At 59.1% G+C, this 55,833-nt stretch carries 58 protein-coding genes and 1 pseudogene (1 of these 59 only partly in view); 25 read left to right on the plus strand and 34 right to left on the minus strand.

Annotated elements, in window-relative coordinates; all coding sequences use genetic code 11:
* Positions 1-177 precede the first annotated feature (177 nt).
* The 5 genes from petA to AB9K37_RS15985 form a co-directional block, all read right to left on the minus strand.
* Positions 178-738, minus strand: a complete 561-nt coding sequence (gene petA / locus AB9K37_RS15965; protein ID WP_072629824.1) for a ubiquinol-cytochrome c reductase iron-sulfur subunit — start codon at positions 736-738, stop codon at positions 178-180.
* A gap of 84 nt (positions 739-822) precedes the next feature.
* Entirely contained in the window at positions 823-1,497 is a 675-nt protein-coding gene (locus AB9K37_RS15970; protein WP_072629823.1) for a TVP38/TMEM64 family protein, read from the minus strand.
* A gap of 138 nt (positions 1,498-1,635) precedes the next feature.
* Positions 1,636-3,198, minus strand: coding sequence for a multicopper oxidase family protein (locus AB9K37_RS15975; RefSeq protein WP_240310509.1), 1,563 nt, complete (start codon positions 3,196-3,198; stop codon positions 1,636-1,638).
* Complete coding sequence (locus AB9K37_RS15980; protein WP_058314112.1) at positions 3,086-3,553, minus strand: rhodanese-like domain-containing protein; 468 nt, start codon at positions 3,551-3,553, stop codon at positions 3,086-3,088. Before AB9K37_RS15980 ends, AB9K37_RS15975 begins: the two co-directional genes overlap by 113 nt.
* A 39-nt stretch (positions 3,554-3,592) precedes the next feature.
* On the minus strand, positions 3,593-4,144 hold the full coding sequence (locus AB9K37_RS15985; RefSeq protein ID WP_072629821.1) for a calcium-binding protein: 552 nt from the start codon (positions 4,142-4,144) through the stop codon (positions 3,593-3,595).
* 208 nt (positions 4,145-4,352) lie between these two features.
* On the opposite strand from AB9K37_RS15985, the gene AB9K37_RS15990 reads away from it, so the two are divergent.
* Genes AB9K37_RS15990 through ccmI form a run of 4 tightly spaced genes read left to right on the plus strand, consistent with a single transcriptional unit; the run spans position 4,353 to position 8,543 of the window.
* Positions 4,353-6,353: a heme lyase CcmF/NrfE family subunit gene (locus AB9K37_RS15990; RefSeq protein ID WP_058314156.1), complete on the plus strand. Its 2,001-nt coding sequence runs from the start codon at positions 4,353-4,355 to the stop codon at positions 6,351-6,353.
* 2 nt (positions 6,354-6,355) lie between these two features.
* Positions 6,356-6,922, plus strand: a complete 567-nt coding sequence (locus AB9K37_RS15995) for a DsbE family thiol:disulfide interchange protein (protein WP_058314110.1) — start codon at positions 6,356-6,358, stop codon at positions 6,920-6,922.
* Positions 6,919-7,386, plus strand: a complete 468-nt coding sequence (locus tag AB9K37_RS16000) for a cytochrome c-type biogenesis protein (protein ID WP_072629820.1) — start codon at positions 6,919-6,921, stop codon at positions 7,384-7,386. The genes AB9K37_RS15995 and AB9K37_RS16000 overlap by 4 nt, the downstream gene beginning before the upstream one ends.
* Positions 7,386-8,543: a c-type cytochrome biogenesis protein CcmI gene (ccmI, locus tag AB9K37_RS16005; RefSeq protein ID WP_369840685.1), complete on the plus strand. Its 1,158-nt coding sequence runs from the start codon at positions 7,386-7,388 to the stop codon at positions 8,541-8,543. The genes AB9K37_RS16000 and ccmI overlap by 1 nt, the downstream gene beginning before the upstream one ends.
* A 25-nt stretch (positions 8,544-8,568) precedes the next feature.
* Here the strand turns inward: ccmI and AB9K37_RS16010 are convergent, their stop codons facing one another.
* Complete coding sequence (locus AB9K37_RS16010; protein ID WP_058314107.1) at positions 8,569-8,982, minus strand: helix-turn-helix domain-containing protein; 414 nt, start codon at positions 8,980-8,982, stop codon at positions 8,569-8,571.
* 75 nt (positions 8,983-9,057) lie between these two features.
* Here AB9K37_RS16010 and AB9K37_RS16015 point away from each other — a divergent pair, with 75 nt between their 5' ends.
* The 6 genes from AB9K37_RS16015 to merA are packed head-to-tail and all read left to right on the plus strand — an operon-like array spanning position 9,058 to position 12,000.
* On the plus strand, positions 9,058-9,465 hold the full coding sequence (locus AB9K37_RS16015) for a mercuric transporter MerT family protein (RefSeq protein WP_235183693.1): 408 nt from the start codon (positions 9,058-9,060) through the stop codon (positions 9,463-9,465).
* Between the two features lie 15 nt (positions 9,466-9,480).
* Positions 9,481-9,789, plus strand: coding sequence for a hypothetical protein (locus AB9K37_RS16020; protein ID WP_007803569.1), 309 nt, complete (start codon positions 9,481-9,483; stop codon positions 9,787-9,789).
* Between the two features lie 10 nt (positions 9,790-9,799).
* On the plus strand, positions 9,800-10,051 hold the full coding sequence (locus AB9K37_RS16025) for a hypothetical protein (protein ID WP_072629817.1): 252 nt from the start codon (positions 9,800-9,802) through the stop codon (positions 10,049-10,051).
* Entirely contained in the window at positions 10,048-10,434 is a 387-nt protein-coding gene (merF, locus tag AB9K37_RS16030) for a mercury resistance system transport protein MerF (RefSeq protein WP_007803570.1), read from the plus strand. The genes AB9K37_RS16025 and merF overlap by 4 nt, the downstream gene beginning before the upstream one ends.
* Positions 10,431-10,568, plus strand: coding sequence for a hypothetical protein (locus AB9K37_RS16035; protein WP_007803572.1), 138 nt, complete (start codon positions 10,431-10,433; stop codon positions 10,566-10,568). Before merF ends, AB9K37_RS16035 begins: the two co-directional genes overlap by 4 nt.
* 1 nt (position 10,569) lies before the next feature.
* A complete protein-coding gene (merA, locus tag AB9K37_RS16040; RefSeq protein WP_369840690.1) occupies positions 10,570-12,000 on the plus strand; it encodes a mercury(II) reductase in 1,431 nt (476 codons plus the stop codon).
* Between the two features lie 274 nt (positions 12,001-12,274).
* Here merA and AB9K37_RS16045 read toward each other — a convergent pair whose 3' ends face one another.
* The 3 genes from AB9K37_RS16045 to AB9K37_RS16055 form a co-directional block, all read right to left on the minus strand.
* Positions 12,275-12,586 (minus strand): DUF2933 domain-containing protein, encoded by a 312-nt coding sequence (locus AB9K37_RS16045; RefSeq protein WP_058314104.1) that lies wholly within the window; start codon positions 12,584-12,586, stop codon positions 12,275-12,277.
* Positions 12,587-12,703: 117 nt separating this feature from the next.
* Positions 12,704-13,258: a hypothetical protein gene (locus AB9K37_RS16050; RefSeq protein WP_235872024.1), complete on the minus strand. Its 555-nt coding sequence runs from the start codon at positions 13,256-13,258 to the stop codon at positions 12,704-12,706.
* An 85-nt stretch (positions 13,259-13,343) separates the two neighbouring features.
* Complete coding sequence (locus AB9K37_RS16055) at positions 13,344-13,790, minus strand: DUF411 domain-containing protein (protein WP_058314103.1); 447 nt, start codon at positions 13,788-13,790, stop codon at positions 13,344-13,346.
* 126 nt (positions 13,791-13,916) lie between these two features.
* Between AB9K37_RS16055 and AB9K37_RS16060 the strand changes: the two genes are divergently transcribed.
* The 9 genes from AB9K37_RS16060 (at position 13,917) to AB9K37_RS16100 (ending at position 21,659) form a co-directional block, all read left to right on the plus strand.
* A complete protein-coding gene (locus AB9K37_RS16060) occupies positions 13,917-14,636 on the plus strand; it encodes a response regulator (RefSeq protein WP_369840693.1) in 720 nt (239 codons plus the stop codon).
* Positions 14,633-16,075: an ATP-binding protein gene (locus AB9K37_RS16065; protein ID WP_114293406.1), complete on the plus strand. Its 1,443-nt coding sequence runs from the start codon at positions 14,633-14,635 to the stop codon at positions 16,073-16,075. The genes AB9K37_RS16060 and AB9K37_RS16065 overlap by 4 nt, the downstream gene beginning before the upstream one ends.
* A gap of 17 nt (positions 16,076-16,092) precedes the next feature.
* Complete coding sequence (locus tag AB9K37_RS16070; RefSeq protein WP_114293400.1) at positions 16,093-16,686, plus strand: L,D-transpeptidase; 594 nt, start codon at positions 16,093-16,095, stop codon at positions 16,684-16,686.
* A 135-nt stretch (positions 16,687-16,821) separates the two neighbouring features.
* Positions 16,822-17,388, plus strand: coding sequence for a L,D-transpeptidase (locus AB9K37_RS16075; RefSeq protein WP_114293399.1), 567 nt, complete (start codon positions 16,822-16,824; stop codon positions 17,386-17,388).
* Positions 17,389-17,558: 170 nt separating this feature from the next.
* Positions 17,559-18,149 (plus strand): cytochrome c, encoded by a 591-nt coding sequence (locus AB9K37_RS16080; protein ID WP_072629811.1) that lies wholly within the window; start codon positions 17,559-17,561, stop codon positions 18,147-18,149.
* A gap of 4 nt (positions 18,150-18,153) precedes the next feature.
* Complete coding sequence (locus tag AB9K37_RS16085) at positions 18,154-19,044, plus strand: cytochrome c (protein WP_084649620.1); 891 nt, start codon at positions 18,154-18,156, stop codon at positions 19,042-19,044.
* Positions 19,045-19,060: 16 nt separating this feature from the next.
* Positions 19,061-20,449 carry a multicopper oxidase family protein gene (locus AB9K37_RS16090; RefSeq protein ID WP_072629810.1) on the plus strand — a complete coding sequence of 463 codons (1,389 nt, stop codon included), beginning with the start codon at positions 19,061-19,063 and terminating at the stop codon, positions 20,447-20,449.
* Positions 20,446-20,940 (plus strand): c-type cytochrome, encoded by a 495-nt coding sequence (locus AB9K37_RS16095; RefSeq protein WP_072629809.1) that lies wholly within the window; start codon positions 20,446-20,448, stop codon positions 20,938-20,940. The genes AB9K37_RS16090 and AB9K37_RS16095 overlap by 4 nt, the downstream gene beginning before the upstream one ends.
* Positions 20,940-21,659, plus strand: coding sequence for a DsbA family protein (locus tag AB9K37_RS16100; protein ID WP_072629808.1), 720 nt, complete (start codon positions 20,940-20,942; stop codon positions 21,657-21,659). Before AB9K37_RS16095 ends, AB9K37_RS16100 begins: the two co-directional genes overlap by 1 nt.
* Positions 21,660-21,667: 8 nt before the next feature.
* Here AB9K37_RS16100 and AB9K37_RS16105 read toward each other — a convergent pair whose 3' ends face one another.
* The gene (locus AB9K37_RS16105; RefSeq protein ID WP_072629807.1) at positions 21,668-21,862 is read right to left on the minus strand and encodes a heavy-metal-associated domain-containing protein; all 195 of its coding nucleotides are present in this window, start codon (positions 21,860-21,862) and stop codon (positions 21,668-21,670) included.
* Between the two features lie 152 nt (positions 21,863-22,014).
* Between AB9K37_RS16105 and AB9K37_RS16110 the strand changes: the two genes are divergently transcribed.
* Together AB9K37_RS16110 and cueR are read left to right on the plus strand one after the other, a co-directional pair.
* On the plus strand, positions 22,015-24,525 hold the full coding sequence (locus tag AB9K37_RS16110) for a heavy metal translocating P-type ATPase (protein WP_369840698.1): 2,511 nt from the start codon (positions 22,015-22,017) through the stop codon (positions 24,523-24,525).
* Between the two features lie 9 nt (positions 24,526-24,534).
* Positions 24,535-24,924 (plus strand): Cu(I)-responsive transcriptional regulator, encoded by a 390-nt coding sequence (gene cueR / locus AB9K37_RS16115; protein ID WP_072629805.1) that lies wholly within the window; start codon positions 24,535-24,537, stop codon positions 24,922-24,924.
* Positions 24,925-24,926: 2 nt separating this feature from the next.
* Here the strand turns inward: cueR and AB9K37_RS16120 are convergent, their stop codons facing one another.
* Both AB9K37_RS16120 and AB9K37_RS16125 read right to left on the minus strand, forming a co-directional pair.
* On the minus strand, positions 24,927-26,942 hold the full coding sequence (locus AB9K37_RS16120) for a protein-disulfide reductase DsbD (RefSeq protein WP_084649624.1): 2,016 nt from the start codon (positions 26,940-26,942) through the stop codon (positions 24,927-24,929).
* A 187-nt stretch (positions 26,943-27,129) separates the two neighbouring features.
* Positions 27,130-27,951 carry a DsbA family protein gene (locus AB9K37_RS16125; RefSeq protein ID WP_245812289.1) on the minus strand — a complete coding sequence of 274 codons (822 nt, stop codon included), beginning with the start codon at positions 27,949-27,951 and terminating at the stop codon, positions 27,130-27,132.
* A 150-nt stretch (positions 27,952-28,101) separates the two neighbouring features.
* On the opposite strand from AB9K37_RS16125, the gene AB9K37_RS16130 reads away from it, so the two are divergent.
* Positions 28,102-28,608 carry a disulfide bond formation protein B gene (locus AB9K37_RS16130; RefSeq protein ID WP_058314090.1) on the plus strand — a complete coding sequence of 169 codons (507 nt, stop codon included), beginning with the start codon at positions 28,102-28,104 and terminating at the stop codon, positions 28,606-28,608.
* A gap of 187 nt (positions 28,609-28,795) precedes the next feature.
* On the opposite strand, the gene AB9K37_RS16135 is transcribed toward AB9K37_RS16130, so the two are convergent.
* The 6 genes and pseudogenes from AB9K37_RS16135 to AB9K37_RS16160 all read right to left on the minus strand — a co-directional run bounded on the left by AB9K37_RS16135 (position 28,796) and on the right by AB9K37_RS16160 (position 35,340).
* Positions 28,796-29,506, minus strand: a complete 711-nt coding sequence (locus AB9K37_RS16135) for an IS6 family transposase (protein WP_369840702.1) — start codon at positions 29,504-29,506, stop codon at positions 28,796-28,798.
* Positions 29,507-29,554: 48 nt separating this feature from the next.
* Positions 29,555-30,229: pseudogene (locus AB9K37_RS16140) on the minus strand (type IV secretory system conjugative DNA transfer family protein); the annotation flags it as partial.
* Between the two features lie 8 nt (positions 30,230-30,237).
* Positions 30,238-32,571: a relaxase/mobilization nuclease domain-containing protein gene (locus AB9K37_RS16145; protein ID WP_369840704.1), complete on the minus strand. Its 2,334-nt coding sequence runs from the start codon at positions 32,569-32,571 to the stop codon at positions 30,238-30,240.
* Positions 32,558-33,151, minus strand: coding sequence for a helix-turn-helix domain-containing protein (locus AB9K37_RS16150; RefSeq protein WP_369840706.1), 594 nt, complete (start codon positions 33,149-33,151; stop codon positions 32,558-32,560). The genes AB9K37_RS16145 and AB9K37_RS16150 overlap by 14 nt, the downstream gene beginning before the upstream one ends.
* A 515-nt stretch (positions 33,152-33,666) precedes the next feature.
* Complete coding sequence (locus AB9K37_RS16155; protein WP_007120662.1) at positions 33,667-33,873, minus strand: hypothetical protein; 207 nt, start codon at positions 33,871-33,873, stop codon at positions 33,667-33,669.
* Positions 33,874-34,410: 537 nt separating this feature from the next.
* Positions 34,411-35,340, minus strand: a complete 930-nt coding sequence (locus tag AB9K37_RS16160; RefSeq protein WP_369840708.1) for a DUF2493 domain-containing protein — start codon at positions 35,338-35,340, stop codon at positions 34,411-34,413.
* 683 nt (positions 35,341-36,023) lie between these two features.
* On the opposite strand from AB9K37_RS16160, the gene AB9K37_RS16165 reads away from it, so the two are divergent.
* Together AB9K37_RS16165 and AB9K37_RS16170 are read left to right on the plus strand one after the other, a co-directional pair.
* Entirely contained in the window at positions 36,024-37,106 is a 1,083-nt protein-coding gene (locus AB9K37_RS16165; protein WP_081536350.1) for an ATP-binding protein, read from the plus strand.
* 31 nt (positions 37,107-37,137) lie between these two features.
* Positions 37,138-39,477, plus strand: coding sequence for a S8 family peptidase (locus AB9K37_RS16170; RefSeq protein WP_243614096.1), 2,340 nt, complete (start codon positions 37,138-37,140; stop codon positions 39,475-39,477).
* 166 nt (positions 39,478-39,643) lie between these two features.
* Here AB9K37_RS16170 and AB9K37_RS16175 read toward each other — a convergent pair whose 3' ends face one another.
* The 14 genes from AB9K37_RS16175 to AB9K37_RS16240 all read right to left on the minus strand — a co-directional run bounded on the left by AB9K37_RS16175 (position 39,644) and on the right by AB9K37_RS16240 (position 52,722).
* Positions 39,644-40,372 carry a DUF736 family protein gene (locus AB9K37_RS16175; protein ID WP_369840711.1) on the minus strand — a complete coding sequence of 243 codons (729 nt, stop codon included), beginning with the start codon at positions 40,370-40,372 and terminating at the stop codon, positions 39,644-39,646.
* A 107-nt stretch (positions 40,373-40,479) separates the two neighbouring features.
* Entirely contained in the window at positions 40,480-40,800 is a 321-nt protein-coding gene (locus AB9K37_RS16180; protein ID WP_369840713.1) for a hypothetical protein, read from the minus strand.
* Positions 40,801-40,900: 100 nt separating this feature from the next.
* Positions 40,901-41,362: a hypothetical protein gene (locus tag AB9K37_RS16185; protein ID WP_369840714.1), complete on the minus strand. Its 462-nt coding sequence runs from the start codon at positions 41,360-41,362 to the stop codon at positions 40,901-40,903.
* Between the two features lies 1 nt (position 41,363).
* Entirely contained in the window at positions 41,364-41,750 is a 387-nt protein-coding gene (locus tag AB9K37_RS16190) for a DUF6878 family protein (RefSeq protein ID WP_369840716.1), read from the minus strand.
* A gap of 122 nt (positions 41,751-41,872) precedes the next feature.
* Positions 41,873-46,135 (minus strand): strawberry notch-like NTP hydrolase domain-containing protein, encoded by a 4,263-nt coding sequence (locus tag AB9K37_RS16195; protein ID WP_369840718.1) that lies wholly within the window; start codon positions 46,133-46,135, stop codon positions 41,873-41,875.
* Positions 46,136-46,241: 106 nt separating this feature from the next.
* The gene (locus AB9K37_RS16200) at positions 46,242-46,532 is read right to left on the minus strand and encodes a type II toxin-antitoxin system RelE/ParE family toxin (protein ID WP_369840720.1); all 291 of its coding nucleotides are present in this window, start codon (positions 46,530-46,532) and stop codon (positions 46,242-46,244) included.
* Positions 46,519-46,818: a type II toxin-antitoxin system RelB/DinJ family antitoxin gene (locus tag AB9K37_RS16205; protein WP_369840722.1), complete on the minus strand. Its 300-nt coding sequence runs from the start codon at positions 46,816-46,818 to the stop codon at positions 46,519-46,521. The genes AB9K37_RS16200 and AB9K37_RS16205 overlap by 14 nt, the downstream gene beginning before the upstream one ends.
* A 104-nt stretch (positions 46,819-46,922) precedes the next feature.
* On the minus strand, positions 46,923-47,579 hold the full coding sequence (locus AB9K37_RS16210) for a hypothetical protein (RefSeq protein WP_369840724.1): 657 nt from the start codon (positions 47,577-47,579) through the stop codon (positions 46,923-46,925).
* A gap of 102 nt (positions 47,580-47,681) precedes the next feature.
* Positions 47,682-48,275 (minus strand): regulator, encoded by a 594-nt coding sequence (locus AB9K37_RS16215; RefSeq protein ID WP_369840726.1) that lies wholly within the window; start codon positions 48,273-48,275, stop codon positions 47,682-47,684.
* 76 nt (positions 48,276-48,351) lie between these two features.
* The gene (locus AB9K37_RS16220; protein WP_369840728.1) at positions 48,352-50,325 is read right to left on the minus strand and encodes a ParB/RepB/Spo0J family partition protein; all 1,974 of its coding nucleotides are present in this window, start codon (positions 50,323-50,325) and stop codon (positions 48,352-48,354) included.
* A 159-nt stretch (positions 50,326-50,484) separates the two neighbouring features.
* Complete coding sequence (locus tag AB9K37_RS16225) at positions 50,485-50,874, minus strand: DUF3768 domain-containing protein (protein ID WP_369840730.1); 390 nt, start codon at positions 50,872-50,874, stop codon at positions 50,485-50,487.
* Positions 50,875-50,961: 87 nt separating this feature from the next.
* The gene (locus AB9K37_RS16230) at positions 50,962-51,234 is read right to left on the minus strand and encodes a DUF6330 family protein (RefSeq protein WP_369840732.1); all 273 of its coding nucleotides are present in this window, start codon (positions 51,232-51,234) and stop codon (positions 50,962-50,964) included.
* Positions 51,235-51,257: 23 nt separating this feature from the next.
* On the minus strand, positions 51,258-52,196 hold the full coding sequence (locus tag AB9K37_RS16235; RefSeq protein WP_369840734.1) for an ArdC family protein: 939 nt from the start codon (positions 52,194-52,196) through the stop codon (positions 51,258-51,260).
* A 40-nt stretch (positions 52,197-52,236) separates the two neighbouring features.
* The gene (locus AB9K37_RS16240; RefSeq protein WP_369840736.1) at positions 52,237-52,722 is read right to left on the minus strand and encodes a hypothetical protein; all 486 of its coding nucleotides are present in this window, start codon (positions 52,720-52,722) and stop codon (positions 52,237-52,239) included.
* Positions 52,723-53,001: 279 nt separating this feature from the next.
* On the opposite strand from AB9K37_RS16240, the gene AB9K37_RS16245 reads away from it, so the two are divergent.
* Positions 53,002-54,204, plus strand: coding sequence for a Fic family protein (locus AB9K37_RS16245; protein WP_369840738.1), 1,203 nt, complete (start codon positions 53,002-53,004; stop codon positions 54,202-54,204).
* Positions 54,205-54,416: 212 nt separating this feature from the next.
* Here the strand turns inward: AB9K37_RS16245 and repC are convergent, their stop codons facing one another.
* On the minus strand, positions 54,417-55,472 hold the full coding sequence (gene repC, locus AB9K37_RS16250) for a plasmid replication protein RepC (protein ID WP_369840740.1): 1,056 nt from the start codon (positions 55,470-55,472) through the stop codon (positions 54,417-54,419).
* A gap of 238 nt (positions 55,473-55,710) precedes the next feature.
* Positions 55,711-55,833, minus strand: the 3' end of a protein-coding gene (gene repB, locus AB9K37_RS16255; RefSeq protein WP_369840742.1) for a plasmid partitioning protein RepB. Its footprint extends 846 nt past the window's final position; the window shows 123 of its 969 coding nt (coding positions 847-969); its start codon lies off the right edge, out of view; its stop codon occupies positions 55,711-55,713.

The raw sequence follows: 55,833 nt of genomic DNA on the forward strand, positions 1-55,833 counted from the left end.
GCACCTTCAAATACAAGTCCACGGTGTATATCCCCAAGCCCTCCCGAAATCCGAAAGGGCAAAAGTGGACGACTTTTACGCCGCCCGCGACAACACTATGCCGTCGCTACCGTGGCCGAGTATTGCTCCGCCGTTCACACGGGTTCGAGATTTTTAGGTCTCCGCCCGTGAAACCCGCTAGCCCAGTGTCAATATCATGCCTTCCGAAACCGATAATGTGGGAATGTGAAGGTTCTCTGGTGCGGGCCCTTTCCGGATACGTCCCGCAGTATCATAGTGGGATCCATGACATGGACAGAACCAGCCGCCAAAGTCGCCGGCACCATCACCGAGGGGCACACAACCGAGATGTGTGCAAACACCAATCATAACCAAGAAATTCTCATGTCCGGGCAGTGCTCTATTTTCGTCTGTGGCCGGATCTTCACCAGGAATATTTGGATTTCGAGCCACTGCATCGGGCAATGACGACACGTCCTCGGAGCGCGCCTGAGCGATCTCTTCTTCATTTCGGTGGCGGATAAAGACCGGTTTGCCCCGCCAACTTACTGTCAGTTGTGTTCCAGGCTCTACATCCGAAATGTCGACCCGGATGCTTGAGAGAGCCCGAACATCTGCAGATGGATTCATTTGATTGATCAAAGGCCAAACTGCCGAGCCAGTGGCAACTGCTCCCGCTCCGGCAGTCGCATAGTAGAGAAAATCCCGGCGATGCTGTTCGGTTTGCAACTCTGTCATGATTCGACTCTAGGGGCCTCCTGCGTGGGAAGGTCAATGTTGAGCAAGGCGGGTGAAGGAGTTGCTCTAGTCGGTAATCCAAACTCAGGAAGCTTTGTTTCGGCCGGAGGGGCGCAAAATCGCCACCAGAATCAACGGTGTTGCTGTCATCACTCCGAGACCAACGATGACCCACTCAGCAGCGTCGAAACTCCCTGACATCGCTTCTGCTCCAATATGCGCGAGCAGGAAGCTCGCGGGAAGAATTCCGGCGAGTGTTGCAATCAAAAAGCGCCAAAGGTGAAGGCGGCTAAGGCCCGCAGCATAGCTCATTGCATCAAACGAGATGAAGGGCAAAAGTCGGGAAGCAAACACCGTCAAAGTAAGCAAATTTTGAGACCCGAGCAAACCATAAGCGGCCTTGTTACCTAGCCATCGCTCGACGTAGACGCGCCCTAGGTAACGCGCGATGATGAACGCTGACAATGCACCCAGTTCCGACCCGATGGCTACATAGATGGCTCCTTCCATGTGGCCATAGGCAACTCCGCTTACAAGGGCGATCGGGGCACTGGGAATGGGGCTTGCAACGATTGATCCCATCATCAGCAAAACAATGAGAAGTGGCCCCCAAGGACCGGCACCATCAACCCAGCCCTCGATGGTTTCCCGGGTTATGTTCGGCCAATAATCCAAGGCCCACATGCCAGTGAGCAGCGCCGCAAGCACTGCGATCAGAACTAGTCCCAAGTGACGGGGATGCGTGTTACCCGATCGCATAGAGCGCCACGAAAACCGCTACAACGTCGACGTGAAAAGGACGCCCGATGTTCGATCCATTATCCATTTTGATCCCTCAATAAAGGCCAAGCACAACTGTCATGGTTCCAGCGAGTAGAGGGTCAAGCACATTCTTCATCATGAGACACTGAATTGTCCCATCATGCCGCCGTCTTCATGTTCAAGAATGTGACAATGATACATATACGGTGCCGACGATGGCGCCGGTTTTTCGAACGTTATCGCCAGTTCAACCTCGCCAGCCACGAGAACGGTGTCTTTCCAGCCCCTGTTCTCTGCCCGCGGCTGGCGTCCGTTGTCGGACAAGACTTGAAAGCGCACCCCATGAATATGGAACGGGTGCATCATCATGTCGCCGCGGACAATCCAGCGCTCGGTGCTGTTGAGCTTGGTAGAGAAATTGAGGGCGTTTTGATCATAGGGCGCGCCATTGATTGAAAACTGATTGCCGGAGCGGGACATCATCATGCCCATTCCCATCGACATTTCTAGAGTTAGACGCCGAACGGGGATATCGTTGGAAGAAAGGTCAGGCAACGGGCCATCCATGGCATCGGGCAGGGTGTCGATACGGACGGGGAGGGTTGTATCGACGGCGAAGTGCAGCACCGTAAAACGACCGCCAGAACCACTTCCCATCATTCCACCCATGGCGGAGTTTGCAATATCGTCGGACACCAGGACGCTGTCCCTGCCATCCGTGAAATCAATGAGAACTTCGACCCTTTCTCCTGGCGCAAGCACCATACGAGTGAGTGCAACCGGTCGATCCAGGAATCCACCATCCGTCGCCACGAGGTGAAGTGGCCGATCGTCGGCCAAGGACAGTCGGTAAATCCGCGCATTCGAACCGTTGACAAGACGGCACCGCACGACCCCCTTGGGAACTGCCGCTGAGGCTCCTGCCTGCCCGTTCACGAGCATTGTGTCACCTCGAAAACCATTCATCGATTGATGCATGCCGACATCGTATGTCATGCGACCGCGCCAATTAAATTGACGGTCCTGCAGCACGAGGGTCAAGTCATCAACCGCATAGGTGGACGGCAGACCACGTTCATCGTCTTCCCCATCGGTAACATGCAGAACACCTGCCAGTCCGAACATGACCTGTCGGGCTGTCGAACCGTGCACATGGCTATGATACCATGCTGTTGCTGGAGGCTGATCAAGGTTGAGTACCGGGTCCCATGATCGTCCGGGCGCGATGGCCTGATGCGGCCCACCATCGAAGGGGCCAGGAACAAGCAACCCATGCCAATGCGACGAGACGGGTTCGTCCAGAGTGTTTTGCACCTCGGCCAAAGTATCTGCATCGGTCAAAAGCCGGATCGTTGGTCCAAGATAGCCTTGGTTGTAACCGATGGTTTCGGTCGCGGAACTGCCGCGAAATCGGGTCGCGCCAGATTGAGCTTTCAGCTGAAATCGTCGCGATGTTGTTGCATCCAGAAGCTCTGGGTATTCAAGCTTCCGCCCTGTGCCGGATAGCGCAGCAGATGGCAGCACAGCGGCGGCTCCGAAACCTGCGGCATATCCAATAGCTTCACGGCGGTTCAAGAGGCGCACGTCAGGCCAAGCCTTCCGGAAGGGCCGCCAGGGCAGCTTCCATGCTGACAACCGGATGGCCGGCTGCAATCCAACCTTGCCCGGCGGCAGATCCGAGCATTCCTTCGGATACATCAACAAAGTCACTATACCCAGCTTGCTGGAGACTCCGCATGACACTTCCTGACCGACCACCAGTTGCACAAATGAGGGCGACAGGCCGGCCTTCAGCCATTGCACGGGCTGAAAAAAGCCGCTCGGGGAACCGATCTTCGTGCATGCTGATCGGCCAGGCTCCTTCAGCAATCCCGGTGTCGGCCCATTCCGGCCGCGAACGGACGTCGATCATCCGGACACGATCTTGCCGCAGCGCATTATACGCGGAGTCAGATGACCAAATCTTGGCTGTCTGTGCGACGGCTAAAGTTGGTGAGACGGCTGCAGCGATCAAGGCTAATCCGACCGTGCGACGTGTCAGATCGGATGGCATCGGAGGCCTCCTTTGGAATAGGCAGGCCTGAGGCTTTGTTTATTCATTGTCGCTACCATGGTGATCGGCAGATCCGGAAGCATCCGACGTTGTTTGCATGTCGCCCATCCGTGTACCGGCGGCGTCCATTTCTTGCTGAGTGATCTGACCATCGGCATCCGCGTCCAGATGCTGGAATCGGTCAACCATGCGGTCGCGAACGACACTCATGTGCAAGGTCTCGAATTCCTCGAGGGTCAGCGCACCGTTGGCGTCGGCATCAAATTCTCGCAACTTCACGCCCATGTGTGCGCGCATGTTCTGAGGATCACCGCTGGGCATCATCATGGCCATCATATCACGATCCATCATACCCATCATACCGCCGCGGCCACCCATCCTGGATGCGTGCATCTTCATTATGTTCTGCATCATGGACATCATGTCCCCACTCATCATACCAGTTTGCGCGGCACCATCGCCCATTGTCATGTTGGACATTGCGCCCGTATCAGGCTGAGTTTCGCCGCCGACATGCGACTCCGCAAACGCAGCTTGCGATATGCCAAAGGTAGTCAGCACGCAAAGTGCAAAAATGCTTCTATTTGCCATCGGTCTTTCCTTTCCAACTTACTCTCGAAACATCATTATTATGTCGGATCAGATAAAGACCGGGGGAGGGGGTGTTTTGTAATGATATGTCTCAGGGCTCTTTGTTACAAACGGTGACAAAGCAACCCCTGACAGCCTGCAGGCCGACTTGGTAGGAATGGTACGAACCGCACAAAGCGGTGAGTTCATCGAAGGAGTGGATGATCAGATGACACCTGAAGTTGGTCATTTCGCGCTGGCCTTGGCCTTGGCTCTGGCTCTTGTTCAAAGTGTATTGCCAATCCTCGGTGCCAAACGTGGAAATATTCTTTGGATGCAATCGGCCCGATGGTCCGCGTTTGGACAGGTGCTCTTCGTCACCGTTGCATTCCTTGCGCTCATGCAGGCATTCATCACCAGCGACTTTACGGTCAAGAATGTTGTTGAGAATTCGAATTCACTCAAACCGATGTTGTATAAGGTGGCGGGCACATGGGGCAGCCATGAAGGCTCGCTTTTGCTCTGGACACTCATTTTGACGGTTTTCGGGGCTGCTGTTGCTTTGTTTGGATCCAATATTCCGCAAGCACTGAAGGCGCGAACGCTGTCGGTACAGGCATGGATCAGTGTCGGCTTTCTGACCTTCATGCTGTTTACGTCCAACCCTTTTGATCGCGTCTTCCCGCCACCCAGCGACGGCCAGGACCTTAACCCGCTGCTGCAGGATGTTGGCCTCGCGATGCATCCACCGCTCCTTTATTTTGGATATGTCGGGTTTTCGATTGTTTTCTCTTTTGCCGTTGCAGCCCTTATCGAAGGACGGGTGGATGCCGCCTGGGCGCGGTGGGTGCGTCCGTGGACACTGGCCGCCTGGATGAGCCTGACCGCGGGCATCGCCTTGGGGTCTTGGTGGGCCTATTACGAGCTTGGCTGGGGCGGCTGGTGGTTCTGGGATCCTGTCGAAAACGTCAGTTTCATGCCCTGGCTGATGGGCACGGCACTGCTGCATTCCGCAATCGTGACGGAAAAAAGAGACGCCTTCAAAAGCTGGACAATTCTCCTCGCGATCCTGACCTTTTCCCTGTCCCTCTTGGGAACATTTGTCGTCAGGTCGGGGCTGCTGACCTCTGTGCATGCATTTGCGGTTGATCCCGAAAGAGGCCTCTACATTCTGGGACTGCTGGCGGTGTCAATCGGTGGCTCGCTCGCGCTATTTGCATGGCGCGCGCCGATGATGGAACCGGGTGGGCTGTTCAAACCGATCAGCCGTGAAGCGGGCCTGTTGGTAAACAATCTGATTCTGACAACGGCCACTGGCGTCGTCCTTTTTGGTACATTGTACCCTCTGTTCTACGAAGCAATGACAGGCGGCGAAAAACTGTCGGTAGGCCCGCCATTTTTCAATGCTGCGTTCATTCCGGTCATGTTGCCGCTTGTCTTTGCAATGGGGTGTGGACCCTTCTTGTCGTGGAAGCGCGCGGATTTGCCGGGCGTCCTGCAACGTCTGCGCTTTGTCGCCCTTCTTGCCGTTCTGGGGACGCTTGCGGTCTGGTATTTGGCGGAAGGTGGCCCGGTGTTGGGCTATCTGTCTCTGATGCTCGCCTTTTGGCTGTTCATGGCGACGGTGCGGGAATGGACGATGCGGATCAAGCTGTTTGAGGGCCCGGTTTCAACATCCTGGCGCCGGGCTTCAAATCTGCCCAGATCTGCGCATGGCATGACGTTGGCTCACGCAGGTCTTGCTGTTGCCATGTTCGGATTCATTGGCTCAACAGTTTGGAAATCCGAGGAAATTATGTTTGTCCAGCCCGGCGCTGACATCAGTATCGGCGGGTTTGATGTAAGGTTCAACGGAGTCGAACGGGTGCGTGGGCCCAATTACTTTGCGGATCGCGGTGAATTGACCGTTTCGAGGGATGGAAAATACTTGACCGATCTCTTCCCGGAGCGGCGGACTTACCCGGTTGCTCAAAGCACCACGACCGAGAGCGCGATACGCTCCACACTGGCAGGAGATCTCTATACGTCCATCGCGAACCCGGCCTCGGAGGACGCCAGTACACAAGGCGCATGGACTCTTCGAATTCTGTATGAACCGTTGGTCAATTTCATCTGGATCGGGTCTGCGATGCTTGTTCTAGGCGGCGGTCTTTCGCTGTCGGATCGTCGGCTGCGCGTTGGTGCACCTCGTCGCAAAGCAGCTGTGACCGCTCGGGTTCCGGCAGAGTAACGATGGGACGTATACTGGCATTCATCCCGCTCACGATCGCGGCGGTATTTGGCGGGTTCTTCCTATGGGGGCTGAACCCCGATCGGGATCCAAACAACATTCCATCTGTTTTGATCTCCCAGCCTGCGCCCCAGTTCGATCTGGCTGCCATTGAGGGGCTGGAGACGCCCGGCTTGTCCCGCGCCGATCTCGTGGATAACGCCGGACCGGTCATCGTGAATGTGTTTGCTTCGTGGTGCGTACCCTGCCGGGCGGAGCATGGCATACTGACCCAAATGGTCGAAAAAGATGGGCTGAGGCTGTTCGGTATCAACTACAAGGACAAGCCGGAAGATGCGACAAAATGGCTGGCGGAGCTTGGCAATCCCTATGAAAAGATTGGCTCAGACTTGAGTGGAAGGGCTGGCATTGAATGGGGCCTGTCGGGCGTACCCGAGACGTTCATTGTCGGACCCGATGGAACTGTGTTGTTCAGATACGTCGGGCCTGTTGTTGGTGATGAAGCCATTGCTAGGTTCAGAGAGGCGCTCGAACAGGCAGGCGCATTGCCGAGGGGGCAGAACGGATGAGGCATGTGATCATCGCGCTTTTTTTGCTTCTTCCGGTGATGGCCTTTGCGGTCGAGCCGGACGAGATGTTGCAGGATCTGGTGCTTGAAGAGCGCGCGCGGATGATTTCAAAGGAACTGCGCTGCGTCGTCTGTCAAAATCAGGATATCGACAGCTCCAATGCTGGCGTTGCGCGGGATTTGCGGATTTTGGTGCGTGAAAGGTTGGTCGCTGGCGACAGCGATGAAGAGGTCATCGCGTTTATTCATGCGCGCTATGGCGACTACGTTTTGATGCGCCCGCCTTTCAATGCCTCCACCCTGGCCCTTTGGTTGGCGCCCTTTGTTTTGGCTGTCGTTTCTCTCCTGGCGGGCTGGGCGATCATTTTGAAAAGCCGGCGCAAAGGCGTCGTTGCGGATTTTTCCGAGGTTGAGGAAGCCGAGATTGCGCGTTTCATCGACATTAACACGCCAAAGGACAATTGATGATCTGGTTGGTTTTTGCCGCACTGTCCACAATTGGACTGCTCTTTGTGGGACTACCGCTCCGACGCCGGTCAGAAATGACGTCGGTCATGGCGGATACAACCCCCGCCGTTTTCTTGGACCAATTGGATGAGGTCAAACGGGATCTTGAGCGCGGTGTCATTTCTGGCGCAGAGGCCACCGCGGCAGAACAGGAGATCAAGAGACGGATTCTCATGCAGTCGCGCAAGACTGCTCAGGCGACCAAGGAACTGACATCGGGTGGTCGCTTTGCCATTGTTCTGAGTGCTATGTTCGTTCCGGCCTTCGCATTCGGTTACTACGCGGTCATGGGATCACCGGAGATACCCGGCATTGCATTTTCCGAGCGGACAGCTGAACGTCAAGAGACGGCGAAAGTCGCAGATTTGACAAATCAGCTTTATGATCGGCTCACGACTGATCCCTCCGGAGGACCGTCAGAAGGCTGGATGCTTCTGGGACAAACCTATTCCAGAATGGGTCGGTTCGCAGATGCTGCCGAGGCCTTCGGGATTGTCGCCAAACGACCAGAAGCCACTTCGGCCGTTTTCTCCATGCTTGCAGAGGCCCTTATCTCGGCAGAGCAAGGTGTTGTGACACCGGCTGCGGTGACCGCAATCGAGCATGCGATGGAACTGGACCCGTCCAATCCCGCGGCGGTCTTCTACAAGGCAGTCGCATTGAGACAGAAGGGCGACATCGCGCAGGCACATGACTTGCTGATAAGACGACTGAACAACGCGGACAGTTTCTATCCCTGGATGGAAAGCTTTGTTGCTGAAGCAAACCGAATTGGCGCCGAGATCAGCAGAGCTCCGATCTCACTGGCTGATTTTGCACCGTTGGTCAGTGCACCCGGGCCTTCTCAGGAAGATATGGAAGACGCTCTAGACCTGACCGTGGAGGAGAGACAGGCGTTCATCATGTCGATGGTTGAACGGCTGGCTGCGCGTCTTGAAGATGAGCCGGATGACTTTGACGGGTGGATGCGGCTTGGCAACGCTTTCTCCGTCTTGGGTGATAGGGAACAGGCAATCGCCGCACTTGAACGTGCTGAAGTACTGTTATCAGTAGCTCCGCAAAACGATCCGCGGCGGCAAACTCTACAAGAGGCACTGGCCAGGATGCGCCAATAGCATCTTTCCAGACCTGTTTTCGTGCTCATGCATCGAAAAGCGCATCAATGATGGCACAGTCGGGTGCCGCATCGCCCGTGCAGCGCGCGACGGTTTCTGATAAGACGCGTTCTATCCGTGTCAGATCGGCTATTTTTGCGCGCACTTCTCCGAGATGTACTTCGGCCATGGCTTGGACTTCGGCGCAAGTCTGGATCCGATTATCAACCAAGCCCAGCAACCCGCGAACCTCTTCTAGCGAGAAACCGAGAGCTCGGGACCGCATGACGAACTTCAATCGTCGTACATGGGTATCATCGTAGCTTCGATAGCCCTTCGTACTGCGCGGCGGGTCCGGCATGATGCCGATTTTCTCATAATAGCGAATGGTTTCCGGGTTGCAGCCCGTCGCTCGTGCCAAATCACCCCGCCGAATTGAACTCACGCTTGTGTTACTCATTTCGCAAAAAACCCCTTGAGCCTGTATCAACTACAGACCCTAGAACGGTGGAAATATCTGTTCAAGGAAGATTCGATGGAACAAAATTTGGCGGAACTTCCGCAATCTCGGTCGCAGAAAATTGGCGACGAAACCACCAAGGGATGGGGCGTGACCGGCCTCGGCGTCCTCGGTGCGCTGGCGATGACCTCGTGCTGCATTCTGCCGCTTGTTCTGGTCAGCTTTGGCGTGACAGGCGTGTTCATCGCGCAGCTCGGGGCGCTCTATGCCTACAAATGGTACACCTTCGCGCTGAGCGCCGCGTTTTTGGGATACGGCTTCTACAAGGCTTACAAGCCTGTAGATGCCGAGGCCTGTGCCGATGGCACCTGCGCCCGCCCCATCGACCGCCGCATCATGCGCGCAACCCTCTGGGCCGCTTCCGCGATTGTCGCTGTCGCCATGATCTTTCCCTACATCACCCCCTTCATCCTGAAATTCTGAACGAGGACCATGACCATGACCATGAAGCATCTCCTGTTATCCGCCCTGGCCATCGTCGCACTCTCGACCCCGGCCCTCGCTGAAGAGCGCCAGGTCGAGATCGCCGTCAGCGAACTGACATGCCCGTCCTGTTCGTTCATTGTTGCCAGCTCGATGCGCGGTGTTCCGTCGGTCGAGATCGCCGCATTCGAGGACGGCCCCGAATACGGGCAGGGTGTTTACAGCGTGACCTACGATGACGCCGAAACTTCCATCGAAAGCATCATCGGCGCGGTGACGGCCAATGGCTATCCGGCGCAGGTGCTGCCCGACACAGCCTCCTGAGCCGCCTGCAATGCGTGACAATCTGATGGGTGGCCTGCTGGCCTTCGGAATAGCAGCTCCGGTCGTGGTCGTCTGCTGCGGCGGCGGAACTGCCGTGCTTGCAGCGTTGTTCGGCGGCGTTGGGGCTTGGCTCTCTGGAATGAGTGGCATTGCCGTGCTGGTTTTGGCGGGTCTGACCTACCTGATCGTCCGCGCACTGCGTCGTTCGCAAATGAAACGCGCCTCCGGCCCCGACCCATCACAAAGAAAGACGGCTCCTTGACTGACACACCTGAAAATTCCGACCGTCTGCTGAAATGGGGGCTTGGCGGTGCGCTCTTCGCCGCGCTCTGCTGCTTTACACCGCTTCTGGTCGTCATCGTCGCTGGCGTCGGATTGTCGGCCCTCACGGGCTGGCTCGATTACGCCCTGTTCCCGCTGCTGTTTTTCAGCCTCGCCGTGGTGGCACAGGCCCTTTGGCTGCGCGCTGGCAAACCGGGACCGGCCCCGAAACTTTGGGCCACCGGCCTCGCGGTGGCCCTGTCGATCCTGATCATTCTTCTCGAATTCAGGTTCGCAATACGGATCACAATCGGCGTTTTCGCCGCCACAGCACTCTACGCGGTTCTCCTGAACCGTGCGCAAAAGAAAGGATCGCTCTTATGATGATGGGATGTTGCACCGCCACCGGCATGGTCTTCGGCCTCCTCGGCATGTTGACACCGCTGATCGCCATCGGCGCGGTCATATATCTGCTCGCCGCCAGACCAAAAGACCCCGAACATGGCGAGGCGCGCTGAGATGAAAGACCTGAACAAAAACGACGATGAACAGGGCGGCTATGACCTGATCGTTCTTGGGGCCGGATCGGCGGGGTTCTCCGCCGCAATTACCGGCGCGGATGCCGGAAAGCGTGTCGCCCTCGTAGGACATGGCACCATCGGCGGAACTTGCGTCAACGTGGGATGCGTGCCCTCCAAGGCGATGATCCGTGCGGCAGAGGCCGTGCACTGTGCGGGGGCTGCCAAGCGGTTCCCCGGCCTGTCGGGACGGGCACAAGTGGATGATTGGCAGACGCTCGTTCAGTCCAAGGACGATCTGGTCACGACCCTGCGCCAGAAGAAATACGCGGACCTTCTGCCGGAATATGAGGATGTCGATTACATCGACGCCGGTCCCGCGCGGCTGATCGAAGGTGGCGTGACAGTCGGTGAGCGAACCCTGAAAGCACCGAGGACCATCATCGCCACGGGCGGGCGTCCCGTTCTGCCGACCATCGACGGCATCGAGGAAATCGGCGCGCTCAACAGCACCAGTCTTCTGGAACTCGAAGTACTGCCGAAAAGCCTGATCTTCATCGGCGCGGGCTACATCGGCGCGGAGCTGGCCCAGATGATGAGCCGCATGGGCGTGAAGGTCACGCTTGTCGCCCGTTCGCATCTGTTGCCCGGCGCGGAACCAGAGGTCTCGGAGGCATTGGCGGCGGCGTTCGAGGCTGAAGGCATCACCCTTCTGACCGGGTTAAGCTACGACACTGTGCGCCGCGACGACGCGGGCGTGACACTGCGCGTGATCCAGAACGGAAAGCCTGTCGAAGTGACGGCGGATCACCTCGTTTCGACCGCTGGCAGGCGGGCCAATACCAAAGATATGGGCCTGGACGCAATCGGCGTGGAAACCGACGCGCGTGGGTCCATCGTCGTCGGCGAGGACATGCAGACATCGGTGCCCGGCATCTATGCTGCGGGCGATGTGACCAACCGTGACCAGTTCGTCTATATGGCGGCCTATGGTGCAAAGCTCGCAGCCAAAAACGCAGTGCTTGGTGAGGACCATCGTTACGACAACGCCGCGATGCCCTGGGTTGTGTTTTCCGACCCGCAGGTCGCGGGCGTCGGTCCCAGTGAAACCCAGGCTCGGGACGCGGGCTTCGACGTCAAGACGTCCATCGTGCCGCTCGATCAAGTGCCGCGCGCGCTGGCCGCACGCGACACGCGCGGATTGATCAAGCTGGTGGCGGACAGAAAGACCGACCGGCTGCTTGGTGGCCAGATCATCGCGCCCGAGGGGTCCGATACGATCCAGACCCTCGTCATGGCGCTGAAGTTCGGCATGACAACAAAGGCGCTCGGCGAGACGATCTTCCCGTATCTGACGACCGTGGAAGGGCTGAAGTTGGCGGCGCAAACCTTCGACATGGACGTGGCGAAGCTGAGCTGCTGCGCGGGATGACAGATCGGCAAAAAAACTGGAGGCTCTGGCAACCACTACAGCGTGTTGCAAGATGCCTTAATTGAAAGCAAACCCGCTCCTTCCATCGTCGCAGGATACTTTTTGAACGCCCTTTCCAGACAGGCCCACCAGTCGGCAACCATCGGGTAGACGCACATTGTCGGCAGCGGCCCGTGTAACCGACGGAGGCTCTAACGGACAAATCCCGCCTGACGTCGAGCATCCGCCCAGGACAAGCAGACCGACGATGGTGGAACTGAGGGCCAGACGACGCTTAGCGCGAGCGTGCAATGTCCCGAGCAGGAACCTGTCCATCGCGGAATTCTGCATCCAATGTATCCTCTTGCGCCTGCTCATCTTTTGACCCGTGGCACGACTTTCCAATCAATTTGTGCATCACAACGTGTGCCCCGAGGCAGAGTGCGATCGGCGCAAAAAGCCCGACGTTGGTCCACAGACCGGCAATTGTACCCCCAGCGACAAAGAAGGCCGCGATCGGCAACAGCATGACGGCACAACAGACCACCATGCCATAGTGCATCAGTTTCGATGACCAGGTGGGTTTTTGGCTTTGAGTGTCAGACATGTAGCTCTCCAGACATTCTCGGACGTCTGTGCAACATTCCAGTGAGGTAAGGTCAAGGGTACATTTCGATACACTTGATCAGATGACGGTCTACGAATAGTTGTCCGGGTAAATCAGTCAGGTTGCCGAATTCAGCGCGTAAGACAAGACTGTCACACCGGGGATCGAGACCAGGCTGAAGAGCAGAGCTATATTCCTCGTTTTGGATTTGCTTGTATCAGACGTCTCGCCTGAACGTTTTGTCAGAACGGCCAGAAGCGCGATGAATGCGCCCGGCACAACGGCGTAGAGATACACGCCAGAGATGTTGTGAAAAATGAACGACCGCTCAAGCGTTGGTCCAACCACGCTTACTGCGGTTGCGCGATTGCCGCTGAAGGAGCCAAACAAGTCAGCCGACAGTACATAAACGAGAATGTGAATCGCGATGAAAGTGGCGCTTCGAAGGAGGCCATCCAGAACGATATACCCGATCTCCGAGCGGTCGGGATTATTCAACGTGTTATGTGCGAAGACAAACCCGATATAGTTGACAATAAATACAACCGGCAGCCCGTTTGTCATCACCTGACGCAGAAACCGCCCGAGCGCTGTGGAATTCGTCACGAGCATCGCCGCAAAATTGGGCGTGCTGACGACGTAGACAAACAGAAACGGCAGGATGCTTGCCATGCTCAGAAGGGATACGTTCCAACAAAACCTACCAAATGGCAGCGCGGGAGAATAGCTTTGTCGGAACGTATCGGGAGAAAGCACGTCAGCCGTGTGTCGCGAAAACCCGGGTCGATCCGTCCATAAGCACAAGCATCACATCATACGGATCGCCCCTGGTGCCCATACCGGGCGACCCCATAGGCATGCCCGGCGCTGTCACGCCGCGCGCCGCAGGCTTTTCCTGCAGCAACCGCGCGATGTCGGAGGCAGGCACGTGGCCCTCAACGAAGTAGCCACTCACAGAAGTCGTGTGACATCCGGCGAGCTCTGGCGCGATGCCGTATTTCTGCTTCAACACTTGAAGGGTGTCATAGTCGACGTCTTCAACTGATGCTTTGAACCCGGCAGAGATCATCTCATCAACCCACGCACCGCAGCAGCCGCAGGTCGGTGTTTTGGTTACCTGCAACATCGGGGTAGCAGTCTGTGACAATGCGGGACCTGCTGCAATCGCACTGGCGACCGTCAAGACAAATTGGCGTCTGTCCATTTCGAACTCCTTTTTCTCTTGGTTCTGATACTTGACATGCGTTCGGGAGTCGACCGGTAGACGTTGTTACATTTGGCTACAATCACGGGATGGGCGTTCCTGAGCCGGAATGTCTATAAAGACAATATGAAAGAGCAACCACGTATACTGGTCGTCGACGACCATTCAGAGATCAGAAAATCCGTAACAAGTTATCTGGAACGGAACGGACTACGTGCATCTGCGGCAGAGAATGCCGAACAGATGGACAGTAAGCTCGCAGAAGCCAATTTCGATCTCATCGTGTTGGATGTCATGATGCCGGGGGAAGACGGGTTGTCCGCGTGTCGGCGGATGCGCAGGGAAGGACATACACCGATCCTGATGCTGACCGCATTGGGAGACGATGACGACCGCATAGCTGGCCTGGACGGCGGGGCGGACGACTACCTTGCGAAGCCCTTCAACCCCAAAGAACTGTTGGCGCGGATTAATGCAATTCTGCGACGAACGCAGCAAATCCCGCAGATCGACGACTTTGCCGGGAAGACAGTCAAATTTGCACATCTTGAGCTAGATGTCGACGGTCGCACTCTGATTGACCAAACTGGGTCCCGCACGCAACTCACGTCCGGGGAACTGAAATTGCTAACGCTGTTCCTCAAAAGGCCGAGGGCCGTCCTCGACAGAGACCACCTTCTTGAACTCAGCACAGGACGCATAGCGGGGCCTCTGGATCGAACAATAGACAATCAGGTGAGCCGATTGCGCAGGAAAATCGAGCAGGATGTATTGCGGCCCAGGGTCATCGCGACTGTGCGTAATGGTGGATACAGCCTGTCTTGCGATGTCGAGATATGCGCATGAAGATGTTACCACGGACGTTGCGCGCGCAGATTGCGCTTCTGGTCCTCGGCGTACTGTCCCTCGCACAGGCCCTAAGCCTGTGGTTCTTTGTTGATGAAAGATCGCTTGCCGTACAGGCTGCGATCGGTGCCGAAGCAGCGGCGCGCGCGGCAAACGTCGCTCAGTTGATTGAAGGGGCTCCCCCGGAACTGCACGCGCAGATCATTCGCGCTGCGACCTCACCGCTTGTGCGTTTCGATCTGGCAAATGCTCCAACGGTCCCCCATGGAGATCATGATGAAGGCGGGGCGGTTGAGGCACGGATCCGGGCATTGCTGGGAGAGAGTTACAGCCGTGATATTCGGGTTGAGGTTCATGAAATTGAAGGAGGCCTGCTGCCACTTCCAAATCTGTCTCCTGAAATGGCGGAAATGCATGCTGAAATGATGCAAGGCAGCCTTGCTGCCATTGAAATGGAGCTTTCTATTGCATTGGCAGGTGGAAGTTGGCTCAACGTCGGTACGCGATTTGAAAGGCCGCCGCTGCAATGGTCCCTCGCCTCCAACATATCATTTGCTGTGACTGCGGGCCTTCTGTTGGTTGCCAGTTTCTGGTTTCTTCTCTCCAGATTGACCGGCCCGCTCAACAACCTGGCAAACGCATCCGAACGCTTGGGGCGTGGTGCCGGAGAGGGGGACTTGCCGGTTGTGGGACCGAAGGAAGTGCAAGACCTGACCCATGCGTTCAATACTATGCAGGATCGCTTGACACGTTTTGTCAGTGACCGAACCCAGATGCTTGCGGCGCTGGCGCACGATCTCCGTTCCCCTCTGACCGCCCTTCGCGTGCGGGCAGAGATGGTAGATGATGAGGATACACGCGCATCCTTAGTGACATCGAGCGAAGAGATGCAACAAATGGTCGATGCAACTCTGGATTTCGCGAAGGGTGTGGGCCAGCATGAAGACGTCCAATCCATTGATCTTCATGATCTGATTATCGGTTTGGGGTTGGACAAGGTTCAAATGAACAGCGAAGGGCCCCTGATCGCATCTGTGAAGCCAAGTGCGATGGGGCGCGCCATGAGAAACCTGATTGAGAACGCGATCCGCTATGGGAACGAGGCCAGAGTATCTTGGGAAAGGTCGGGCGATGAGGTAGTGATCGCCATTGACGACAATGGGCCCGGCATCCCCAAAAATCAACTAGAGGCAGTCTTCGGGCCTTATGTCCGACTTGAGACGTCGCGATCACAAGAAACGGGCGGTCATGGTTTGGGGCTGTCAATTGCGCGAAGTATCGTCCTTGAGCACGGCGGTTCCATTTTGTTGAAAAATCGCGTTGGCGCGGGGCTCCGCGCAGAAATCACGCTGCCAATCATGCCGGGTGCCGGAACCTCGCGACAAGAGTCACTTTCGCCACGTATAGCGCATGCTATTACTAGCCTCAAACCACAATAATTTCCAAAGGTACGTATATGAAACGAAGACATTTTCTGACGTCTGTTGTTGCTCTTTCGGTGTGCGTAAAAACAGCATTTGCACATAGTGACGCAGAGCATGATCGCCGCATCGGACCATCTGTCGTGCCTCCTGAGCATTTGCCGCGCGAAGTTGAGTATTCCGAGGCTGGGAAGCCGGGAGAAATACATGTCGATCCGAACCAGTTCGCGTTGTTTTGGACTTTACCGAACCATCGGGCGATCAGGTACACGGTCGGAATTGGCAGGGAAGGCCTCTATGAATCCGGCGAGTTCTATGTCGCGCGCAAGCAAAAGTGGCCGCGCTGGACGCCGACACCTGCAATGATAAGCAGAGAGCCCGGCCGATATCTTCGTTTTGCCGGCGGTGTTCCTGGGGGACTAAAAAATCCACTGGGTGCAAGAGCGTTGTACCTCTTTCAACCGGGTCGAGGAGACACATACCTAAGGCTTCACGGAACCACGGACCCGAAGACGATCGGTCGACGCGTCTCGAACGGTTGCGCGAGGCTCACGAACAACCAAATTGTCGAGCTTTACGAGCAAGTCCCGCTCCAGACGCGTGTTGTGCTCAAACCTATCGCCGCTTGAGAACAGCAAAAAACGCTCGCAGAGCCTTGGTAGCGATACATATAGTTACAAAAAACCAACCGCCCAGCTATTCAGGGAAACCATGCGATTGGGTAATCTAACGCGGAAGCAGGTACCCTAATCGAGGTTAGTTCCATGATCCAAAAACAAACAGTTTTGACACGTCGCTCATTCTCTACCGGGGTAGGGGCGGCAGCATTCGCAGCGCCTTCTATTCTGGGCGCTCAAGAACAAGCTCCGGTTCGGCGCAACATGTCTTCGTTCCGAACGCATGCTTGGCAGGATCACTTTGATCGGCTCGGAAATGGCATCATCATTTCGGATACGGTCTCACGTGTTCTGCAGCATTGGACGGCAGACGGCGAAATGCGTATATATCCAACGTCCGTGCCGATGACAGACGAGCTGACGCGGCGCGGATACACCGAAATCGTCTTCAAGGATCCAGAGCCGGACTGGGCGCCAACACCGTCCATGCTTGAAAGAGACCCCACTCTGCCATCCTATGTGCCCCCCGGACCGGAAAACCCTTTGGGCATCCGGGCCATGCATTTGACATGGCAGTATTACAGAATCCACGGGACAAACGATACACGCAAGATCGGGCGGCGCTCATCAAACGGCTGCATTGGTCTGTTTAACGAACAAATCATCGAAGTGTATGACCAGACGCCAGTTGGCACTCAAGTCAAGCTAATCTGATGGCGAGATCCGGCATTTTCATCGCGGCGGTCCTGGTTGTCGGGGGGCGCCTGTGATCTGGCAGCAGTTGCAGCCGGTCGAAAGCTTCATAAACAGCGGCGTGAAAATGGCTGTTGCATATGTGCGGGAACTGCAGCGTGCAAACGGGATCAACTAATGGAGTGCTGGAAATGCGAATAAAGGTTTGGATCACATCCACGGTCATTGCGACGATCGGCGTCGCGGCTTGGGCGCATACTGGGGCAACGGGTGTTGTCCTCGAGCGCATGCAAGGCATGTCTGCGATGGGAGAATCCATCAAGACACTCACCCCGATGATGCGGGGTCAAGTTCCATACGATGCCGATCTGGTACGTCGTGAGGCAGACGCAATGGTCGGGCATTCGGGTGAACAGATGGCACGGCTGTTTCCCGAGGGGTCGGGTGGGGGCGTGTCCAAAGCGTTGCCGTCAGTGTGGGAAGACAGCGAACAGTTCGCGGCCCTCGCGGAAGACCTGAAAACAGCCGCAGAAGGATTGAAGTTGAGCGCAGGCAATGGGCTGGCCACAGCACAAAGCAACGACAGTGGATCAATGATGGGCGGTACAACCGGCGGGATGATGGGCGGTGGCGCTTCCTCCATGATGGGTGGAGGTATGATGGAATCGAACCAGGTCATGACGGGCGAGATGTTTGCCAACATGCCCGCAGACGCGGCGTTCACAATGGTTGCTCAGACATGTTCGGCCTGTCATCAGAAATTCCGCAAAGAAGACGAGTAAGCAAGTGCGTTGGGGGCGTTGGATTATTGGCGCGGTGGGCGTCGGCGGGATCGGCGTTGTCGCGGCAACGATAGCCTGGCCGATCGGAGCAGCCGTTACAGAGATAAGTCTGGCCGGGGATATTGACCGGGGATCGTATTTGGCACGGGCCAGCGGTTGTATCGCGTGCCACACCAACTTTGAATCCGGAGGTGCCCCGCTGGCCGGGGGTGCTCCTCTCAAGACAGACTTTGGCACCTTTTACCCGCCAAATCTTACAACCGACGCGGAACATGGAATGGGAAACTGGACCGTGGCAGACTTCGCAAAAGCAGTGAGGCAGGGTATCTCTCCTGACGGCGATCCATATTATCCGACCTTTACGTATCCGTTTTATGCAAATTTCACGGATCAGGATATTGCTGACCTGTGGGCCGCATTCCAGACCGTGCCAGCCGTGAACGTGCCAGCGCCAGCCCACGACGTCCCTTTTCCGTTCGATCAACGATGGGGGATGAAGCTTTGGAGAGCGGCGTTTTTGACGGAACCCTTTACGGCACCCGAAGCCGACAAAAGCGACGTCTGGAACCGAGGCAAGCTGCTGGTTAACGGTGCCGCACATTGCTCTGCCTGTCATACGACGCGGAACGTTGTAGGTGCACGCATTGTGGCTGAACGGTTTTCGGGCAACGATGCCCTGCCTGGAGGCGGCAAGGCCCCATCGATCCGTTCCGGCGATCTTTTGTCAGAAGGTTGGACAGTAGACGATCTGGCTTATGCATTGCGATCTGGCATCACGCCTTCGGGTGATGTTTTTGGCGGATCAATGGCCGAAGTTGTACGCTATGGAACGAGCTTCCTAAGCGATGCAGACCTGACCGCGATGGCCATCTACCTTATGGACAACGATATATAGTACTGGAAATCAACTGATGATCACGCTCAATCGCCGACAATTTCTCGCTACGTCCAGCGCATTTGCCGGGATATCGGCGTCTGCTGGTTTCGCGAATACGCCGCCAACCAACCTGATTGCACAAGAGAGCGACGTGCAGTTGCTGCCTGGTGACTATGGCAAAACTTCGCTTTGGTGCTTTGACGGGAGTTCACCGGGCCCGGAAATCCGTGTCGCCCAAGGTGGTCGGGTGCAGCGCAGATTAGTCAACCGGTTTTCCCAAGGAACTTCAACGCACTGGCACGGAATCCGGATCGACAACGCCATGGATGGCGTTTCGGGCCTGACGCAGGATGCCGTCCAGCCAGGGGATGCCTTCGACTATGACTTTATTGTCCCGGACGCTGGCACCTACTGGTATCACGCGCATAACCGTTCGTTGGAACAGGTGGCCAGGGGACTCTATGGCGCCCTGATCGTTGAAGAAGCGGAGGCCCTCGATATCGATCGGGAGGAGATTTTGATACTTGATGATTGGCGCATCAATCCCGAAACCGCCCAGATCCAGAATGACTTTGGTGCGCCTCGTGATCTCAGCCACGCGGGAAGGCTCGGAAACCTGATTACGACCAACGGGACTTTTAATCTCGCTTTGTCTGCGCGCAGGAATGAACGCCTGCGTCTGCGGCTCGTCAATGCCTCCAACGCGCGCAATTTCCAGTTGAGCCTCGATGGCCTCGACGGGTGGATGGTCGCCCTTGATGGGATGCCGTTGACTGCACCAATTAAAGTAACTGACACCATGACCCTTGCACCGGCCCAACGTATTGACCTAATCGTCGATGTAACGGCGAACGTCGGAGAAACGGCCCATATCGTTCAGGTTGGTCGCGAAGAGACTTTTAGCCAGGTCGCTTTCGAGGTCGAGGAAGGTGGCACCGTAAACCGCAGGGATGCGCCCGCGGCCCTGCCTCCGAATGACCACGCAATGGTTGATCTGCAGGACGCCACAACGCTCAGTCTGAGTATGGAAGGGGGCGCGATGGGCCGTTTGAGTTCCGCTTCTCTTGGTGGGGAAATCAAGCCGATGGGCGAGCTTGTTCAAGCCGGGTATTTCTGGTCGTTCAACGGGAAGGTTGACGGTATCGACGGCGAACCTTTCGCGCGATTGGACCGAGGGCAGAATGTGCGTTTGAAGATGGTGAACGATACGGTTTTCCCACATGCCATGCACCTGCATGGTATGCACTTTCATGAAGTGGCAGAGGATGGCACGCTCGGACCACTACGTGATACCACGCTCCTTGAACGCGGAGAGACGCGTGAAGTCGCGTTCGTGGCGGACAATCCTGGCCAGTGGCTGCTGCATTGCCATATGTTGTCACATGCGGCCTCGGGCATGATGACCAAGATCGTTGTTGGATGATGACCCGATCTGCATATCTCGGGCTTGGACTTGCGGGTGTCGCGGCGGTTGCGGCCTTCCTTTGGACTGAAATCGGCGACGCGCCCCTTTCGTCAAACTCCGCGAGCGCCGGCCCGGTCGACATAGCCGCAGGTGAGATCCTTTACGCGGAAAACTGCGCCGCGTGCCATGGTGCAAACCTAGAGGGCGAGGAAGACTGGCGCACGCCGCGCGAAGATGGAAGCCTGCCAGCTCCTCCGCACGACGCGACCGGACATACATGGCATCATCCTGACAGCATGCTTTTTACCTACACCAAGCAAGGGGGCCAGGCGACGCTCGCCGCGCAAGGCATTGAATTCAACAGCGGCATGCCGGGTTTCGGCGAACAACTGAGCGACGAGGACATCTGGAACATCCTCGCATACATCAAATCAATCTGGCCGGAGCGTGAACGCGCCGCGCAGGCCGATCGAACGGCACAGGACATAGCGTCAAAAGGAGACGGGTAATGAAGAGATTTTTAGCCACCGCTGCACTTGTGATGCTTCCCATAGCTGCGATGGCAGACGGCCTTGACGAAAACCGGATCAAGGAACTTGTGCTGGAAGCCATCCGCGAAAATCCGGGCATTGTATTCGAGGCCGCCCAATTGTTCGAAGAGCAGCAACAAGCTTTGCAGGCGCAAGCCGCAGCGGAGGTTCTCGATACTGAAAAAGCCACGCTTGAAAATGATCCAAACGCACCTGTTCTGGGCAATCCGGAGGGCGATGTCACGGTTGTGGAATTCTTCGATTACAACTGCCCATATTGCCGTAGGGTCAAACCTGAAATGGAGGCACTGCTTGCCGCCGATCCCAACGTCAGGGTCGTGTATCGAGAGTGGCCGATTTTGGGGGAGGGTTCGGTGTTTGCCGCCCGCGCGGCATTGGCTTCGCGCAATCAGGGCAAGTATGAAGAATTCCACTGGGCGATGATGCAGTTAAAGCAACGCGCTGAGGAAGCCACGATTATTCGCGTTGCGGAAGACATCGGCCTCGATGTTGCACAGCTGCGTCGCGACATGACCGCACCGGAAATTGAAGAGCACATTCAAACTTCCATGCGGCTTGCGCAGTCGCTGGGGTTCAGTGGCACACCTTCATTCGTGATCGGCGACAGTCTTGCGCCGGGTCTGATTCAGGCGGACCAGATGATTGAACTTGTCGATCAGGCCCGGGCCGCCGAATAAGGACAAGCCTACGCGGCTGAAGCGTCGTAGCCTGCGTCAACGATGGGTTGCCGCACGGCGGCTTGTTCCAATGTGCTTTGGACAGTGACGAGGCAAAGGTCCAGATCGGTCGCAATGACGCCCGATGGGTCTTTCGCCTTGATACCGCTTTCGATGGCGGATGTGCAGTGTTCACAGGTCATTTTCGGGACGGAAAAAATCATGAGGGTCTCCATTTGCAACGCGACCTGACTGTTGCTGATTCCACTGGCGGGAAGGTCAAGACACTTTTGACCGCAAAAAAATTCAGTTCCCCTCTTGAGCTTCCCGCAACTGGAAGCCTTAGATTGAAAGCGACTTGGTAGAGGATGCTTTGATGACAGGTTCCAGTTCCATACAGCTTTCAATCACCGGCATGAGCTGTGCGTCATGTGTCGGACGGGTCGAAAATGCCCTGAATGATGTGCCTGGTGTTTCGGGCGCAAGCGTGAACCTTGCCAATGAGACGGCGCGGTTCCAAAGTGATTTTCCTGCCGCCACAGGTGCCGCAATCGAGGCCCTGTCAGCTGCTGGCTATCCGGCCAGAACGGCCCGGGTCACGTTGAATGTGGGGGCGATGTCCTGCGCATCCTGTGTGGGTCAGGTTGAACAGGCCCTAAAGGCCGCGCCGGGTATTTTAGACGTGGCGGTCAATCTCGCTGCCGAAACGGCGGCTGTCAGCTATCTGCCAGATGTCATCGCACCTAAAGAAATCGCCGAGTCTAGCACGGCTGCAGGATACCCTGCCGAAGTTGCAGATACAGATGCGCAGGTCAGCCGATCAGAACGCAAGGCCGACGAGGCAAAGGCCCTGGCGCGCCGCGTCGTGTTTGCCGCTATTCTGACCGTTCCGGTGTTCATTCTGGAAATGGGCAAACACACGATCCCGGGCTTTGAGGAGTTGATTGAGCGTACAATCGGCATCCAGACTTCTTGGTTGATCCAGTTCGCGCTTGCGACGGTGGTTCTGTTTGGACCGGGTTGGGGCTTTTTTGCAAAAGGCATTCCGGCGCTGCTCAGACGTGTTCCGGATATGAACAGCCTTGTCGCACTCGGCACAGGTGCGGCATGGAGCTATTCAGTCGTGGCGACGTTTTTGCCCGACCTGCTGCCCGACGGCGTTCGAGCCGTTTATTTCGAAGCGGCTGCGGTCATTGTCGTGCTTATCCTGCTGGGGCGCTTTCTGGAAGCCCGCGCAAAGGGTAAGACCGGTGCCGCCATACAGGCGCTTTTGGGCTTGCAGGCAAGGACGGCGCGGGTTCTGCGCAACGGAAAGGCCAGCGAGGTCGAGATCGAGGCACTGCGGATCGGGGATCTGGTCCTAGTGCGTCCCGGTGAAATGGTGCCCGTCGATGGCGACGTGACAGACGGGTCAAGCAATGTCGATGAAAGCATGATCACTGGCGAACCCCTTGCCGTTCCGAAAACGGCGGGCAATCCAGTGACCGGCGGCACCGTGAACGGCACCGGTAGCCTGACCATCGCGGCCACTCGGGTCGGGGCCGATACCACGCTCGCCCAGATCATTCGTATGGTGGAAGAAGCGCAGGGCGCGAAGCTGCCGATCCAGGGGTTTGTCGATCGTGTCACCATGTGGTTCGTACCGGCCGTTCTGGTTCTGGCGCTCGTGACCGTGGCTGTCTGGCTTCTGGTTGGTCCTGATCCGGCCCTGACCTTTGCCCTGGTCGCAGGCGTGTCTGTTTTGATCATTGCGTGCCCTTGTGCCATGGGATTGGCCACGCCTACCTCAATCATGGTGGGCACGGGCCGCGCGGCCGAAATGGGGGTTTTCTTCCGCAAAGGGGATGCGCTGCAACATCTGGATGAAGTTGATATTGTTGCGCTCGACAAGACGGGAACCGTCACACACGGTCAGCCAAGCCTGACCGATCTCATTACGACTGATGGCTTTGATCGTGCAGAGACACTCGCCCTCATCGCATCTGTCGAAGCGCAATCCGAGCATCCCGTGGCCGAAGCCATTGTGCAGTCTGCGGAAAACGAAGGCGTGTCCTGGCCGGATGCTACGGAGTTCCGTTCCGTGACGGGCTACGGCGTCGAAGCTCTGGTCCAGGGCCGCAAAGTACTTGTTGGCGCCGATCGCTTCATGGCGCAACGGGGCATCGACATTGGCCCGTTGGAAGATCGGGAACGGGCATTGGCTGACAAGGGACGTACCGCGCTCTTTGCCGCCGTTGATGGATCCCTTGCGGCAGTGATTGCTGTTTCTGACCCGGTGAAATCGTCCAGCGCCGATGTCATCCGTGCCCTGCATGATCGCGGGATCAAAGTCGCCATGATCACTGGCGACAAGAAGGCCACAGCAGACGCGATTGCCCGCGAGGTCGGGATCGACCACGTTGTGGCCGGGGTGCTGCCAGATGGAAAAGTTGCAGCGCTCCAGGAACTGAAGCAGGGCAATCGCAAGATCGCCTTTGTCGGCGATGGCATCAACGACGCACCAGCGCTGGCCCATGCCGATGTCGGCATCGCCATCGGAACCGGCACGGATGTGGCCATTGAAAGTGCCGACGTGGTGTTGATGTCCGGGGATTTGCGCGGCGTGGTGAACGCCATTGAAGTGGCTCGCACGACCATGCGCAACATCCGGCAGAACCTCATATGGGCCTTTGGATACAATGTGGCGTTGATTCCGGTCGCAGCGGGCGCACTCTATCCCGCCTTTGGGCTGCTGTTGTCACCCATCTTTGCCGCCGGGGCCATGGCGCTGTCTTCGGTATCGGTTCTGAGCAATGCGCTTCGTCTGCGCCGTATCAAACCGACGATGGCAGAAGGTGACGCGCCCCAGCAACCCGCAACGAAACTCACAACGCAGCCAGCAGAATAGGAGAACAAGGTGAATATCGGGGAAGTATCAGAACGCGCGGGCTTGCCACCAAAGACAATCCGCTACTACGAGGATATTGGTCTTGTTCGACCTCTGCGCAGCGATAACGGGTACCGCGCCTTTCGGGAGAGCGACATTCACAAGCTGGCGTTCCTGGGCCGTGCCCGAACACTGGGTTTTTCGATTGAAGACTGCCGCACGCTTCTCGACCTCTACGAAGATGAATCCCGCGAAAGCGCGCAAGTAAAATCGGTCGCGAAAGAGCATCTTACGGCCATTGACAGAAAAATCGCGCAACTCAAGTCAATGCGACAGACGCTATCGCACCTCGTTGACGCGTGCCAAGGCGATTATCGGCCAGATTGTCCAATACTGGAGGACCTCGCCAAAGGATCCTGACCTTATTTGTCTGTGGCGAGCGCGGCGGCGTCCAATGCGTTTAGAACAGCGTCAGATGTCAGGACTTCGGACAATATGATCCCGTCTGGTGCATTCGGCCCATAGACGATGTTGAAGGGTATCCCAAACCTGTTGTGAGCCTCCAGATATCGCGAAATATCGGGATTGGGCCGCGTCCAGTCGGCCTGCATTGCGACGACTTTTTCGTCTCGCAATCGGTCAACGACCGGCACTCGGTCCAGCACCAGCGTCTTGTTTGCCTTGCAGGTCAGGCACCAATCTGCGGTGACGTCGACAAAGACCGTCTGGCCCTGAGAGATCAGTCTTGGGATTTCGGAGCGGTCGAATGTGACCCAATCCTGACCAATCTCTTTTATCGTTGGCGGGGGGGTCAAGGTACCCGGAAGTGCAAGGCTGAGGACGGCAACGGCAGCCAGCGCGGCAGTTCGCGTATATCTCCCCGGCAGCCGGATAGTGGCAAAGAGAACGAAGAGCACTGCAAGTACCAGAACCGAGACGGCAACCCGGACACCCGACACGCCCATCAGGACCCAGAGCAGCCAGATCGCGGTGCCAGCCAAAAGACCGGCAAGCACCCACTTAACGACAAGCATCCATCGGCCGGGCTTGGGCAACAGTCGGACCATGCCGGGCTTCCAGGCAAACAGCAGATAGGGCAGGGACAGCCCAAGGCCCAAAGCCGTGAACACGATGATGACATCAATTGGGCGACCGGACAGGGCAAAGGCCACCGCCGTCCCAAGGAAGGGGGCTGAACAGGGCGTTGCCAGTACCGCAGCAAAGGCACCCGTCGCGAAATCCCCGATGTAACCGTCCCGAACGCTTGATCTGGCCAGCCGCGACTGTAACCCGGAAGGCAGCGAAATCTCGAATATCCCGAACAGATTGGCGGCAAAGACAGTCAGGACCAGAAACATGATTGTCAGGAAAACAGGGTTTTGGAATTGCAGACCCCATCCCACCGTGATCCCGACGGACTGCAAGACCAAAATTCCAGCGGACAGCACCCACATGAACACCAGCACGCCAAGCGCCGACATCAGGAATCCGTTCCGAACCTCGTGTGATGGTTTGTCTCCATGATTGAGAACCGATGTCAGTTTGATGGACAGGACGGGCAGAACGCAGGGCATGACATTCAGGATCAAACCACCGAGGAAAGCAAAGGCGGCGATCGCCAGTATCTGCGCCAGATCAGGCAGGTTCGCCACAAGCTCGAAAGGCGCATCCGGGACGGTATTTGACCACTCAGGCATGGCCGTCACGGCGCGTGACCCGTCTGTCACCGTAACTTGCAACAGTGGCAATTGTTCTTCACTGGCCAAGAGGGGCAATTTCGCCCAAAGTTCCGTTCCCGCGCTATTCGTTCGGATGTCCGGCTTTCCGAAGGTAAATGTCGGTCCCATTTCCGGGAATACGTCCGGGTTCACAAAGGCGTTTGCACTGCGCGCTGTGACGTAGAGCGCGCCATCGGCGATTACAGCCGTCTCGACCTCGATGTCAGCCGCATCGGGACCAAGCGGCACCCGTTCGGCAAACTCGGAGATAAGCGCAGCGGAGGCCGCATCAATTCCAGCGCCAGCCGGGATCGTCAGAGCGAGGTTGAAATCATGGGGCACGCACACGGTCGAGCAGGTTAACAGCGTGACTCCCGCCTGAAGCTCGACCGCCTGTCCGGCTGTTTCAAGAACCGCCTGGATGGGAAGGACAACACGTTTGTTGTACCCGAAATTCTCGATCCCGAATGCTGTGAAACGCTCAGGCGCAGGCCAGAGTATCTGTGCCGTCGCCAGGTTTGTCGATCCATCCCACGAGATTTCAGGCGGCAGACCGACCTCGCCGGGTGAGCGCCAATAGGCTTTCCAGCCCTCGGCCAGCTTGATGTCGAGGCCGAGTGACAAAGTTCCGGAATTCGTCGCAACGCCATTTTCGACAGAGATAAGCCGCGCTGAAATCGCCGTGTTCTCGTAAGTATCAGTTGACGCTGCGACGCTCATGGATGCCCAGAGACACGCCATCAACGCCAAAACAAGACACCACGGGGCTCGCAACATCATTTGGGGCGCTTTCGTCGTTGTTGCTCAAAAGCAGGCGCAGATCCCTGGGCCAACCTATTGGCGGCGGAATTTTTGCGACAGTTCCTAAGGCCCCGAAGGAGACGGGCATGGCAAATCCAATTAGGCTCTACACTGAAACACATACCACGCCCCAACCTTCTTCGCGTTCCAGTTCGACGATCTGTCCGATCATTTTGTCGCTGATCTGGCCTTGAACGACGGTACGACCAATCACAAGCGCAGGTGTGCCTACAAAGGCAAAGACCCGGGCAAGAGCCGCACTATTTTCCAGTTCTTGGGCAATCTCGGCGCTTTCCATGTCGGCAACCAATTGGGTGCCATCAACACCAAGATCATCCGAAAGTCGACGGAGATACTCGGGCGTTGCTTGAAATGGGCTCTTCATCAACCTCTCATGGAACGCGACGTAGGCCCCTTGTCGTTTTGCCGCTAACGCGGCTTTGGCGGCCAGGTTCGAGCTATCTCCGAGCAACGGAAGCTCATGCCATGCGACCACAACCTCGTCATCCATCTCTTGTGACATATCCGCCAGACGTTTGGTTTGCACTCGGCAGAAAGGACAGTAATAATCTGAGAACGAGGCCATCGGAATCTTCGATGCAGTCGTTTCAAGACCCCCATAGAGCGCACCACAAATATCTTCGGAAACCCTCTTCAGGGCCGCGGCTTTCCGTGCTGTCGCCTCAGCACTGTCAACGTTGCCCAAACCTACGAATGGGTCAAATCCGCCTGAAGTCTCTCCCGCCACATATTTTCGAAAACCAATCGGAGTGTCGAGCGGAACGAGTTCGAGCCTTTCGGGCAGCAAAGAGGGCACCGTACGGAGGGCAGTGTAACCCGCTAAGATCGCACCGATCGTCAATAGCGTTGATCGCTTCTTGGTGTCCATCCTCAGCCGTAAATTGGGGTCGCATTGGCGGTCAATCATACCGTCTCAACTTGCGACGCGTCAACTTTACAAACCGATACAATATTATTCGTGAAAACATAGCATTGCGGAGATAGTCAAGCGATCGGAGGTTGAGTGCAAATGCATCTTCAGCCTCTGGCGATATTGCTGTCATGAACGGATTAAAGCTTGAGCTATTCGGGAAAACAAATTGGTCTTCTCGCGGCTGCTGGGTCGGCGGCTTTGCTCTTTGCAGCTTTCGTGTTTCAGGCTTTGGGCTATGCACCCTGCGCGATGTGCATTTGGCAGCGGTATCCGCATGTAGTTGCAATCGGCATGGGTCTGCTTTTGACGATGGGGCTACCGATAATTCCACTCTTGCTCATCGGCGCAGCTTCTGCGGCAACGACTGCGGCACTCGGCGTCTTCCACACGGGTGTCGAACGGGATTGGTGGGAAGGGCCTACGTCCTGTACGGGATCCGGGCTCGACATGAGCTCAATGTCGGCCGAGGACCTTTTGTCTACCGATGGGGCATCTAACTTAGTCATGTGCGATCAGGTGGCATGGGAATTTCTAACTTTGTCGATGGCCAGTTGGAACGCATTGTTAAGTCTGGTGCTTGCGGGGCTATGGGTGTTCGCATTCGCGATGCGTCAAAGTAACAGCGCCGGGCCAAGTCTCACTTCACCATGACCCCTGAGGCTCAGTCGCCAAAAACACCATTCAAGTATCCCAATTTTACATAATAAACCCTCTGCGCCGTTTGTTCAATTATTAACATAAACTTCATTATGCGACTTTACTCTTGGCCGACTGCTATCTCATGGAAGGGTATTGCCAAGTTGTTGGCATCAGCTTGCGAAGCTTGGCAAAGGCAGGATCATGCCACCATTTCCGCGGTGTAATCTGCCCAGAGGCTGAAAGCATCGGAGCGGGCGTGGCGGTATGAAGTTGCGTTCAGTTGATATCGGCGGGGACGGAAGAGCAAGTTGATCTGGTCATGTGCGGCCAGAAACCTCTGTGCCTGCCGGTGGGATTTGAATTTGCCGAAGATCTTCTCTCGTTTACGTGTCGGCCGGTGCGACACTTCGATCGCGTTATTCAAGCCCTTGTGCGCGCGATGGTCAGCGTTCGGGGCCAGTGCTTTGACCGGCTTGATATAGCTGCGCAATTTGTCAGTAATGACCACCCTCGGCTCGCCAAACTGTGAAACCAATCTTTGGAAAAAGCGCTTTGCTGCTTTGGCATTGCGGCGTGTTTGCACGAGAATTTCGAGGACGTCTCCATCCGCGTCGATCGCACACCACAGCCAGTGTTTCTTGCCACGGATCGTGATCACGACTTCATCCATGTGCCACTTATCGTTCGGCCGTGGTCGATCCCGGCGAATGCAATTTGCAAAGTGTTGACCAAAGCGATTGACCCAAAGCCGGATCGCTTCTCGGCTGACAATCACGCCCCGCGCGGCCAACAGGTCTTCAACATCAGCCGTGCTCAGAGCTAACCGATGGTACGCCCAAACAGCGTAACCAATAATCTCACGAGGATAACGAAACCCCTTCAGGCGTGGCAAATCAATTGGAATATTCATGGGGTCCACATACCTTTAGCAAACCCAGTCAACAACTTGGCAATACCTCGCCAGGAGCTGCAATTCCATCTGCTGGCGGGCGGGGTCGGTCAGCTCGAAGATGCGCAGGAGCGGGTTGTAGCGATGCGTGCGCTTGCCCTCCCAGTCGGTCGGCGCGAAGCGATAAACCTTGTCGCCCTGCGCCGCGCGGTGCCGGGCCGTGGCCTCAAAGCATTCGCCCTTCACATCGAGGGTTACGGCAGAACCTTGCCAGGTCAGCAGGTTCGGAATGACAAAGCCCGTGGTTTTGCCGCGGCCTGTGGGCGCTACGATCAGCGCGTGGGGGAAGGTTTTCGAGCAGATGTATTTCGCGCAGGAATTCGGGGGGCCCAATTTGCCGAGGATGAAGCCGGTGCCGGGTGGCCCGAAGAAGCCGTTGGCCTTCATCTCGCGCGCGGTCTGCCAATGGGTCTGGCCAAAGCGTGTCAGGGCGGACCCGGAGAGGGCGAGGCTCAGCATGAGGCCGGCGGCAGCGAAGCTGCCGATGATCAGGTGAATAAGTTGCGCGTCCTCCGGGCGGCGGTCCAGGATCGCCAGATAGTTCTGCGCGATATAGGCAAAGTCGATCTCGGCCTCGAAGCCGAGATCCTGGTAGGTCAGCACCGCCGAGGCGATCGTATAGCCCATGGCGGCGGTCACCAGCGTTACCAACAAGACACCGGTCGCGATCCGCGCCTTTCCCATGGGCGCGCTCAATGGACCTGTCCCCGCTCGGTCTCGCCATCCACGTCTGTCGCGCGGTGTTTTTCATATTCGGTATCGGCGAGATCATCGACCACCTGGCGCAAGGCCTCCGTGTTGGCCGTCGCGGCATCGGATTGCAGATAGACCTTGGCGACATAGAGCCGGTCGAGGCGGTCCTCGAGAACCTTTTCCAGCGCATCGGCATCGCCGGATGTGAGCCGGTCGAGTTGGCGAACGTCCAGCACCCGCGCGATCTCGCCGCGGAACGCGTCCCGCTCCGCCTCGGTCTCAAAGGGCGCGGACAACTCCCCCGCCCGTTCATGGTCCAGGACACGCGCAATCTCATCTGCGAGGCGGTCGGTACGGTCAGACTGCGCCGAACTTTCCCCGCCGGCTGCGAGGATGTCGTCGCGCGTGCCAACCCCAAGCCCGTCGCGCATCTCGGTTTCGCGGCGGACCTGATTGATGGCCTCCGTGTCCCGGATCTCGACGACAGCCGCATAGGTCGCGCCGAGCCCGCGGGCGAGGTGGGACGGCATGTCCGGATAGCGCTCCCTGAATTCATCCGTGACAGCATCTGCAACGGGCGTGCGGACGTCGCGTCCCTCCATGATCCGGTCGACCTCGCGGGTGATCTCGCTGGCGCGGGCCGCATCGGTGATGGTCTCCCTGTAAGGCTCAGACCGGTCAATCACATCGCCAGGGCGTGCGAGCAGATCCGGGTGTGCCTCGAGATACGCGCGCTGCTCCGTCTCGATCCGGCGCTCCGCCTTTGAGACAACCTCCCAATCCCGGTCCTCGATCTGCTGCGCTGTCAGGCCCTCTGCGCGCATCTCCTGACGGATTGTTCCTTCCATCGCCCGCACCGCGCCCTCATGATAATGGAACCGCTCGCTGACCGCTTCCGCTTCCATGACACCATCCCGGCGCAGCACGTTCTCCCGTTCCAGCAGCGTGCCAAGCGCGACATGCACATCGTTGAGAACGTCGCGCGCCTGTTCCAGATCAGCGCGGCGTTCAAGGTTCAGATCCCGCGCCTCGGCCACCTTGGCGAGATCATTGGCAATCCATTGATGCTCGAGCGCTGCATTTGAGGCGCCCGTCTCGATCCGGGCCACCACTTCCGATGTGCTGATCCCGGTGCCCCGTAGTGCCGCGTCAATGCGCGATCTCAGGTCGGGCTCGGCCAGTCGCTCGCGCTGGCTGGCGTCAATATTGGCTTCGGAATAGATCCCGCCCTCCGAGGGGGTCTCTGAAAGCGTGGATGATCGCAAACCGAGAGGCTGCATGTGCTGGACCTGCGTCTGGATCTCGATGAGACGTTTTTCCAGCACGGGACGTTCCGTGTCGGACTTCTCGGCGATCATGCCCTGCACCCGCGCCAGCTTCTCCGCATAGAGGCTTCTGAGATCCTCGAAACTCTGATCCTCGGCCATATACACATCTCCTGTTCGGTCCACCTGCCCGCCGCGCGCCAGCACCTCGCCCGCGCCGAAGAGTGCCGCGGCAATATCCTCGCGGGCCTCCCGGGAGGCCTCCGCGGCAAGCGAATGGTAGACGGTTCTGGTGTTGGCGATCTCCGCCAGCGTCCGGGTCAGGTCCTGCCCCACGCGTTCGCGCTCGCGGGGCGCGCGACCCTCTTCTTTCGCGGCGTAGACCTCGCGGGTAGGGGCTGGGTAATGCACAACCCCGCGATCCACCCGGCGCGTGGCTTCCAGCCGCACGCCATACTTCTCGGCCTCCTCGACCATGGCGAGGCGGAAGTCGTCATAGTTGAAGCGGTGATTGCGGCCGAGGAAGAAGAACTCGCCTTCTTGCGAGCGGCGGTTCAGCACCAGATGCGCATGGGGGTGATCGCGGTCCTCATGCACCGCGATGATGTAGTCGAAATGCCCCGCGTCGGTCTGGAAGAACCGCTCGGCCACATCCGTCGCGATGTCGCGCACATCCTCCCCGCGCGTGCCGATGGGGAAGGACATGAGCATATGGGTGGTCTGCCCAAGCTTCGGCTTGAAGCCCGCATCCCACCGCTTGGCAAAGCGCTCGGTCAGATCCTTGATGTCGCCCGCCTCGAGCTTCGCCTTGCCATCCAGGAACCCGCTACTGTCCACGATATGGGTGGACTTGGTCGTGAGGTAATCGAGCTGGTTTGCGAGCTGCGATTTCGTGTGCGTGCCCCCGCCTCTGATCGCCTTGAAGACCGCTGGCCGGTGGCCTGCTGCCGCGCGCGCAAGCTGGGTCTGCTTGGCCACGTGCAGCCCCTGCATCGAGCCCCGGACGCGGCTCCAGCCATCCCGAAAGACCTCGCCCGTGACGGCATGGACAGCATCATTCAGCCGCATGGGCAAACTCCCTCAGCGCGGCCGTGGCCTGCAGCTGCATTGCGTCCCGACGGCGGCGCAGAAGCAGATCGATCTCGTCAGCAGAATCCAGGATGAACCGCGCCAGCCCGCGCATCTGCGCGAGGCGCAATTCGGTGAACTCGGCACTCGTGCCCCCCACGGCCCCCTGCCCCCGCCGATTGGCCTGCGTCATCTGCTTGGCAATCTGCGCGACCCCATTGCCGACCTCGTGCAGCGAGGTGCGGTAGCGCGCCATCTCTGCTGTCATCTGCGCGTCCGGGACAAACACGCCGCCTGCCGCCTGAATGAGCCGCCGCAGCCCCTCAGCCCGGCTCTCGATCCCCGCCTTCGCCAACACCGCGTCGAAGGCTTCAAGCTCCGCGGCCGTCACCTTCACACTAACGGCGGAAACCGGGATCGCAGCATCCGTCTGGCGCTCGGCATCGGCTTTGAGCGTGTACTGGATCGCCCGCACCGACACGCCAAACCGTTCCGCCAGCACTGAAGTGGAAACGCCTTCCGCAGCTTCGCGAACGATCTCCATACGCTCCGCATCGATGAGGCGTTTTGAGCGAGACATGCGAAGAAAGACCCCCTATTTCCTGCCACCTTCCACCAAGGCTGCTTCCACCTTACGATAATATACCAAGCTGTCAATTATATACTTACGTCGTACTCAGGCTCAGGCAGCCTTGGTGTCCGCTTCCCCCGCGGCCCGCAGGGACGCGGCTCTGCCGCCCTCACCACCAAGCGACACCTGTCCTAGGGGTCCCGTCCGCCAGCCCCGCCCGAGGCTCTGGCCGAACACGCATGTGTTCGGACGGAACCGCGGGCGGGCGCAAACCCCACCGACAGGGCGGACAGGCAGGGTCAAGGAGGGCCAGATTTGGGTCCCCAAATCTCTGCCGCAAAAACCGGGAGGCCCTGGCCGATAGGTTTTTGTGGATGGCCCCCTTGAGGCTGACGGGCCGGTCTGTCGCGGCCTGGTCATTCCGGGCGGAGTGCGTCCGTTGAACGCGCAGGGACCGGCATCCCTGGAACAGGGATCGGGCCGCCCCAAGATCGTCCTGGGGCGGCCCATCCTCGTCAGAGGATTTAGTCCTGGGGATCTTTCGCGCTCGGTGGGAACATCACCAGCTCCGAGACCGCGACCGGGAAGTCGAGCTTGAGGCTGAAGAACTCCGAGCCGTCCCCGTTGCGGGTGTTGCGGAACATCGCACCCACTCGCTGAAAACGGGTGCGCTCCTGGCCATCGGTATCGGTGAACTTGACGGGGACGGTGGCGACGTAGTGGTTGGTCATTTGGGTTACTCCTTGTTGCGATGGGGATCACCCGGCACGGGGCAAGAGGCCCGGTCGCAAGCGCAAATGCGGAGGGTCCGCGGCCAGCCGTGGAAGCCGTATTTGTGCTTGCCGAAGCGTGAGCTGAGGGCACGGACGGGCCGACCCCGTGCGATCCACATCTATGAGCAAAAAGGAGAGACCCGGATGACCCTTGCCATCACGCCGCAGCCAGCATCCGCGTCCTCGTCCCGCCGATCCTGGCCGGGGTACTGACGGAGCCCGCCCGCGTGGATGCGATGTTCCGAAACACCCTCCGAGGGTCGTGCTGGTCTTCAGCCTCAAATGCGATGTCTCGACCCCTCGCGTCTTGCCCCGCAGACGATGTGCGTGAGGTGCGCACCATCGCCAGCCCGTACCGATGCGGATGGGCCGCACGCTGACGGACCGGGTAGAGGGATAACGGTGCTGGCCGCCGCAGACTGCCGATCACGCATGACCAATCGCACGCGCCATGAGACATGACGAAAGGGCCGCGCCAAGCGCGACCCCCTCTCTTCAATCCTGCGCAGTCTTCTTCGCCGGGTCCGCAACCCGCATGACCGTCAGGCCTTTCGCTTCCGCCTTCTGCCCGAGGTTCAGCGCGACCCCGTTGCCGCCGAAGAGAACAACCCCCGTCGCCGCGAACTTGTCGTCCAGCATTTCGTCGTTGCACTTGAACGGTGCCGCCCGCCCGTGCGCGGACCAGCGCGGATCGAAGCGCGCCTGCGCGACCCCGCGTGCCCGGGCCCACCGGGCCGCAATCATCTCCGCCCCGTGCTTGCCACCCTTGTGGCAGAGGAAGATCTCCTGGTTGCGGTTCTGCTTGATCCGTTCGCGAACCTTGTCGAGCGTGTTGAAGATCACATCAAAATCGGTCCAGTCGGTGGCGCCTGAGACGATCAGGGGCACCCCCTCGACTTTCGACTTCTCGGCAGTCTCGCGGTCGTGCTGCTCCAGCAGCTGCCGCGCCTCGAAGACCGCCCCGGTCTCTTTCGCCCGGACGCTTGCGCGCGATCCGGCTGCCGGGATGTAGGCGTGGCCCGTCTCGATCTCGTAGCATTCCGCCGCCGCCTCGCTCATCACCTCGATGGCGCTCACAATCTCGCGCAGTTGCACAAAGCGCGCCTGCGCCTCTTCGAGCGCGGTCTCGGCGATTTCCGATCCGTCGTGGGATTTTGCCAGCGCGCCGATCTTGTCGGCGGTGCGGTCGACCTCCTTGCCGAGTGCCACCTTGCGGCGCTGCAGGATCGTCGCGAGCCCATGGGCCAGCGGTTCGATTTCTGCTTCAAGCCCGGTCCCGCGCAGCTGGCCGAGCAAAGCCTCGAAGCTCTCGCGGACGATGTGGTCGGTCAGAACGTGATCCTCCGGGATCGGCAGCTGCGCGTCCTTTTCAGTCAGTCCGAAAAGTTCGATGGTCTCGTAGGTGTTTGCAGTGTCGTAAGCCATGTCTGGTCTCCAGTGTTCGGTTCCAAGGCCACCACGTGAGTGTGGGGGCATGGCCGAATGCCTGGTTTCCGAATCTGCCCGGGTCAGGGACGGCGCAGCCGCCGGCTTGCCGGGCGCAAAAGTTTTCCGCGCGCGGCACCCGACACATGCGCGCGCTTGCGCACGGGACCGCCCCGCGCCACGGGCTCCGCCCTCGCCGAAAAGTTTTGTGATCCTTGACGCGGGCTGATTTGGGGGCCATCCGGAGGATATGCTTCCACGCTCATGTGTGTGTGTTTTGACGGTAGGTTTGCCCGACCCGAGCAGGCAAACGGCCCGACCGGACGCGGGAGACGGATGGAGCGGCGGGATCGTTTTGCCCCGCAAAACAGACCAGAGCGCAATCCGGCGGAGCGGCCGGGGAGGGACGTGCTCGCGAGGCGGGCAAACCGGGGGCCTGGGTGCGACGCCGCGGTGAGGCCGCATGGCCGAATGCGCGACGGACCGAAGGGCCGTTCTCCCCTGCGACACGCGAAGCCGAGCGGGGGAGGCCGCAAGGCAAGCATCCAAGTCGATGCTCGAGAGCACAAAACCGACACACTCTGCTTCCAAACAGCGCAAATTGTCTGGTCTGCTGAGGAGTTCGAATGTAGAAAAGACCTTAGTATCATTGAAAATGATCATTCAGAAAGAGCAACTCGACCTTGGCTTCCGCCCAACAACTCATCGGTCTCGTCAAGAGCCACGCAGAAGGGGACGCTGATCGTTTTTACGATCTGGCGATGCAACTCTCTGCGGCTGAAGAGCAGAAGGGACATACCCGTCTGGCTGAACAGTTGCGACAATGGGCCGAAGCGGGACAGAAGCCGCCTTCGAAGCGAACCCCTGCGATCACTCCTATCGCAACACCCCGCGGTGATCTGGCGGAGTTCCTTGCCGCGTCCTATCCGACCGAGCGCCTCGTCGATGTCATCTTGCCAGACAGGATTGAGAGCGAACTCGCGCATCTCGTTGTAGAGACACGAATGCGCGAAAAGCTCGAGGCGAAAGGGTTGAAGCCACGGCGGCGCGTTCTCCTCTCCGGTCCTCCCGGAACCGGCAAGACCCTGAGTGCTTCAGCGCTTGCCGGTGAGCTGCAGTACCCTCTCTTTTCGGTCATGCTCCACGGACTGATCACAAAATTCATGGGTGAAACAGCGCAGAAGCTGAAGATGATATTCGATGCCGTCAAGACGACGCGCGGTATCTATCTCTTCGACGAAATCGACGCTTTGGCCGCGGCCCGGGGCGGTGAGAACGATGTCGGTGAGGCCCGGCGGGTTCTGAACTCGTTCCTGCAATTCCTGGATGAGGATACCGGGCCTTCGATCGTCATTGCCACTACAAACCTGCCGGGAATTCTTGACCGCGCTGTGCTGCGCCGCTTTGATCTTGTTTTGCCATATGTCATGCCCGATGGCCCTGCCATTCGGCAGGCGCTCGAACGCCGTTTGATCGGCTTCTCACTCGCTCGCATGGGATGGAAACGGGTTATAGACGTTGCCACAGGCCTCTCAACGGCCGATGTTGTGGCAGCGGCGGAAGATGCCGCTCGACGTGCTGTTCTGAATGATACCGACAAGATTGCGACACAGGATTTGCTTGATGCCCTCGAACGCCGACGGTCGCTCCAAGAACTAGGGACCGATGACAATGGCACGAGACCTTCGGCACTTCCACCTTCGCAATCTCGGACAACCTCGCCCGTTCCAAGCAAAGGGCGGGGGCGGGTCCAAAAGACCAAGTGATGTCCCCAATCGCGCGGCGCACGCCCAAGCATTGCTTCAGGCCATCGACGCGCTGCCAGATATTCCAGCAGCCGAACTTCCCGGCGTCTATCTGGAAGTACGCTCGCGTATCGACGAGCGCCTGAAGAAAGGCAGCCTCGACGCTAGTGGCCTGACTCTCCTTCGCGTCGCCGAGACCCCTGATCCCGGTGGCACCGAAGAGCGCGCGACGGTGTTTGCGACAGCCAAGGGTATTGAAAAGCTGCGCAAGAAGGTCGAGCAGTTTCGGACGGAAGACACACCCGACCGGGAAAAGGATGGTGAATTCATCCCAGGCCGTCCGAAGAACGCGGATCTGGTGCAGAGCGTCGCTGCCATCACGGAAGCGGGATTGCGTGCCCTCTGGCGCAGCCCTTCAGGCAAATTTCCAGCAGCGGATGTTGCGACCATCTGGGAGGTTTGGCTCGAGCCTCAAATGACCGAAGGTTTCGTCGCGGCCGCACCAAACTATGGCGTTACCGTGGGAGCAGATCGGCTGGAGTTTCCCGAAGATATCGTTGTGATCGTAGAGGCCGATCGCAATCAGCTCGCCCAAGCCGTCCGCCGACTAGGCGGCGTGCGCGCCCTTGCTGCTCCCACCATCACAGCGGATTTCTTCGACGGCTTGCCGGTGGCAGAACAGGCGCAGTGGGTCGACGAACTCGCGGGTCGTACGACCTACACTGACAATCCCGATCCTAGCTACGTCACGCTTTTGGATACCGGTGTCAGTCGCGCGCATCCTCTCATTCAGCCGGCGCTCAGCGTGGATGACCGACATGCCGCCAACCCGGCCTGGGGGCTGGAGGATGTGAAGGGCCATGGCACGCAGATGGGAGGACTGGCGCTCTTTGGAGACCTGACGCCGAAACTGCACCAGGCGAATCCGGTTTCTGTCGTGAACCGTCTGGAATCCGTGAAGCTGCTGCCTGATGCAGGGATGAACCCGCATCATCTCCTCGGCGCGGTTACCAGGCAGGCGATCAATACAGTAGAACAGGTCGGCCCCCGGCGCCGGACCTTCACCATGACCACGACGACGGGTGAGGACACCCCGCATGACGGCGCGCCGACGTCCTGGTCGACGGAGGTCGATCAGCTCGCCGCCGGTGTTTCAGGTGAGGTGAAACAACAACGCTTGGTGCTTGTCTCCGCAGGGAATACCGACAACTTCACCTTTGGTGCCGGAAACTACCTGGACCGATGCGATCACGAAGACAACGAAATCGAGTCGCCTGCCCAAGCGTGGAATGTTCTGTCTGTTGGGGCCTTTACAGAGAAGACCGTACTGCCAGACGGAGAGCCGGCCCAGGCGCTTGCACCATTCGGCGATCTATCGCCAGCTTCGAGAACTGCATCGTGGTCGTCCCATTGGCCGAACAAGCCGGACGTCGTCCTTGAGGGTGGAAACTGGGCGCTAAGTGCCATGCCACCGCCAATGCGGCATGGATGGTTATCGCTGCTTTCGACTCACCACAATTACCCAGTCCGATCCTTCACATTCACCTTCGATACCAGCGCGGCGACCGCGCTTGCCGCGAAGGATGTAACGGAACTCTGGTCGGACTATCCGACGCTTTGGCCCGAGACAGTGCGTGGTCTCTACGTGTCGTCAGCGCGGTGGACGCAGCAGATGCGTGCGCATCTGCCGGCCCAGCCAAACAAGGGTCACTTCACGCCCCTTTTTCAGCGCTATGGGTATGGTGTGCCGGACATGGCGCGTGCCCGCCGCAGCGCGTCGAACGCGCTGACCCTCATCGTGGAAGATACGATTACGCCGTACGGGATTTCAGAGAAGACCGGCGGTGATGTCCACAATGAAATGAAGCTGTTCGCCCTTCCCTGGCCCGTTGAGGCTTTGCGCGCGCTCGGCAATGCCGATGTGACCTTGCGGGTGGCACTCAGTAGCTTTATCGCTCCGAACCCGTCCGAAGCCTCGCGCGGCGTTCGGTATCGCTACGCGTCCCACAACTTACGTTTCCAACTCAATCGCGCTGGCGAGAACGAAGCCCAATTTCTGGCCCGGATCAGCAAGGCGGCCGAACAGCCCGATGGTCCTGCAAGCGACGAAGATGATCTTTGGGACTTCGGTAGCAATCGGCGCCATGTCGGGTCGCTCCATATAGATCAGCTGACATGCAGGGCTTCAGATCTGGCGCGGCGCAACTTGCTGGCTGTTCACCCAGTCACCGGTTGGTGGAAGTCGAAAAAGCTTCTCGCTGAGAGTTTGCCTTCCGTACGCTACGCACTGATTGTGGAAATCGACGCAGCAGAGTTGGACACCGAGCTCTACGCCGAGGTTCAAGTTGCTGTTGACGCATTGATTGCCGCTCAAGCAGTTGTACAAGTCTGACTTTAATCGAAACTCCGCGCGGCACTTCCGATCTAGCAGTCTCATCTACACCGGAACGCCATATGAAGTGGCAGTTCGATCGCTCTATTGAAGCAAGCACAGCAAAAGGGGAACCGTGAACCCACGGCTCCCCTTGCAGTTCAGATGTTCAAGCCTCGTACCAAGGTCACGCAACCAGCGACAGCCCCGCGCCCGCGTCCTGCGGTTGCTCACCGCTGTCGATGAACGGGATGATCGAGAAGGTCTGCCCGCCGCGCTGCTCTTCGTTCTGCACGGCGTTCACGCGCAGGTCGCCATCGGGCGTGTTGATCAGAAGCGACAGGTAGTCATTGCCCGTGCGGCTGCTCTTGGCCATCCAGGCCGAGCCGACGCGGATCGGCTTGCCCCGGGGCGAGCTGACCTCGATCCGGTAGTCGGGGTGGGTCTCCTCGATCTTGTAGCTGTTCTCGATCAGCATGAACTCCAGATCGAACATCATGTTGGCGATGTAGCCGGTGAAGGCGTTGTCAGCGTCCATTGCGGTGAGCTCGCCCGAGAGCGAGCCGGATTTCATCAGGCCGTTCGAGACGAGCGGGATGATCTCGAATTCGCCGCTCTGCGCCGCGCGCGCCTCTTTCGTCTGCACCGCGTTGACCCGGAACGGGCCCAAACCGACATCGATCTGCATCGAGATGTAGGGGTTTCCGCTGGTATTGCCCGTCTCGTTCCAGGCCGTGCCGATGCGCACCTTGCGGCCCGATTTGTTGACTGCTGTCACGTCGTAATCCGGACTGCGCGCGGACATCTTGGCCCGTGCCTCAAGCTGGATGGCGATGTCAAAGCGTGACGAGTGGATCATGCCGGTGTATTCGGCGGCTGCGGTTTCGGCATTGCGGGTGAGGTTTCCTGCGAACATGGGATGGTTCCTTTTGGATTGGCCGGTGCCTGACGTCCTTGCCAGCGCATCCGGGATTGCTTTCTCGACCCCTTGAGGGATCACAAATCAGAAAGCTTGCTTTCCCTTTATGCCCCGCCCCCGGCTTCGCGATCCCGTCTGAGTAGGTGTGCCGCCGCGCCCCCGGGTGCTGCGCCCCTCTCCTGCCCGTCTGATCTTGATTGGCGGCCCGGATTTTCCGCAGCGTCCTTCGATTGCGCGATGAAGAACTCCGCCTCTTTGCCATTCAACCGGTGCCCTTCCCGGTCGGTCAGACCGATGCAGCTGCCGTTCGGCAGAAAGCTGATCAGGTACTGACCGAGCCGGTCCTTGTGGACAACGTAGCCGGTATTGGCCCAGTGCACGGTCTGGCCGGCATCGACGGCCGCCTTGATGTCATCGAGTGTCATGTGACCCTCCTCAAGTAGAATGGTGGGGAAACGACGCAAGAAGCCCGATCTTCCAACCGGGCTTCCGTGCGGCATTCAATTGGCAAAAAGCCGGGTCCTGTCAGGCACTCTGCGCCACTTGCATCGCGCGCGCCGCCATCCAATCTGTCAGGCCAAGAACCGTTCTGCCGGCGGCGACTTCAGATGCCCAGGCGGCCCTTGGGTCGCCGCAGGGCTCATCGCCGGAATGCCGGTCGATGTGGCCATTGGCCATCCATGGCTCGGGCTGGATCCGCCGCAGCCAGTCCGCCATGCTCGGGATACGGCCTTGGCAGTCTTCACGGATATGCTGCTCGCCGATCCAGCGCACGGGGATGTCCCGACCTGCGCTATTGGTCAGGGTCAGACCGAAGACACGTTCAGCATCGAACAGACCTTGGGTATGGTGGCGCAAGGCCCGGTGCGTGAAAAGCGCGAGGTGCTCTTTCGAGGCGTCAAACCAATCGTGCACAGCCTGATAGTCAGACGGCACCCCGCCGAAATTCCGGGCAGAGCTTTCAGCGTGATGAAGCGGATGTGCCATCTCAAAGTCCCTCGTCATAGCTGTGCGAGCATTCGACATAGCGGTCGGCGTGATCGAGGGTGATGCTGTCTGCTGCAATGTCCCAGGTCAGCGTGCCATAGCCGCCCTCGTTGTTCTCGAACCCCGGATGATAGTGATAGGCGAGTGACCAGGCGAAATCGCCCACCTCGGTGGCAAGCGGTTCCGGCAGTTTGACCTCCGCAGGCTGCACAATCACATCTTCGACATTGCCGGAGTCGCCATAGCCTTCGTATTCCGCAGTGACCTCGCTGATGCCGAGCGCTCGTAGTTGTGCGATCAGCTCCGCTCGGGATGCCTTCAAGGTGGTTTCGCGCTCTGCGCGCCACTGAGCCGCCATTGCGGCATAGTCGATCTGGGGGTTGGTCATGGGTCTGTCCTCTTGTCAGATGTTGGGGGGGCCGGGCGTGGCATTGGTCAGCGCGCGCCCGGAACGCGCAGACCGGTCAAATCCCGATCCGCGACGCCCGACCGGAAGCCCGCTTTAACTTTTCAGGCGGCTTGGTCTGCCGTGTTGGCAGGCCCCTGCCCCACGACCCGGGCCAGAATGGTCCCCGTGTCGATCCCGTCCCCATGCGGCAGGAACACCCGCAACTGGAAGGCGATGATCTCCGTGAAACACCCCATGGCCTTGAGACCTTCAATCATGCCCCGATCCGCACCGCCCAACTCAAGGCGCATCTCGCCTGCGACACGACGACGGGTCAGGGTGAGACCCCGGCCGAGATCGACCGGCGCCGTGGTGCCGAGGGCGGCGGTCAACATCTCCTGCGGCGTTTGCGGGTTGGAGACGAGGAAGCGGGCGCGCAACGCGGCCGCGCCTTGCTCGCTCAGCGTCCGCCCGATCATCGCCGTCGCCCCGTCGGGCGTGACCCGGTAGATGCGCTCATTGGTGGTCGGAATGTCCTTCCAAATGGGCAGCAGCAGCCCGGTCAGCAGGTAGAGCTTGGTCGTGGTGGTTTTTGGCAGGGACGCAGCCTCGGCATCCCAAAGTCCTGCAAACTCAGGCCTGTTGATCTCTTCCCAAGCCGAGGACTCGAACCGTGCCTCTTCGAAATAGCTCGACCCGTTTGGCCTCACCGCCTTGCGCATCAGCGTGACAATGTCCTCGTCATACATCTGCATAGGGCGCGCCGAGATGAGCGCCGCGCGACCGGAGGCGCGATTAACCATCGGCAGCTTGTCCGGATTGCGCGATATGGCCTCTTCGGCGCCCAGGACATGGACTGGGTCCGTCACCTCGAGCCCGATGATCCGCGTCACGGCGCCGGATTTCGGGCAGGTCCAGAGATCTTCCGTGGAGACCTGTTCTATCTTGTCGCCGCGTAGGGTTTCCACACCGAGATCGAGCGTGCCCGCCGCGCGCGCCCGTTCCGTCTGATCGGCAATCCGGCGCATGAACTCGGCAAAGAGTGCGTTCTGCATGTGGATGGGCAGGGCCAGAACCCGGTTCAGAAACCGCTGGATCGGCGGCAGCTCCTCAAGGAGCACCCCCTCCTTGTCGATCAGCCGCAGGGCCGTCCAGTCGGTGAAGCTCTCGTAGCTCATCGCCTCGGCCCGCCCGGCAGCAAGATCGGCGAAATACCCACGCAGCGCCGCCCGTGCGATCGGGCTTTCGAGATTGTCCTCCTCGCGGAACATGCCTTGCGAGCCGGTCTCGCGCTGGCCCTTCGTCAAGGCACCCAGCTGGTCGAGGCGTTTGGCTATCGTCGAGGTGAAACGCTTCTCGCCATGCACATCGGAGGTGCAGACCCGGAAGAAGGGCGCGCTGACCTGGGCCGAACGATGCGTGCGGCCGAGCCCCTGGATGGCCGCATCGGCGCGCCAGCCGGGCTCCAGCAGGTAGTGCCGCCGCCGCTTCTGGTTCTTCGCCGTTTGCGCCGCGTGATAGGAGCGGCCCGTGCCGCCCGCATCGGAGAAGATCAGGACATCCTTCTCCCCGTCCATGAAGGCTTGGGTCTCGGAGGAATTGCTGCTGGCAGCGCGCTTCTCGATAAATAGATGGCCGTCTTCGGCCTTGAGGGGCCGGATCGATCGACCCGTGACCTCGGCAACGGCCTCGTCGCCAAAGGCCCAGATGATCTGGTCGAGCGCCGAGGGGATCGGGGCCAGAGTCATCAACTCCATCATCGCCGCATCGCGCAGGGCGAGCGCCTCGCGCGAGACGACCAGCGCGCCGGTCTCGTCCCTGAGCGGCTCGGCCACCATATTGCCGTCGATCTCCACGAGCTTCTGCGCGTGGATCGGGAAGGCCTGTTCCAGGTAGCCCAGGACATAGTCGCGCGGCGTCAAGGCACCCTCGACGAGCTCGTCTTCCGCGTCCATCGTTTCAAGCCGACGTTTCAGCAGGCTCTCGCCGGTCGAAACCACCTGGATGACGCACGCGTGGCCCGTTGCCAGATCGTCCTCGATGGCGCGGATGATGGTCGGTGCCTTCATGCCCATCAGGAGATGGTTGAAGAAGCGCTGCTTGGTGCTCTCGAAGCGAGATTTGGCCGAGGCGCGTGCGGCCGAGGCATTGGTCTCGCCCCAGGCATCGTTGACGCCGGTCGCAGTCAACGCGGCTTCGAGATTGTGGTGGATCGTCCGAAACGCGCCGGCATAAGCATCGTAGATCTCGATCTGGGCCGGGGTGAGCGCATGTTCGAGCACGTCATACTCCACGCCATCGAAGCTGAGAGCACGGGCCGTGTAGAGACCAAGCGTCTTGAGATCGCGTGCGACCACCTCCATGGCGGCGACACCGCCTGCTTCCATCGCCGAGACGAAACTCTCGCGGCTCGGGAAGGGATACTCGGGTCCCTGCCCCCAGAGACCGAGACGCGCGGCATAGGCGAGGTTGTGCACGCTCGTGGCGCCCGTGGCCGAGATGTAGAAGACGCGTGCACGTGGTGCTGCCAGTTGCAGCCGCAGGCCCGCAAGGCCCTGCTGGGAGGGTTTGACCCCCCTGCCCTGCTCGGACCCTGCGGCATTCTGCATGGCATGGGCCTCATCAAAGGCCAGCACGCCGTCGAACTCCGCGCCCATCCAGGCGAGGATCTGGCTCAGCCGCGTGGTGCCGCATTTGCCCGCGGACCGCAGCGTAGCGTAGGTGACGAAGAGGATACCGTCCCCCATCGGGATGGGCTGGTCCGGTTTCCATTTGGAGAGCGGCTGGATGTCTGCAGGCGAGCCGCCGAGATCGGTCCAGTCGCGGATCGCGTCCTCGATGAGCGTGGCGGATTTGGAGACCCAGATCGCCTTCCTGCGCCCAGCGAGCCAGTTCACCAGGATGAGCCCGGCGCATTCGCGCCCCTTGCCGCAGCCCGTGCCGTCACCGAGGAAGTAGCCAAGGCGATAAGCATTGGCGTCCGGGTCATCATCGGCACGGGTGAGTTTGGTCTGGTCGTCGTCGATGGTGAACCGCCCCGGCAGGTCACGCCCATGGGCATCATTGGCCATGATGATGGTCTCGAGCTGAGCCTCGGAGAGATGCCCATCCTCGATCAGCCTGGCAGGCAGGCGCAATTCCGCACTGGCCGCGCCAGAAGGCACGGGTGGCGCCACGGAAGCCATGGCGATGCTTTCAACCAAGGGCGTGGGATGTTCCTGCGCACCCGCGATCTCGATCCGCTGAGGGCGATAGCGCGCATAGATATCCGAGACGGGCGTGTTGTCGCGCGCGGCCTCAAGGCTTGTGAAAGTGAGCGGTATGGCGGCGTTGGTCTGAGCGTTGGACGCCACAACTCTAGCAACTGGTCGCTTGCGCGTGACAGGTACTGGACCGACCGATCGCGCATGAGGGTTTTTCGCCGCCTGTTGTACGGGGCGCGCCTCGGGCCGGGTTGCGGCCACGGCGTCGGCAAAAGGAAGGGCTTCATCCAAGTCCCTGACGCTGGCGCGGATCATCTCTCCGTCCTCCTGCACCTTGTCGAAGACCATCAGCTGGGTTTCCACAGAGGTGCCGAGCTTGCGGTAAACCTGTCCCGGCATCGTGAGGGCCAAGCGCGGCGTCAGGAGACCGCAAGCGCGGGACCAATGCGCGGCATCGCGTTCGGGCGTGAATCCCGGCGGCATGATCGCCACCAGCCGCCCGCCATGCGCGAGACGCTTTGCAGCCGCAATGAGATGTTTGGCGGCGATGTGCTTGTCGCGGGAGCGATCGACCGAGGAGGCGAACGGCGGGTTCATCACCACGATGTCGGGTAGAACCGGCGTCTGCAGCAGATCGTCGATATGCTCGCCGTCATGGCCCGTCACATCTCCCCCAAAGACGGCCCGCAGGAGGCGCTGACGAAAAGGGGCGATCTCGTTGAGCAAAAGCGTGGCACCGGCTCGGGTGGCGAACGCGGCCAGGGCACCGGTACCAGCTGACGGCTCCAACACGGTCTCGCCCTTGCGGATCGCTGCGGCCCGCACCGTCAGAGCCGCGAAAGACAACGGCGTGGAAAACTGCTGCAGCCGGATCTGCTGCTCTGACCGGCGGGTTTCCGTCAGCAGCCGCGAGGCGAGCAGCTTTGCGGCGAAGTAATCATCCTCACTGTTATCGCCACGTAGCAGCGCCTGCACAGCCGCCGCCTGCATCAGGTCATAGGCCTTCCGCCAGTCCCAGGCGCCCCCGGCATCACTGCCAAGAAAGGTCTCTCGCATGATGCGTGCGAGCGCTGAGCTGCGCAGGGGTTGGTGGTCGATCTCCGTGCCGATCTGCTCGAGGGCAGAAACGAAGTTAGCTTTGGATTCAATAGGATCGGGGAGCGTTGAGCAGGGCTTGGACATGGGGAATTCCTTTGGATCAGGGTCTGAGTTCCAAAGGAGAAAAAGCCCGCTCTACACTTTGAAGGCGTAGAGCGGGCAATTTCTTAGCATCGGGCCTGCACCCCGATCATGGCCACTGCTGCGCAGCATGAAGAACGCGCAAAATGGTCACCATCTCAGGGCTTTCAGCATAAACTACGATGTAGTTCGGCCGAACAACCATCTCCCTAGTCCCGTCCACACGGCCCGCGCGGTACATCTGAGGGCGTTCTGGAAGGAGGGACGTCTTGTGTTCAATCTCGTCTTTGAGAACTTGAGCGGCATCCGGGTTGTCGTCAGAGATGTAGTCAATGATTGCCAGCAAGTCGGCGATGGCCGTCGCTTTCCATTCAAGAACGGGCCCATCAAGATTTGGCAAGGCGCTTCCCGTCAATCAATGCCTGGGCGTCTTGCATCGCCTTGGTATGGGGCGTTGTGGGGCGTGGATCGTCCAGCGCTTCCTGTACCTTCGCCCGGAACCAGGCGTCATAGGCATCCGGATCAGCGGTCAATCCGGCAGGCAAGCCGCCTTCTGCGGCCACGCGGGTCAGAAGAATACGCACCGCGTCGGAGAGCGTCAGACCGACGCCGGCAAGTGCGTCCGAAGCCTGTGCTTTCAGCTGATCGTCAACACGGACATGAAGCATGGATGTTTGGGCGGGCATGGATGGTCCTCCAGTGGATGGGAGTGATGTATCTCATTTGAGATACGGTTTCAAGTCGGCAGTATGTGCGCGCGTGGTCCTCAGGTGTTGTCTCAACGGGAAACTCAGCCACCCTGCCCCGCCAGGAACTCCGCCAGCACCGGGCTGGCTTCGCTCTTCGCGGAGTTGAGCAGCACCGAGCCCGCAAGCGTCGCTTTCGACAGGCGTACGAGCCCACCGGTTTCCTCGATGCGGTAGCAGCGGCGTTTTTGCCGCCCGCGCCTGTAGTGGGTCGCGGTGACGATCTGGCAGGTGCTGCCATCGGTGAACGTCACAGGGGTCGCGAGCTTGATCTTGTCGCCTTCCTCGTAGTCCGGGATTGCAGCCCAATCCCGGCAGCGCTGACGCCAGTCCTGGGCGTAGCTGTCCGGGTCTTTCAGGTCGGAGAGGAGCTCGATCAGCCCAAGGGGAGCACGAGATTCGTTCGGGCCAGCACTTTCCTCCATGTCCTTGTAGCCCCAGCACCCATCGTCGTATCGGGTGAGGAAGACAGCGCCGAAGGTGATCGAGCCATCGGCATCCGTGACATAGGTCGCGTCCTCGACAGGGGTGCCGTCGAGATCGGTGACCCTTGCCGCCGCATACCAGGTGGAGCCGACCTTGCAGGCTTTGACCAGTTCGGTTTTGCGCGTGTCGCTCTCGAAGGTGCAGAGCCGGGCAATCTCCGCTTTCTCGTCCGTGTAGGTCTGGACGCGGCGGTCGGTGTAAAAAAGCCAACCCATTTCAGAGTCCTTTCTCTCATTGGGAAAATTGTTGTCGCCAATGTCCCGAGAGGGCCGCAGGCCCGGCAGGGTATTGGCGATGCGTGTTTGAGAAAGGGCGCGCTATGCCACCCTCCGGTCATCGATTTCCATCAGGGCATCGAGCGGTACGCGGTAGGGCTGCATGGCGTCGAAATCCTCGCAATTGCCGCAGTTCTGCACGATCGCGAAGGTGTCACAGGCATCCTTGAGAATGACCCGGAAGGTGCCGCCGAGGCCCGAGGGCACCTCGTAGGTCCCGCCGATGAGATAGTCCGAGGCCCGGCGCACGAAGACGCGGATACTGTGGCCATCGGTGGCGAGCCGGATCGCCCCCTGCCCCCGGTCGATGAGCACCTGCACGTCATCCAGGATGTCGGTGTAGAACTGGCCGGTCAGATCGCGAAACGCCATGCGGCGCTGCGCCATCCAGTCGGTGTCCCGAAACGGGTTCATGCCATCGGCGAAGGCGAAGGAGGGATCCGCCTGTTCGGTCGTGACGATGCGAGTGGTCGTCCCATCGATCCCGTTCGAGCGCAGATGCACGCCATTGCCGACGATGAGGATCAGGGCGGGCTTGTCCACCGGTCCGTTCCAGTTGGGCAGGAAGGTTTTGCAGGCTCGCGCATGTGCGATCTGCGCCGCAACAGCGGAGGCAGAGAACTTGAGAATAGCCATGGGGATGTCTTTCCGTTGGGTGTAGGAGGGTCGACCCGCGCAGGTGGCATGATCCACGCGCGGGTCGGGTGATGGCTCAGGCCGCCTGCGCGACCCCGCTGTCAGACTCCGGGGTTTCCGCAGCGGGCTCTGCCTCATCACAGGCAACACCGGCGGTCTGCATCATCGGCGGGCACCAAGCGGCCACCGCAGCGCACTGTGCATCCGTCAGCGTGGCGAAGGGCTCGGCGAAGAGCTTGTCGCAGAAGGCGACGATCTCCTTCTTGCTCGACGAGGCCAGCGTCACAGCCTCCTGGGCGAGACCCAGATCCTCGTCGAGGATCTTCAGGAGCCAGGCCTTCTTGAAGCGGTTGAAGAGCGCCGCATTCGGCGTCCAATGCGCGCGAATGTCAGGCATGACCTCGATCTCGAAGTCATGCATCAGGCTGTCGCGCTGCCGGTCCCGCGCGAAGCAGGACTGCGTGGTGCTGGCCGTGGCATAGGCAACAAGCTTGGCCTTCTCACCAGGCTGCAGCGCGCGAAACGCTGCGAACTGATCGGCGGGCGCGCGGGCGTCATCGAGCCAGGACAGATCAAGCGCATCATGCGCCGCCGCCACCTGCTCGAGGGAGGTCTCGTCCATCTTGGCATGGTTGCGGTACTCTTTGCGGGCCTCGACCTTGATCGCCTGCGTGACACTCATGCCGCTGGCCAGAACATCACTCACCAGCTTGAAGAGCGTCAGATCGAGCGTGGCCTCCGGATGCAGCGCCATCGCGGCCCCAAGCGCCATGGCCCGCTCGGTCTTGAGGTCCTCAGCCAGCGAGGCCGGGTAGTTGATTTCACCAGCGTCCGGGGCCTCCTCCCGCGTCGGGTTACTCGCGGAGCCGCGTGCGCCCTCCTCTTTCACGGTGTCCTCTGGGCGCACGAGGCCCACATGGAGCGTCACCTGACCGTTGGACCAGGACGCGATCACGCCTGCACGGGCGAGATCCTCGGCGCTATAGGCCTCCTGCAGGTCGCGGGCTTCCTCTTCCAAGGCGTCCACGCGCTCGTAGAGAGCGTTGTAGGCATCGTCATCGAGCCCCTCATCTTCCATCTCGAGCTGCAGTTTCTCAAGCTCGGCGGTGATCTCATCGATGCGCTTCTGGGTCGCCTCATCCGGCTCGATCGGGCTGGGATAGACTCGGCCATAGTCGGCCATGGTCGCGTAATCGTAGCGGACCACCGCATCGGCCCAGGCAAAGCCCAGCCTCATACGGGCCTCCTCGGCGGCGGCACAGAGCTTCTCGAGCAGGATGGTTTCGACCAGCGCCGCATCCTCAAGCACGGAATGCTCTTCAAGAAGATCGGCCGCGACAGCGCCACCCCACGCTTCGTAGTCCGCGCGCACAAAGGCCCCAATATCATCGCTGACCTGCACGCCGCGGGATTTGAGGGCCTGACGGACGGTGTAGGCCTGCAGATAGCCGCCGTCTTTCGTGAGCGCCTCGAAGACCTCGCGCTGCGCCTCCTGGCTCGGGTGCTCGGCGAAGGCCTTCATCGTGTCGAGCGTGATTGTCTTGGCACGGGCCGCGGCGCGGATGTCGGGGTGGATCAGGCCGTAGCGCAACCGGCCTTTGACGGCGGCGACGGTGGTGCCGAATGTCCTGGCGATCGTCTCGGGCGTCTGGCCGTCGACCTCCATCATCCGGGCGAAGGCCTCGAACTCGTCGATGGCGTTCATCGGCGCCTGGGTGATGTTTTCGGCGAGCGACAGTGCAGTGGTCGCGTCACACTCCTCCGGCACAAGGCGGCAGTCCACCTTGGTTTTCGCCGTGAACCCCTTGGCAGCCTTGTCGGCGACCAGTTCCTTCAGCGCGGCATGGCGCCGGCCACCAGCGAGGACAGCGTAATTGCCGTCGAGTTTCTGGACCAGAAGCGGCTGGAGCAAGCCGAGAACGGCAATGCTGGCTTTCAGGTGCGCGATATTCTCGGGGTCATAGGTTTCCGGGGAGTTGCTGCGCACATTGGCAGGGTGAGCTTTCAGATCGCCGATGGCGACAGAAACAGGTTTGAAACTTGCGGTCATGGAATGTCCTTCTCGGTGGGTGGGATGCGGCCCGCGCGCTCACGCGCGTGACCAATCCCCGGCTTCAGGGATCACCACGACAAAAGGCCCACTTTCCCTTTGAGGGGTCAGTGGGCCTTCATTGCTTGACGTATAAGGCTTGGGGGCGTGTCCCCTCGCCTACCAGTCGCGCGCCAGCATGATGGTCAGCACGCGCATGGTGGTGGCAGGATTGTCCGGGGTCTCAGCCCCGTAGCGGAAGTCCGAACCCGCCTCATAGAGATCGATTTTCCAGAACACGGTCTCGCCCCGGATCTCGACCGCCCCGAAATCGTGCCATCCCTCGGGGTCGTTCTCGGGCTCGAATGTATCGAACGCACCGGTGGCCTTCACCGCCTCGGCCATGAAGCCGTCACCGGCCTCCATAAGCGAGCGGGTGACATGCATTCGGCCCTGAATAGGCTGCGCAGGCGGCACTCCAAGGCACGCGAGCTTGCGAAACGCGTCGTTCTGCGCCGCGATCACGGTTGGATCCGGACGGTCTGGCTGGGGTTGGACGGTCATGGACATGGGAATCTCCTTTGAGAAGTTGAAACACCCTTCCCAAAGCCCGCTTTTTCTTTTCCGATTGGTGGAATGACCGAAGCAGAAGGTGCCCTATCCGAACAGCCCCTTGGGTCTGTAATATGGGTTGGGGATGGTTTCGATCCAGCCGCCTTGTTCTTTGATGCTCTCGAGCGCAGCCGAGAACGGATAAGCGCCCTCGGACTGGCTCCACCAATAGGCACCGCGCTTGAAGACGATGATCTTGCGGCGGCGGTCTTTGAGTTCGCGCCGGTCCGCGAAGCGGCAAACTGTCCGGGGGACAGTTTGAGGCAAGAACGGGCGGAGCCCGGCCACCCGCAGCGTCTTGGGTTCCTTGCGTGACATGGGAGTCTCCGTTCTCCGTGTGGTCAGGCGGCCTCGGCACTGCGCCCTGCCCTGCCCGTCTCCGATCTGGCGATCAGATAGTCGCAGGCGCGCTGCGCGTCCGCGGCGTGCTTGAAGATCGCGCCCTTGTCTGAGCGAAGGACCCGCAACCAGTTGTGGAGGTAGGCGGCATTCATCTCCAGCGTATGCGCCGTGAAGCCAAGCGTCTGGCCCATAAACACCGAGGTCAGTTCCGCGACGATCTCCTCGCGCGCGTAAGAGGTGTTGCCGAACTTCGAGAGACCAAAATCACGGTTTAGCCGATGCGGGGCTTTCGTGGCATGGGCCAGCTCATGGGCCCAGACCCCGTAGAAATTGCGCGGCTCGTGGAACCGCGTGATGGATGGCATGTAGACCTTGTCCACGGGCGGTAGATAGTACGCTTCCGTTCCTGTGAAGACGGTCGTGATGTCGATGGCATCGAAAAACGCCTGCATGTGCGGGATAGGCTCAGACGGCGCATGCTCGGGCACGGGCTCCGGGTCGGGGAAGAAGTTGTCGGGCAGGTCCTCGATCTGGCAGGCATTGAACACGCGGTAGGATTTCTGGAAGCGAAAGACGCGGGCCTCCTCGGAGCGATCATCTCTCTCCCCCTGATCATCCTCGCTGCCTGCGCCTTTCCGGCTTCGGCCGTAATACACTACGACAGAGGACTTCTCGCCCTTGCGGACCTTTGCGTCCAACGCATTGGCCTGCGGCAACGTCATCCAGAAGGGAGAGCTGTGGCCCGCCATCACGGTGCGCATCGTCAGCAGGAAGTTGTTGACCCCTTGGTAGGGCTCACCGCCCACGCGCAGGGGGCGTGAGCTTCCGCCTGCCGTCCAGGGCTTGCGCCACGGCAGGACGCCACGCTCAATGATACGGATGATTTCGTTTGTGATGACCTCGGAGGCATCGAATTTGGGTGTGCGGGATCGGGCCATGGCTGGCCTCCTTTCGAGTATTGGTGAGAGGAAATGGTGATCAGATTGACTGACGGGACCGCGGATCGTTGGCGATCTTGGCACCGAGCTTTTCGACCATGTCGATGTAGGTGGTCAGCGAGACGCACTTGCCAGCACCCGAATGCTCAGGGTTGAGCAATCCGTCCCGCGTCACCCGCGGCAGGTTGGCGAAGGCGATGACGTCACTGATGGGTCGGATATCGATGAACGGGGTTCCCCGTGCGACCGCGAGGGCGGCCAAGGGAAAGCGCTCGATCGGCGCGAAACTCGAGACGGTGGTCCACCCGAGATGGAGGAATGTCCCACTGTCTCCGCAGGTCACATGCGCATTTGGCAATGACGCAGCCTGCCTGAGATAGCCGAGATCGCGGAGAACGGCTGTCCGCTCGAGCTGCCGTGCCAGCTCCGTCTCGCCGGTTCGGCGCAGCGCTCTATGCCGCCACCAAGAGGCAGCGGTCGCGCGCAGCATGCGCAAGACACCTGTTTGCATGGGAATGCCCTTCATCCGGAACGGCAGACCGGAACCCGGCCCGGACCCGTCCGAGGCACCCCAAAGGCCCTCATCCGTCAGTCACAGAAACCCGAAGTCCACTTTCTCTTTTTCCGGCCACTTTGGGCACACAACAAAACCGAAAAGCCCGGCACATCTGCCGAAGCCATTGATTTTATGCAGCAATTCTAGATCGACAACCAAGATCGGCAACGCATATCGGCAAAAACTTGCTTGATAGTACGAAATGTGGTTATTTTTCAATTGCTTTGCAAACATAGAAGATCGGCAAAAATGCTGGAAACACCCGCCAGAATCGAACCCTGCTTCTTCGAGGAGCATATTCCTACAGAATTGGCAGACCTTTCGGTCGACATCCAGAGGGAAGCCACCGGGCTGGGACAAGGGCTGCATCCCGACAGCGCAGCCGAGCTTGCCGATCTCGTCCGCGTGATGAACTGCTACTACTCCAACCTGATCGAAGGACACAACACACGCCCCCGCGACATCGAAAGGGCGCTGGCTGGTGCCGAGCTTGAGGAAGAAACCCGTCCCCTTGCCCTTGAGGCCCGGGCGCACGTCATCGTTCAACGGGCCATCGACGAGATGCATCGCAAGGGCACCCTGCCCCGCCCCACATCTGTCGAATTCCTGACCTGGGTCCATAAGAGCTTCTACGACGAGATGCCTGACGAGTTTCGGGTCATCGAACATCCCGACGGCACACAAGAGCCCATCGTTCCGGGACGCATGCGCCAAGATGACGATCGGGAAGTTGCGGTCGGGCGCCACCTACCTCCTTCATCGTCGCGTGTTGCGGCGTTCATGGATCATTTTGACAAACGGTTTCAAATTGCGGCGCGGTCTTCGAGCGGACGGATCATCGCGATCGCGTCTGCACATCACCGGCTGAACTACATCCACCCGTTCCCGGATGGCAACGGACGTGTCAGCAGATTGATGTCTCATGCCATGGCCCTCACAGCAGGGATAGGTGGCCAGGGGCTCTGGTCCGTTTCGCGTGGGCTGGCCCGCGGGCTGATCGATCGGGGCGAGTACAAACGGATGATGGATCTGGCCGACAGCCCACGCCGCGGAGACCGAGACGGGCGCGGCAACCTGTCAGAGGCGGCACTGAAGGCGTTCAGCGAATGGTTCCTAAAAGTGACGCTCGACCAGATCACGTTCTCTGCGAAGCTGTTCGATCTCGGCGGATTGGACCAGCGGTATCGACGTCTTGTTGCAGATACCATCGATGACAAGCGAGCGCCGGAACTAATCTCGGCGGTTCTTCGGCATGGCGCACTGGAACGAGGCGACGCGCAGATTGTCCTCAAGACGTCCGAGCGTACTGCTCGCAACACGCTGAGTAAACTGACCGCCGCCGGATACCTGACTTCCGTCTCGCCGAAGACACCCGTTCGTTTGGCGTTTCCGTTGGATTATCGAGAGCGGCTCTTTCCAAACCTCTTTGGAGATGGTGACCTCCCACAATAACTTTAGGGATTTTGGGTGTAATTCCTGGCCGCCGATTTCTACCATGGGCTGCGAGATTTTCATCAAGGCTTGCTCGTGTGTCACTTGTCCACCGCGGTGGACATCTGCTGGTCTGAGATAAACTGAAGAACCACCACGCGCCGCTAGGTGCGTTTGGACAGTTTTGGTTGCCACAAGCTCCGCTTCTCGTTCGAAGTCCACCGCGGTGGACATTAGACAGTTTGCTCATTGGTTTCGGACAGTCGCTTGATCAAAGCTAATGGATTAAATTGGTTTTGCCTTTGACCCAGGGTGATACTGTGAAAATACGCCCCAAAATCCCTGATGCGTTTTCCAAGCTGTAGCATGATGAAGATCGCGCATGACGCTTTCTGAGCTCCTACAGCATTCTTGGCTTTCTCAAAAGTTTCTGGGTGAATGCCCATCATGGGTGCAAGTGTTCGAGCATGTTTTTCAATGTCAAACCAGTTTCTAAGTCTCTCTGTGGAGAACGATGTCGCCTGATCGCAGACTGAGGTCAGCAAGTCTGGTTTCAGGACCTCATCGCCCATGTTGCTATCTAAATCTTTTTTTTCTTCTTCAGACTTAGATTGATGCCGGACAGTTTGTCCGTCATTGGCGGGCAATTCCATAGTTTCAGGCGGGTCATCCGGGGTAGACAAACTCTGGCATTCTGCATCTGTATTGGCGAGCAGAGCGTGGTATTCGGGGAGGCTCAGCTTCCTGCGTAGAGCTTTCCGTGCGTGGTTGATGAATGTGTTGCTAGGATCGTGCTCTTCCAAATGGGCGAGCTTTGTAAGGATCTGTTTGCGGACAAATATCCGATCTCGCCGGTTATTCTCCATCTCTTGCGCGATGGCTATAAGCTCGCTCGCACGTTGGAGCAGGGGGGTGAGAGACAATCCATAACTGATGCACTCCCCGCCGGATGAGCGAACGCGGTAGCGCTTTCGGTTCGAGCTGTCATTGCGCTTGATGAATCCGAGTTCAACGAAGCGGTTGATGTGCCTCCGGAGTGTCCGTTCGTCGATTCCGCCAACGCGCTGGCAAAGTGAAATGTTAGACGCAAAAACCGTTTCGCCATGGCCAGGTTTCAGAAAACTGAGCATTGCTTGAAGTGTCTGTATGTGGCCAGGACGTAGACCAAACACGCTGCGTGCATCTCTCAGGGCTCTGAAGATGGTCCAGACGTCGGTTTCAGATGGGGGAAATGAGCCGCGGGTTGCATCAGCACCTGCGGCTTCGATCGAGAGTTTTGTAAATGCCATGGCTTGTTCACGACGACCGTTCGGCCCACAACTTCCCCGTCTCTTTCCTCGAATTTTCGCGGAAAAAGGCAAAAAATATCAGTCCACCGAATCGGTGACTCTTGACCGGTATGCTGGAGGTTGCTACATCAAAGATGCTAATCAGATGATGAGGGCTCTCCAGGGGAAACTTTGGGGGGCTCTTTTCTTTCGGGTCTTCGCTTTTCTCCTCTGCTCGTGTTGCTCTGTGTGGCCTGGGTTAGGACCCAGAGCCTCTCTCATTCCGCCACTGTACGAAGAGTTGCAAAAGCGTAGCTTCCGCGTGCTCTTCGAGCCATTGGCCGAATTCTGGATTGTCCTTCTTGGTGACCTTGAGAGCGAT

The sequence above is a fragment of the Donghicola sp. XS_ASV15 genome, assembly GCF_041224595.1.
Classification (GTDB): Bacteria; Pseudomonadota; Alphaproteobacteria; order Rhodobacterales; family Rhodobacteraceae; genus Donghicola.

Excerpts from the sequence above, each read along its gene's own strand:
- AB9K37_RS16000 (WP_072629820.1), top strand. The coding sequence starts at position 6,919 with ATGAGGCATGTGATCATCGCGCTTTTTTTGCTTCTTCCGGTGATGGCC.
- AB9K37_RS16105 (WP_072629807.1), bottom strand. The coding sequence starts at position 21,862 with ATGATTTTTTCCGTCCCGAAAATGACCTGTGAACACTGCACATCCGCC.
- ccmI (WP_369840685.1), top strand. The coding sequence starts at position 7,386 with ATGATCTGGTTGGTTTTTGCCGCACTGTCCACAATTGGACTGCTCTTT.
- AB9K37_RS16060 (WP_369840693.1), top strand. The coding sequence starts at position 13,917 with ATGAAAGAGCAACCACGTATACTGGTCGTCGACGACCATTCAGAGATC.
- merA (WP_369840690.1), top strand. The coding sequence starts at position 10,570 with ATGAAAGACCTGAACAAAAACGACGATGAACAGGGCGGCTATGACCTG.
- AB9K37_RS16125 (WP_245812289.1), bottom strand. The coding sequence starts at position 27,951 with ATGATTGACCGCCAATGCGACCCCAATTTACGGCTGAGGATGGACACC.
- AB9K37_RS16145 (WP_369840704.1), bottom strand. The coding sequence starts at position 32,571 with ATGCGGCTGAATGATGCTGTCCATGCCGTCACGGGCGAGGTCTTTCGG.
- AB9K37_RS16065 (WP_114293406.1), top strand. The coding sequence starts at position 14,633 with ATGAAGATGTTACCACGGACGTTGCGCGCGCAGATTGCGCTTCTGGTC.
- AB9K37_RS16175 (WP_369840711.1), bottom strand. The coding sequence starts at position 40,372 with ATGTTCGCAGGAAACCTCACCCGCAATGCCGAAACCGCAGCCGCCGAA.
- AB9K37_RS15990 (WP_058314156.1), top strand. The coding sequence starts at position 4,353 with ATGACACCTGAAGTTGGTCATTTCGCGCTGGCCTTGGCCTTGGCTCTG.
- AB9K37_RS16010 (WP_058314107.1), bottom strand. The coding sequence starts at position 8,982 with ATGAGTAACACAAGCGTGAGTTCAATTCGGCGGGGTGATTTGGCACGA.
- AB9K37_RS16135 (WP_369840702.1), bottom strand. The coding sequence starts at position 29,506 with ATGAATATTCCAATTGATTTGCCACGCCTGAAGGGGTTTCGTTATCCT.
- AB9K37_RS16035 (WP_007803572.1), top strand. The coding sequence starts at position 10,431 with ATGATGATGGGATGTTGCACCGCCACCGGCATGGTCTTCGGCCTCCTC.
- AB9K37_RS16015 (WP_235183693.1), top strand. The coding sequence starts at position 9,058 with ATGGAACAAAATTTGGCGGAACTTCCGCAATCTCGGTCGCAGAAAATT.
- AB9K37_RS16045 (WP_058314104.1), bottom strand. The coding sequence starts at position 12,586 with ATGTCTGACACTCAAAGCCAAAAACCCACCTGGTCATCGAAACTGATG.
- AB9K37_RS16225 (WP_369840730.1), bottom strand. The coding sequence starts at position 50,874 with ATGTCCATGACCGTCCAACCCCAGCCAGACCGTCCGGATCCAACCGTG.
- AB9K37_RS16205 (WP_369840722.1), bottom strand. The coding sequence starts at position 46,818 with ATGCCCGCCCAAACATCCATGCTTCATGTCCGTGTTGACGATCAGCTG.
- AB9K37_RS16190 (WP_369840716.1), bottom strand. The coding sequence starts at position 41,750 with ATGACCAACCCCCAGATCGACTATGCCGCAATGGCGGCTCAGTGGCGC.
- AB9K37_RS16090 (WP_072629810.1), top strand. The coding sequence starts at position 19,061 with ATGATCACGCTCAATCGCCGACAATTTCTCGCTACGTCCAGCGCATTT.
- petA (WP_072629824.1), bottom strand. The coding sequence starts at position 738 with ATGACAGAGTTGCAAACCGAACAGCATCGCCGGGATTTTCTCTACTAT.
- AB9K37_RS16150 (WP_369840706.1), bottom strand. The coding sequence starts at position 33,151 with ATGTCTCGCTCAAAACGCCTCATCGATGCGGAGCGTATGGAGATCGTT.
- AB9K37_RS16070 (WP_114293400.1), top strand. The coding sequence starts at position 16,093 with ATGAAACGAAGACATTTTCTGACGTCTGTTGTTGCTCTTTCGGTGTGC.
- repC (WP_369840740.1), bottom strand. The coding sequence starts at position 55,472 with ATGGCATTTACAAAACTCTCGATCGAAGCCGCAGGTGCTGATGCAACC.
- AB9K37_RS16155 (WP_007120662.1), bottom strand. The coding sequence starts at position 33,873 with ATGACCAACCACTACGTCGCCACCGTCCCCGTCAAGTTCACCGATACC.
- AB9K37_RS16230 (WP_369840732.1), bottom strand. The coding sequence starts at position 51,234 with ATGTCACGCAAGGAACCCAAGACGCTGCGGGTGGCCGGGCTCCGCCCG.
- AB9K37_RS15975 (WP_240310509.1), bottom strand. The coding sequence starts at position 3,198 with ATGTATCCGAAGGAATGCTCGGATCTGCCGCCGGGCAAGGTTGGATTG.
- AB9K37_RS16160 (WP_369840708.1), bottom strand. The coding sequence starts at position 35,340 with ATGGCTTACGACACTGCAAACACCTACGAGACCATCGAACTTTTCGGA.
- AB9K37_RS16245 (WP_369840738.1), top strand. The coding sequence starts at position 53,002 with ATGCTGGAAACACCCGCCAGAATCGAACCCTGCTTCTTCGAGGAGCAT.
- AB9K37_RS16215 (WP_369840726.1), bottom strand. The coding sequence starts at position 48,275 with ATGGCTATTCTCAAGTTCTCTGCCTCCGCTGTTGCGGCGCAGATCGCA.
- AB9K37_RS16075 (WP_114293399.1), top strand. The coding sequence starts at position 16,822 with ATGATCCAAAAACAAACAGTTTTGACACGTCGCTCATTCTCTACCGGG.
- AB9K37_RS16210 (WP_369840724.1), bottom strand. The coding sequence starts at position 47,579 with ATGGGTTGGCTTTTTTACACCGACCGCCGCGTCCAGACCTACACGGAC.
- AB9K37_RS16080 (WP_072629811.1), top strand. The coding sequence starts at position 17,559 with ATGCGAATAAAGGTTTGGATCACATCCACGGTCATTGCGACGATCGGC.
- AB9K37_RS16220 (WP_369840728.1), bottom strand. The coding sequence starts at position 50,325 with ATGACCGCAAGTTTCAAACCTGTTTCTGTCGCCATCGGCGATCTGAAA.
- AB9K37_RS16110 (WP_369840698.1), top strand. The coding sequence starts at position 22,015 with ATGACAGGTTCCAGTTCCATACAGCTTTCAATCACCGGCATGAGCTGT.
- AB9K37_RS16055 (WP_058314103.1), bottom strand. The coding sequence starts at position 13,790 with ATGGACAGACGCCAATTTGTCTTGACGGTCGCCAGTGCGATTGCAGCA.
- AB9K37_RS16180 (WP_369840713.1), bottom strand. The coding sequence starts at position 40,800 with ATGACACTCGATGACATCAAGGCGGCCGTCGATGCCGGCCAGACCGTG.
- AB9K37_RS16185 (WP_369840714.1), bottom strand. The coding sequence starts at position 41,362 with ATGGCACATCCGCTTCATCACGCTGAAAGCTCTGCCCGGAATTTCGGC.
- AB9K37_RS16025 (WP_072629817.1), top strand. The coding sequence starts at position 9,800 with ATGCGTGACAATCTGATGGGTGGCCTGCTGGCCTTCGGAATAGCAGCT.
- AB9K37_RS16235 (WP_369840734.1), bottom strand. The coding sequence starts at position 52,196 with ATGGCCCGATCCCGCACACCCAAATTCGATGCCTCCGAGGTCATCACA.
- AB9K37_RS16050 (WP_235872024.1), bottom strand. The coding sequence starts at position 13,258 with ATGGCAAGCATCCTGCCGTTTCTGTTTGTCTACGTCGTCAGCACGCCC.
- AB9K37_RS15980 (WP_058314112.1), bottom strand. The coding sequence starts at position 3,553 with ATGCCATCCGATCTGACACGTCGCACGGTCGGATTAGCCTTGATCGCT.
- AB9K37_RS15985 (WP_072629821.1), bottom strand. The coding sequence starts at position 4,144 with ATGGCAAATAGAAGCATTTTTGCACTTTGCGTGCTGACTACCTTTGGC.
- AB9K37_RS16100 (WP_072629808.1), top strand. The coding sequence starts at position 20,940 with ATGAAGAGATTTTTAGCCACCGCTGCACTTGTGATGCTTCCCATAGCT.
- AB9K37_RS15995 (WP_058314110.1), top strand. The coding sequence starts at position 6,356 with ATGGGACGTATACTGGCATTCATCCCGCTCACGATCGCGGCGGTATTT.
- AB9K37_RS16120 (WP_084649624.1), bottom strand. The coding sequence starts at position 26,942 with ATGAGCGTCGCAGCGTCAACTGATACTTACGAGAACACGGCGATTTCA.
- AB9K37_RS16020 (WP_007803569.1), top strand. The coding sequence starts at position 9,481 with ATGACCATGAAGCATCTCCTGTTATCCGCCCTGGCCATCGTCGCACTC.
- AB9K37_RS16240 (WP_369840736.1), bottom strand. The coding sequence starts at position 52,722 with ATGAAGGGCATTCCCATGCAAACAGGTGTCTTGCGCATGCTGCGCGCG.
- AB9K37_RS16195 (WP_369840718.1), bottom strand. The coding sequence starts at position 46,135 with ATGTCCAAGCCCTGCTCAACGCTCCCCGATCCTATTGAATCCAAAGCT.
- AB9K37_RS16095 (WP_072629809.1), top strand. The coding sequence starts at position 20,446 with ATGATGACCCGATCTGCATATCTCGGGCTTGGACTTGCGGGTGTCGCG.
- AB9K37_RS15970 (WP_072629823.1), bottom strand. The coding sequence starts at position 1,497 with ATGCGATCGGGTAACACGCATCCCCGTCACTTGGGACTAGTTCTGATC.